Below are 55217 nucleotides of genomic sequence, written 5' to 3' on the forward strand. Positions count from 1 at the left end.
AACCTTGTCGAGGGTATCAACAACAAGATCAAAGTCATCAAGCGCATGGCCTACGGCTTCCGCGATGACGACTACTTCTTCCTCAAGATCCGGGCAGCATTCCCCGGAGATCGGCGATGAACCAAAAAAAAACCGCGCCGGTGAGGGCGCGGTTTCGTCGCGGGGCGGCCGAGGCCGCCGCGAAGTCGTCGACGGATTAGAAGTCGGCGCTCAGGTTCATCGACACGAAGCGTGGGGCGCCCAGGTAGTAGAAGACCGTGCTGGCGTTCTGCGTGTACTTCACGCCGCCGACCGTGGCGCTGTAAGGCTGGGCGTTGGTGACCGTGCCCGAGCTCGGGTTGCGGTAGGACGCGTTGCCGATGTTGCTCACGTTCAGGCGCAGCTGCACGTTCTTGACCCAGTCGCTGACATTGCCGAAGTTGTAGCCGGCGTCGACGTCGCCGACCCAATATGCCGGCACTTCCTCGTCGTTCATCAGCGTGGCTTGTTGCGTGCCGGTGCGCTTGACCTTCAGGCGGGCGTAGAACGGGCCGTAGGTGTACTGCACCGAGCCGGCCAGGATCATGTCCGGCGTCAGCGTCATCTTGTTGCCCTTGGTGGGCAGGTAGAGCTGCTGATAGACCGGGGTCTGACCCGTGGGCGCGACGTTCACGCGGGCGATGGACAGGTCGTTCTGGACTTCGCTCTTCTGCAGGGTCAGCGAGCCGTAGGCCGAGAAGCCCTTGAAGGTGCCCGAGCCGACTTCCAGCTCCAGACCGTGGGTCTTGACCTTGCCCACGTTCATGTAGGTGGACTTCTGCTGTTCCCAGTCGAAGGCGTTGGCCTGGCGGTCCTTGAAGTTGACGTTGAACAGCGTCGCCGACAGCGAGATGTCACGCGTCTGGAAGCGGTAACCCAGGTCGGTGTTGATCGAGGTCTCGGCCTTGGCCTCGCGAGCCAGGGCAGCCTGTTGGCCGACCACGTTCACGTTGGAGCCGGTGAACGCGAAGTTGGGCGGCGCGCGGAAGTTCTTGGCCACGTTCAGGAAGACCTGCTGGCTGCTGGTCAGCTGATAACGCACGCCGACTTGCGGCAGGAAGTCGCTGTAGGACTTCTCGAAGCGGTAGTCGACCGGCACGCCTTCGTTGGCGGCGTTCTTGACGTCACGCTTGACGGTCGGGGCGCGGAAGCCCAGGGTCAGCAGGCCCTTGTCGTCGGCGAACGACCAGGCGTCGTTGGCGTAGAGCTGGTAGGACGTGCTGATCGACTGCCAGTCGCGGCCTTGGTAGCGGCTGCCGTCCGGACGGGTGATGTAGCCGTTGTTCAGCCACACGCTCGCCGGATTGCCGGAGTTGTCGACCGTGACGGCCGGTTGGGTTTGACGGTGGTTGGCGCGCTCGTACCAGAGGCCCAGCTTCAGGAAGTGGTTGCCTTGCTGCGAGTTCACTTCTGTGGTGACGCCCGGACGCGAGGTGCGGGTGACGCTGCCGCGGGCCACGATGATGGTGTCGGCCGTATCGCCGTCGCCGTTCAGGTCCTTGGAGGCCGAGACGGTGTTGGTGGCGGGGTTCAGGAAGCCGCCGTTTTCCTTCAGCGTCGTCTGCTGCACGCCGCCGTTGCCGAAGCCGTACCACAGGTAGGGCTGAACCTTCAGATAGGTGTCCTGGGCCAGCTTGAACGAGCCGGACATCGACACGACCGCGTTCTCGAACGGGTTGTTGGCCAGCTTGTAATAGGCGGGCGACGGAGCGATCTTGCTCTCGTCCTGCGCGCCGGCGCCCGGGGTCAGGTGGCCGGGGAAGCTGGTCGAGAAGTCGTAGTAATAGCCGTTGGCCTTGATCTGGGCCAGGCTGATGCTGTTGATGTTGTTGTTGATCGCGCGGTTGTAGAGCACCGAGCCCAGGATGGTGTTGTCCTGGTTCAGGTCCCAACGGAAGGCGGCGTCCAGGTGGTCCTTCTTGGCCTGGCCGGCGCCCTTCCACTTGTCGGCTTCCGTGTGCGAGAGGCTCACGAAGACCTTGGCGGAGTCGTTGAAGAAGCGGCCGGTGTCATAGCGCACGAAGCTGCGGGTGTAGCGCAGTTGACCGAAGCCCTGGCTCACGCGGAAGCGCTGCTTGTCTTCCGGATCGCAGCTGGTGACGGTGATGTTGCCGCCGGTGGCGCCGCCGTTGGGCGAGTCCACGTCCGGCGTGCCTTGCGCCAGGGACTGCGTGCACAGGTTTTCCTGGTCGGCGTATTCCTGCGGATAGACGGCGAAGTTGCCCGAGTCGTTGACCGGCACGCCGTTGATGATCATGCCCATCTGGTCGGCGCCGAAGCCGCGGACCGTCAGGCCGCCGCCGAACAGGCCGGTAGCGTCGTAGTTGAAAGTGTTCACGCCCGGCAGCAGGGCCAGCGCTTGATACGGGTTGCCGGACGCGCGGTCCTTGTCGATCGCCTCGCGGGTCACGGTGGAGCGGGACTTGGCGCCGTCTTCGTTCAGCATCTGACCAGCGGCCAGCTTGCCGCCGCTGCCCACGATGGTGATCGTGCCCAGACGGACCTTGTCTTCCTTGGCGCGAGGAGCGCCGTCATCGGCGGTGGTGTCCGCGTCCTTGACGACGGTCTGGGCCATCGCGGGCATCACGGCCACGAGGGCCGCGGCGGCGGCCAGGGCCGTCTTGTTGAAACCCAACCAATTCTTCTGACTCATTCCTGCGCTCCTGTGCGACGAGATCAACTTTGAAAAAACCGAAACGACCGATCTCGGCTGGCGAAGGCTTCCCGCCCTTCTGGAAAGCTTCAGGGACATCGCGCAAACGTTTTGCGCCACCCGTTGCGGCCCGAAAAATTCGTTGAGCCGCCGCCTTCTCGAACCAACCTGATTGCTTGCGGGGACCGTCGAGCGCGGTCCTCCATCACATCCGAAGCAAAAAGCCTACCAGCCGGTCCATTCGCCAGCAATGCGGCAGAAACCGTGTTGCCGAGCCGGGGACCGCACCGTCAGCCCTGGAGTTCCGGGCGTTCCGGGACCCGCTTCAGCGATGCACGGCCGTGAGTCTCATAGCCTGATGTTGTGGGTTTGTGACAAGGAATGACAGGGTTCCCCACCCAAATCAGCGTGTCAGCGGCACGCGACGGACCGGGCGCTCCGCGCGCGTCCGAGGCACTTGCGTGCGAACCCCATGACTCGTTCCGACTAAGGGTTTACACGGAGGTCGGGCGCGCCCGGCCTTGCGCCGGGACGTTGCGCGGAGTCGACAAATCGCCGGCGCGTCAGACCAGGAAGGTCGCGCGCGGGCCTTCCTGATGGATCGCATTGAGCGCGCTGGCGACCAAGCACCAGCCTGGTTCCAGTGCACCGAGTTCGCCATCCGGGCGCACGACTTCGAACACCCAGGCCGAGCCCGCTTGCCGCGTGTCGCGTTTCCATAGCGCGAAGGCTCGCGCCGGCGCACCCTGCGTGGTGGCGAGCTTGAGCTTGCCTTCGGCGCGCGTCAGCGTCACCGGTCCGCAGGCCGGGGCGCTGAGCCAGGGCGTCTCCGGCGGGATGGCCGCTTGCAAGTAAGCGCCGGTTCTCAAGGTGTCCGCGAGGCCGCGTCGGTTCCTGAGCAAAGCGACCATGCTGAAGTGGAGATGCCCGCCCGTCGCGGGCGCGGCGCGCATGAGCTCGATCTGGGCGGGGATCTCGTCCAACGGCCAGCCGTCGGACTCGATCGCCGCCTTGCTGGTGAACAGCCCCGGCCACACGTGACGGCCCAGCGGATTGACCGCCTGCCAGCCGCGCAACAGGGGCTCGAAGGCCTGCGCTTTCTGCGCGCGCGGCCAGTAGAGCTGCGGTGCCAGATAGTCCAGCCAGCCCATCGCCATCCAGTGCTCGACGTGGGCGTAGAGCTTGTCGTACTGCGAGAAGCCCGTGATCCCCGCCGGCCGCAGATCCGGCCGCTGCAGCCCGAAGGGACTGATGCCGACCCGCGCCGTCGGACGCAGCTCCCGCACCAGCTCATACATGCGGCGCACCAGCTGATCGACGTTGTCGCGCCGCCAGTCCGCGCGGGCCAGCGTGCCGCCGCCGCGCAGATAGCGTTGCCAGCTGGGCTCGTCCGGGAAGTCGACGTCCTGCTTGGCGGCGTCCTGGACCGGGTAGGGATAGAAGTAGTCGTCGATGTGCAGGCCGTCGAGCTCATACCGCGTCAGCAGATCGCGGCAGACCGCCAGCGTGTGCGTCGCCGCGTCGGGCTCGCCCGGATCGATCCAGAGCTGATCCCCGTAGCGCTTGACCCATTCCGGATGCGTCTTGCTCAGGTGCGTGGCCGAGGCCGGCGCCTTCGCGTTGCTCTGGCGCGCGCGGTAGGGGTTGAGCCAGGCGTGCAGCTCGATGCCGCGCGCATGGGCCTCGGCGATCCAGAAAGCCAGCGGGTCGTAGCCCGGGCCTTGGCCTTGCACGCCCGAGAGGTACTCGCTCCACGGCTCCAGCGTCGACGGGTACAGCGCGTCGGCGCTGGTGCGCACCTGCAGCACGATCGCGTTCAGGCGCAGCGCGCTGGCGCTGTCCAGGATGGCGAGCGTCTCGGCACGCAGCGCGTCGTCGCTCAGGCCGCGGCGGCTGGGCCAGTCGATGTTGGCGACGGTCGCGACCCAGGCGGCGCGGAACTCGCGCGGCGCGGCGGGCGGTTGATCGGTCGCCGCGGTCGGGGCCAGCGCAGGCACGGCTTCCTGGCGACGCCAGAACGCGCAACCGGAGAGTCCCGTCAGCGGAGCCACCAGGGGAGCGGCCAGCGCCGCGGTCATCAGACGTCGTCGTTGCATCAGGGATCCACCGGCGGGCGTCGAAGGGACCCGCTCACACTTTCACGAACCAGCCGCGCGCCCACATCGCCCGCGCGATGCCGTAGAACACCAGCACGAAGCCCAGCGCGAACAGCAGCGAGGCGACACGCGCATCCACCGGCAGCGCCTTGATCGGCGCATAGAGCCAGGCCTTGAGCGAGACGCCCTCGGCCACGTGGATCAGCCCCAGCAGCCGGGCCACGAGGCCCGACAGCGCGAACAGGAACAGCGCATTCATGCCCAGCACCACCAGCGGCTGGAAGCGCCGCGCCATCGCGTCGCACAGACGGGGCAGCGGCGCCGCGTCGAGCAGCCAGTAGAACACGCCGAAAACCAGGCACCCCCAGCCGGTGCACAGGAAAACGTAAGCCGGGGTCCAGAGATTCTTGTTGATGGGCAGGGTCCAGGCGTCGAGCACCTGAGCGGCCCAGAGGCAAAGCAGGCCGGCGACCATGAACCAGGTCGCCTTCTCCGCCGGATCGCGGCCACGCAGCGCCAGCCAGCGGCCCGCGAGCAGCCCCGCGATCTGGCTCGCGACGGCGGGCACCGTGCTCAGCAAGCCTTCCGGGTCCCAGGTCTTGCTCCGTACCCACAGGTGGCCGCCGAGCAGCGTCCGGTCCAGCCAAGCGCCGACGTCCTCGCCGGGCAGCAGCGAGCCGCGATGCCACACGCCCTGCGCGTCGGGGACGGCGACCACGGTCTGGACCAGCCCATAGGCCGCGAGCAGTCCGAGGAACCACGCCAACTGCGCGCGCCAGCCACACCACAGCGCGATCGGCGCGGCCAGGAGGGTGATCAGCCCCAGACGCTGGAGCACGCCGGGGATGCGGAAGCTCTCGAAGTGGAAGTAGGGGAAGAGGTTGAGCAGCAGACCGAGGGCGATGATGGTCGCGCCGCGGCGCCAGGTGTGCAGCAGCACGGCGCGCCGGTCGGCGATCTGGCCGCGGCGGGCCAGGCTGAAGCTCATCGAGATCCCACTGATGAAGACGAAGAACGGGAAGATCCAGTCGGTGAAGGTCCAGCCGTGCCACTCCGCGTGGTCCAGCGGATGGAAGAGCGCGGACCAGTCACCCGGGTTGTTGACCAGCAGCATGGCCGCGATCGCGAAGCCGCGGAAGGCGTCCAGGGACAGCAGCCGGTCGCTGCTCGGGCGAATCGAAGAGCTCAAGCGTCGGGCTCCTTGCGGCCGAAGCCGTCGGGGATCTTGATGAGGGCCGTCATCAGCAGCGAGGGCACGGCCGCGATCAGCACCCAGCCGAAGAAGTGGAAGTAGCCGAGCTGCGTCTGCAGCCAGCCGCTCCACATGCCGGGGATCATCATGCCCAGCGCCATGAAGCCCGTGCAGATCGCGTAATGCGCCGTCTTGTGAGGGCCCTCGGCGATGAGGATCATGACCATGAGGTAGGCCGTGAAGCCCAGGCCGTAGCCGAACTGCTCGACCGCCAACGCGCCGCTGACGATCCACAGGCTGCCCGGATGGACCCAGGCCATCGCCAGGAAGACCACGTTGGGCAGATGCATCGCCAGCACCAGCGGCCACAGCGATTTCTTGAGCCCGAAGCGCGAGATCACCCAGCCGCCCAGCAGCCCGCCCAGCGTCAACGCGGTCAGGCCGACGGTCCCGTAGGCCAGCCCGACCTCCTTGTTCGTCAGCGCCAGCCCGCCCGCGTCCAGCTTGTCCAGCAGGAAGGGCGTGGCGAGCTTGAGCAGCTGCGCCTCCGGGAAGCGGTACAGCAGCAGGAAGCCGATGCCGACGACGATCCCGCGCTTGCGGAAGAAGGCGATGAAGATGTCGAAGAAGGCGCGAACCTGGCGACCGTCACCGGAGGCGGGCGCATCCGACGCCGGCTTGGGCAGCCGCAGCCAGTGCCAGAACGCCAGCGCGAGGAAGGCCCCGGCCAGCACCGCCATCACCACCTGCCAGGCCATCACCCAGCTGTCGCCGCGCTCGAAGAGCTCGCCCGCCAGCCAGACCAGTCCGCCCTGACCGCCGATGTTGGCCAGCCGATAGAAGGTCGATCGCACGCCCACGTAGGCGGCCTGCTCATGCTTCTCCAGCGCGAGCAGATAGAAGCCGTCGGCGGCGATGTCGTGCGAGGCCGAGGCGAAGGCCATCAGCCAGAACACCGCCAGCGAGAGCTGGAAGAACCTGGACATGGGCAGCGTCAGCGCCACCATCGCCAGCGCCGCGCCGATCGCGAACTGCAGCGCGACCACCCACAGCCGCTTCGTGCCCATGAGCTCGACCAGCGGCGACCACAGCGGCTTGATGACCCAAGGCAGATAGAGCCAGCTGGTGTAGAGCGCGATGTCGGTGTTCGAGATCTCCAGGTTCTTGTACATGATGACCGAGAGCGTCATCACGACCACGTACGGGATGCCTTGCGCGAAGTAGAGCGAGGGCACCCAGGCCCAGGGGCTGCGCGGGCCGCCAGCGGCGGCGGGAGAGCGTTGGAGGGAGGCGGACATGGGCCTCAGTGTCGGTGCAAACGGGGCAGCGGCAGGCTCGGGGAATGCAGCGCTTGCGTGCGGGCGGTGGAAGGGGGTGATGAAGGCGCGCTTGCGGTCGGGACCGAGGCGCCTGCAGCGCCCGCCGCGCTCGCGATGATGCTGCGCAGCTGCTGACGGCGACGCTGACGCGCCTGCTCCGCGTCGGCGCGCGTTTGCTCCATGCGGGCCGGGGTCACGCTGGCGCCCGAGCGCAGCGCCTCCTCCAGACGGCCCTCGCGGCCGGCGCGTATCCAGTTGCGCAGCGTCTGCTCCGGCAAACCGAGCTCGCGCGCGGTCGCGCACAGGCCGAACTCGGCGGCGCGGCGCACCGCGTCGTGCTTGAAATCGAGCGTGTACTCGCGACGAGGCAGACCGCGCATCAGTTCAGGCCCCGCGTCCTCGTGTCCATGGCCGATTCGATCGGACAACGCCGCCGATCAACGCTCGGCCAGCGCGCGCCGCACGCTGCCGTCGTGACGCGCCAGCAACGCGAGCGCAGCCGCGGCATCGACGTGCTTGAGCAGCATCACCGTGGCCGTCTTCACGCTGAAGTCGCAGCGGTCCAGGGTCGCGCGGGCGGTGGCCTCGTCGACATCGGCGGCCCGCATGGTCAGCGCGACGGCGCGGCGCACGAGCTTGGCGTTGGTGGCCTTCATGTCCACCATCAGATTGCCGTAGACCTTGTTGAGCCGCACCATCAGCGCGCTCGAGAAACTGTTGAGCGCGATCTTCTGGGCCGTGCCGGCTTTCAAGCGCGTGCTGCCCGAGATGATCTCGGCGCCGGTGTCCAGCAGGATGGGGTGCTCGCTCTGCGCGAGCACCTCGGCGCCCGGATTGTTGGCGACGCCGATCGTGAGGCTGCCGGCCGCGCGGCCCGCGGCCAGCGCGCCCAGCACATAGGGCGTGTGGCCCGAGGCGGCGATGCCGATGACCACGTCGTTCGGACCGGGGCGGAGCGCCTCGATGTCGCGGCGGCCTTGCGGCTCGTCGTCCTCGGCGCCCTCGACGGCGACGAACATCGCGCCCTCGCCGCCGGCCAGCACCGCGATCGCGCGCTCGCGCGACCAGGAGAAGGTCGGTACCAGCTCCACGCTGTCCAGCACGCCAAGCCGGCCTGAGGTGCCCGCGCCCGCATACAGCAGCCGGCCGCCGGCGGCGATGCGCGGCAGCGCCGCGTCGACCGCCGCCGCCAGCGCGGGGGCCGCGGCGCTCACCGCCTCCACCGCCGTGCGCTGGTCGTCGACGAAGGCCTGCATCAGCCGGGTGCTGTCATACAGGTCCAGGTCGGGATGCTGCAGGCTGGGAGTCTCGGTGTTCAGGGTCTTGTGCATGGGTCGCGGGGCGGGCCGAGGCGAAAGAGGGCAGAAGAGGACGGCCTCAGGCTGCGGGCAACTCTAGTGGTCTGATAGTGGGCTCCGCCAATGAAAGCCATCGCGAGCGCCATAACCGGCGGTAATCGCCCGACGCCCTTGAGCGACGTGCGCCGGCGCTCCCCGGCGTTCCCTCTGAGCCCCTATGACCCCTTCAGCGCGTGGAGACCGCGACGCCCGCGGACTGCTCCGCCCGCAGCACCGCGCCGATGACCTCGGCCAGCGCGACCGGCGTCGGACCGGCGTCGAGCTCCACCAGCACCATGTAGCCGCGATCCCGGCCCTGATTCGTGAAGGCCTGCAGCAGCGCGATCTGGTCGCTGTGGGCCATGACGCCGTCGGGCGTCCAGTACTCCATCGCCACCAGGCAGCCGTCCGACGGCGTGCCCGGGAAGTAGCGGCTGCCGAAGTAGTAGCGCGGATCGATGGTGCTGCCGTGCATCAGCATCTCGTCCCGGCCCGCGCGACCCGCCAGCCATGCTTCCTGAAGCGGCGCGTAGTCGCGCCAGCTCGCCGGCAGCAGCGCGCGATAGCGGTCCAGCGTCCAGGGCTCGGCACTGGCAGGAACGGATGCGGGAGCGCGTTGCTCGTACTCGGCGATGCTGGCCTCGAAGGGGACCTTGGTGTGCAGGTAGGGTGTCGGGCCGATCCAGATGTTGCTCGCGGCACGGCCCGCGCCCTGGATGGTGAACAGGCCCTGCGGCGTGTTGCCCAGCGTGATCGTGCCGGGCAGGCCGCTGCTGGACAGCGCCAGCTGCGCGATGTTGAACAGCCCGCCGTCGGGTCGGCGCACGAAGCGGCCGTCGGCCTGCCGCACGAGTGCCAGGCCCATCTGCTGACGGCCCGGACGCTGGAAGCTGAACACCACCGGATAGCCCGGACGGACGGTCAGCAGATCCGCCAGCGGCGGACGCGCCTGCTGTGGCATGCCTTGCGCGCTACCGACTGCCAGGGCCAGCGCCTGCAGCCGCGGCTCGTCACGGTCGCGCTGGGCAAGCCGGGACTGGATCAGCGCCAGGTCGGAGGCTTGCCGCGTCTGCATCAGCGTGTAGGCGGCGATGGCGAACTCGCGCGGCGTGCTCAGACGCGGCAGCAGATCGCGCAGCAGCGGCGCGGCGTCGGCCGGGTAGAGCGTGTACGCGGCGGTCAGCAGCGGGCGCTGGATGTCGGCTGGCTGACGGTCCAGCGCGGGCAGTGCGGCGAGCAAGGGCGGCCCGGCCACGTCGAGGTCCACGCGGTAATGCGCGACCAGGCGCAGCGCCTGCGCCAGCTCGCGCAGCGCGGCGGCGTCCTGCGGCGCGCTCAGCGCCTTGGCCGAAGCGGCGCGGATGCTGGCGCGGTCGTTGTCGAGCCGCTCGCGCGCCTGCGCCGCGCTGCCGACCGTGGAGCGGAACTGTTCCGGCCGAAGCGACTGCAGCGCGCCGGGGCTGAAGGGACCGCCCTGGGCGGCGGGTTTCGGCGGCGTCCCGGGTGCCGGCGACGATGCGGGCGACTTCGACAGCTGCGCGCAGGCGGCGAGCAGCAGCGGCGCGGCGAGCGCGGCCCAACGTTGCCAGGCGGGGAACGCAAGGGCGGTCATCGTGCGGGCTCCTCGGCCGGTCGGATCATCAGCGCGTTGGCCAGCGGCCGCAGCGCGGTTTCGTTGAAGGGGCGGTCCATCACCGAGCGGCCTTCGATCAGCAGGCTGCTGCTGCCGCCGCCGTCGAGGTTGAAGGCCTGCGTCACGCCGCGCGCGGCCATCCGCTCGGCCAGGCGGTGCAGGCTCAGGCCGGCGATCGGACCGCGGCGGCCCTCGGCCAGCACCAGCGTCAGGAAGCGGCCCGAACGGTCCAGTCCGAGCGCGGTGCGCGGATGCGGCATGGCGCAGAAGCGCTCGCAGCTGGCGTCGTCGGCGACGCCCCGCACCTGGCCGTCGCGGATCAGCCAGGGCGTGCCGGCGACGGCCAGCCAGGTCGAGCCGCTCAGCGCATAGGGCGGCTTGAGCTGCAGCGTGCAATGCGTCGGCCGGTCGCAAGCGATGAGCGGGCTGTCGTCCGGCGTCATCACCGGGGACCAGACCTGACCCTGCGACACCGTCCAGCCGCGCGGCTCGTAGGTCTTGCTGAAGAAGGAGGCGTTGAGCGCCGCCAACGCCGCGCCCGCGCCGTCGAAACGATCCAGCGTCCGGCCGCGCTCGTCCGGGGTGCTCAGGCTCAGGCGCAGCGTGGGGTCGTTCAGGTCCAGGCGCAGCCAGTGCAGCACCTCGCCCGGCTGGCGATCGTCGCGCTCGTAGCGCAGGCTCGCGTGGCCGCCAACGGGCAGGCCCCAATCCATCGGGCCGGAGGGGCTTGCCGATGCGCGTGGCGTCGGGGCTGTGGGCGATGCAGGCGATGTCGACGATGCCGACGATGCCGACGGCGCCGTGCCCGGCGTAGAAAACCCGGCGCAGCCTGCGAGCAGCGTGGTGGCGATGAGGGCGGCGCCGGCTCGCAACAGACGCCCGGCGCTCGGCGCTCGGCCGGCCGGGGCCGACAGGGCAGGCAGGCGGGCCCGACGAGCCCGACCGGAGAGATCAGAGCGCCCGGAGAGCGCGGAGCGAGCACCGCCAAGCATCTGGGGCAGGGGCAGGTCGTGCGCGGCGGGTGTGGGCATGCGGGTGATTCTAGGGAGCGCGCTCTTGTTTGATTGCTCAGGCCGGAAATGACTCAAGCCGGGAACGTCGTTTGCACCTGTCGCCCGCCGCGCGGAGCCGTCCGGTCGCGCCCACAGGGAGTTCTTACATGCAGACCATTCGTGCCGCCGTCCGGGCGGTGTTCAGGCCCGCGGGGTTGGCGGTGCCGGTGCCGCTGCTGGCACTCGCGCTCGGCGCGCCGGCCGTGGCGCGCGCGCAGGCGGCGGTCATGCCGGCCGCCGGGCTGCCGTCGGCTGCGGCATCGGCCGCGGCTTCCGCGACCTCGCCCGCCGATTGCACCGCCATTGCCGACGCGCAAGAGCGCCTGGTCTGCTACGACCGCCTGCATGGCCGGGCGCCGGACGCGCCACCTCCGTCGGCCGTCGCCCGGGCCGCGCCGCAAACGGTGCCGGCCGCCTTGCCGGTGGCGGCCAACGCCGCCTCGCCGCGCGCCGACGACCCCTGCACACGCCTGCCCGAGGCGGCCGGCAGCGCGCACAGCTACCTCGGCTCGACGCTGTCCGAGCGATGGGAGCTGTCCTGCCGCGACCAGATGCCGCGCTTCCTGCCGCGGCCGTACAAGCCGGTCTATCTGCTGCCGGTGTCCTGGAGCTCCCGCACCAACCGCGGCCCCATGGCCTCGGAGACGCCGGACAACGGCGTCGTCACCGCGCTGGACCTGGACAAGAACGAGGCGAAGTTCCAGGTCAGCCTCAAGTCCAAGATCTGGGGCCTGGACCAGGACGGGACCTTGTCGGTCTGGGGCGCGTACACGCAGAGCTCGCGCTGGCAGGTCTACAACGGACGCGAGTCGCGGCCCTTCCGCGAGACCAACTACGAGCCCGAGCTGATCCTGGTCCACGGCACCGACGTGGCGCTGCCCTTCGGCTGGAAGGCCAGCATGCTGGGCCTGAGTCTGAACCACCAGTCCAACGGCCGGGCGGTGCCGCTGTCGCGCAGCTGGAACCGGGTGATCGGCGAGCTCGCGCTGGAGCGGGGCGAGACCACGGTCAGTCTGCGCCCGTGGTGGCGCATCCTCAACACGGGCGTCGACGACAACCCGCGCATCCAGGACTACATGGGCCGCGGCGAGGTGCTGGTGACGCAGAAGATCGGTCGTCACGTGCTGGCGCTGACGGCGCGGCACAGCCTGCGCTTCGGCGACCGCTCGCGCGGCTCGGCCCAGCTGGAATGGGCCTTCCCGATCGGCGGCGGGCTGCACGGCTACCTGCAGCTCTTCAGCGGCTACGGCGAGAGCCTCATCGACTACAACTTCCGCGAGTCCCGCATCGGCCTGGGCGTCTCCGTCGTCGAGTGGCGCTGAACGGGCCCCACTTGCTCCCGCCCCTCTCCCGACAGCGTCTGGGTCGTTGCCCTTTTCTCCCTCTCCGGACAGCGTCTGGGTCGTTGCCCTTTTCTCCCTCTCCGGACAGCGTCTGGGTCTTCGCTTCTGGCTCCCTCTCCCGCTTGCGGGAGAGGGCGGGGGAGAGGGTCTTCGCGCTGCCAGAGCCCCGATGCCCCCGCCCGATTCGATGAATAAGCCGCACCCGCGCGCCCCTCGCCCATGGCGATCGGGCGGCGGCTGATCTACCCTGCGCGGATGTCCGCGTTCATCGATACCTGCGTCATCTGGGTGGTGGGCTACCGCCTGGACGGGCGCGACCGCCAATGGGTCCGCGCATTGCCGCCCTCGGCGGAGGCGCCGGTGCGCACGATGCTGCTGGAGGAGCTCGAGGAGCTCTACGCCGACCGTGCCGAGCTGAGCTGGCTGCGCCAGGCGACCGCCGCGGAGCGCGAGGTTTTCCTGGCTGGCGGACAGCCCTTCTGCCCGGTGACCCCGCCTGCGGCACCCTCCGCCTGAGCCGCTCGATCCCCGCGCTTGGTGGTGCGGGCGCGACACATCGCGACGCCATTGCCCCGTGATCTCGTTGTCATCGCGGTTTCATCGCGGTTACGCCGCCGCGCGTGAAGTCTCCACCGCAGAATCCGCCGCCATGTCGTCCGCCGCCTCTGCCCCCACGCCCGCCCACACGCCCGCACCCCGCCTGTTCTCGCTGGCCTGGCCCCTGTTCCTGGAGCTGTGCCTGGGCATCGCCGTCGGCGTGATCGGGACCATGCTGGCCGCCCGCATCTCCGACCCGGCCGGCGCCGCCTTCGCGCTGGCGAATCAGCTCGCGGCCACGCTCTTCATCCTCTTCCGCATCATCGGCGCCGGCATCAGCGTGGTGATCACGCAGGCGCTGGGCGGCGGCCGCCGCGCCGTGGCCGACGCGACCGCGCGCGCGGCGCTGGGCGCCAGCAGCTGGCTGGGCGGCGTCACCGCGCTGATGGCTTTGATCTTCGCGGGCCCGCTGCTGCGGCTCATGAACGCGCCGCCCGAGGTGCTGCCGCTGTCGCAGCCCTTCTTGATGGCGCTGGCGCCGGCCATGATGCTGGACGCCTGGAACGCCTCGATGGCCAGCGTCATGCGCGCCCACCTGCGCAGTCGCGACACGCTCATGGTCCTCGTGGCGATGCAGATCGCGCAGCTGCTGCTGTCGACGGCGCTGATGCCGCACCTGGGCCTGCCGGGCTTCGCGGTGGCGCTGGCGATCAGCCGCGGTTTCGGTCTGGGCTTGCATGTCTGGCTGTGGCGCGAGCGCCTGGGCCTGCGGCCCCGCGCCCGCGACTGGTGGCGGCTGCCGCGCGTGGAGCTCGCGGCCGTCCTGAACATCGGCCTGCCCGGCGCGGCCGAGAACATCGCCTATCGCCTGGCCTACATGGTCAGCGTCGCCATCGCCGGACACTTGGGCGCGTCGGCGCTGGCGGCGCACAGCTACGCCTCGCAGCTGATGTACTTCGTGCTGCTGCCCGGCCTGGCGACCGGCTTCGCGGCGGAGATCGTCGTCGGCCACCTGATCGGCGCCGGCCGGCTGCACGAAGCGCATCGGCTGGTGCGGCGCGCGCTGGCGCGCGGTCTGGCGATCAGCGTCGCGGTCGCGGCCTGCGCGGCGGCGGCCTCGCCCTGGCTGCTGACGCTCTTCACCCACGACGCCCGCATCCTGGCCAGCGCCGTGGTGCTGATGTGGATCACTGTGATCCTGGAGCCCGGCCGAACCTTCAACCTGGTCGTCATCAACGCGCTGCGCGCGGCGGGCGACGCGAAGTATCCGGTGATGGTGGGCGCGGGTTCGATGCTGCTGGTGCTGGCCGGCGGCAGCTGGCTGCTGGGCGAGGTCTTCGGCCTCGGGCTGGTCGGCTTGTGGATCGCCTACGCCGCCGACGAATGGATCCGCGGCCTGCTGATGTGGCGCCGCTGGGCGCGGCTGGGATGGGTGCCGAAGGCGCGAGCCGTGCATCGCCGGCTGAGGCTGTCGGCACAGGCGCATTGAACCTGGGGGGCCGCGCGCCGGGATGGCGCTGTCGGCGGATTTGACACTTCGTCCCGTAGGCGCCCGTGCCCGCCGGAAAACTCCAATCGGCGCCGTGACTTGCCGACCTGGCCCGCGGTTTGCAAGCTCTGTGTGCCGGCGCACATAGTAGGTGCCGGCAAGGAACAGGGAGGGTTCTCGACGATCCACGAGCGAGGCGCGGATGACGCGCACCTCGGGGAGGAGCCAGCCATGCCCGTTCTAGCCACGCTCCTGCTGGCCGCCGCCAGCGCCACGCCCGTTCCCACCGCGCCGGCCCAGGCGGCCGCGTCGCTCTGCGCGCCGTCCCGACCATCGCAGCTGCGATCCGACCTCGCACCGGTCAACGCCCTGGAGCGCTACACCGACCTCAGTCCCGAGCTGCGCACGGCACTGTCCGAGCGCATCGCGCGCCTGCGCGTCGATGACGTCGTCACGCTGGGATCGTCCGGTGTGATCGGCCAGTACCGGTATGAGGATCAGATCCGACATGCGCTGACGGGCGGGCAGCTCTGCGACCGGCTGGACCTGTCGGCCTGGAAGCCGGACATGCGCGTGCGCGCGCTGGTCTATTGCGAGGGCGACGCCTGCGTCGCGATCACCGCGGACGGTCACGTGATGGCGCGGCTGATGCGGCACAAGCCGGACGCGCTGGACGCGCTCGCCCAGGCGCTGCGCGTGCGCCCCGGCGGTCCGCAGCAGGAGCTGCTGCTGCCGCCGCCCGCCGCCGGCACGCCGGCCAACGGCTGGGCGCGGCAACGCCTGCTCGTGCAGACGCGGGCCGGGCTGTCGGACAAGGACCTGGCCAAGATCGTGTCCACCCATGGCGCGAAGGCGCGGCGCATCGGGCGCACGCAGCTGGCCGTGGTGGACCTGCCCGCCAACGCCTCCGAAACCGCGATCGCGATGCTGCTGGCGCGACATCCGCAGCTGAAGTCGGCCGAGCTCGACATGCGCATCGCGCCGGCGGTGGTGCCCAACGACCCTTATCTGGGCAGCGAGTGGCACCTGAACCGGCTCGGCGCACAGCAGGCCTGGGACGGCGCTCAAGGGGCGGGCATCCGCATCGCCATCCTCGACACCGGCGTGGACGGGACGCATCCGGATTTGGCGGGGCGCCTGGTCGCCGGCTGGAATTTCTATGACGGCAACGCCGACACGAGCGACGTCAACGGCCACGGCACGGCGGTCGCGGGCGCGGCGGCGGCGTCGACCAACAACGGGACCGGCGTGGCCGGCATGGCCGGGCAGGCGCAGCTGATGCCGGTGCGCATCGCCGATCCCAATGCCTATGCCTACTGGAGCACGGTCGCGCAGGGCCTGACCTGGGCGGCGGACCAGGGCGCGAAGGTGGCCAACATCAGCTACAGCGGCGTGGCCGGCAGCGCCACGGTGCAGAGCGCCGCCAGCTACATGCGCAGCAAGGGCGGGCTGGTGGTGGTGGCCGCCGGCAACAACGGCATCGACGAGGGCATCGCGCCGACGACGACGATGATTCCCGTCTCCGCGACCGACGACACCGACACGCTGACCAGCTGGTCCAGCTACGGCAGCTTCGTCGCCGTCTCCGCGCCGGGCCTGAACATCTGGACGACGACGCGCGGCGGCGGCTACGGCGCCTGGTGGGGCACCTCGCTCGCGAGCCCGGTCGTGGCCGGGACGGTGGCGCTGTTGATGTCGGCACGGCCGGCGCTGCCCAACACGACCATCGAAAGTCTGCTCTACGGGACCGCGGTCGATCTGGGCACGGCCGGCCGCGATCCGCGCTACGGCTATGGCCGGGTCAACGCCGCGGCGGCGATGCAGGCGGTGCTGAGCGCGGCGGCGCCGGATGCGCAGGCCCCGACGGTGACGCTGAATGCGCCGCTGGCCGGGGCCTTGGTCAGCGGTCTGGTGGCCATCGACGTGAGCGCGGCGGACAACATCGGCGTCGTGCGCGTGGACCTGTCGGTCAACGGGACGAAGGTGGCCTCGGACACCGCGGCGCCATATGGGTTCAGCTGGGACTCGACGACCGTGGGCAACGGCGGCGTGACGCTGACCGCCACCGCGGTGGATGCGGCGGGCAATGCCGCCACGAGTCGGTCGGTGACGCTGTCGGTGTCCAACCCGGTCGCGGCGATCGTCGACACCCAGGCGCCGCAGGTGAGCATCACCAGCCCGGCGAACGGCGCGCGGGTGAACGGGAACACCATCACCGTGTCGTCCGCGGCGAGCGACAACGCCGGCGCATCGGGCATCCGTCAGACGATGACCATCGACGGCCAGCAGGTGGCCAGCGGCAGCGGCGCGAGCCTGAGCTACACCTGGAACATCAAGAAGGCCAGCAGCGGGGTGCACACCATCCAGGTGGTGGCGCGCGACGCGGCGGGCAACACGACGACGGCGACCTCGCAGGTCACCAAGTGAATCGGAGGCGCGGCCGATGGCCGCGCATTCTCGCCAACGCCGAAAGCCCGCCGAAGCGGGCTTGGCCGTGAACGAGAGGGCCGCTCAGCGGCGGCGGATCTTGAGCGCGCGCCGCGAGAGTCCGGCCGCCAGTGCGCCGATGGCGATCAGCGCGAGCACGTCGGGCTCCGGCACATTGCCGCCACCGCCGGCTCCACCGCCGCCTCCACCGCCGCCTCCACCGCCGCCGCAGTTGGGCCCTTCGATGCAACCGGCGAACTCCCAGGACTGTCCGCCGTTGCCCACGTCCTGGAACTTGATGCCGTAGGGATCGGCGAAGGTGATCCCGCTGGTCATGAAGTTGCCGGAGGTCGTCAGCATCAGGTTGAAGCTGGCCGAGCCGCCTTCACCGAGACCGTTGTTGATGTTCCCGCCGGTGCAGCCGTTGCTGCTCCAGATGCACAGGCTGACGGTCTGGAAGGTCGGCAAGGTCTGATTGACGTCGGCGTCCCATGAGGCGCTGTTGGTGGACGCGCCGGTCAGCGTCGGCGACACGGTGCCGATGCCAAACGACATCAGCCGGTTGGTGCCGGGTCCGGAGGACGCGTTGGTGACGATGGTGGAGAAGGTGGCGGTCGTGGCCGTCCAGCTCAGCAGCGTGAACTGCACCGACGCGTTGAGCGCCGCGCCGTCTCGCGTGGTGATGAACTTCAGGGTCGTGCTCTGGTTCAACGTCGTGAACGTGACCGGAGCGGCGTACGCCTGTGGGGCGAGCGCCATGGCCGCGGCAAGGGCGACCCAACGGATGATTGGCTTCATGATCGTTCCCTCGTCGGGCGATGCACGTGGCTTATGTTCTCCCTGTGCCCGTGGGCATGCATATTGCGCGCCAGCGCGGCAAGTCCTTGATTTCGCAAGAGGGCTGATAAAAGTGATTCTGAAACTGTAAAAAGCGCCGACACGTTCTTGGGTGCCGTTGGAAGCGGTGCCGACAGCAGAAGAGGGCCGTCGCGATCAAGTGCGGGTCAATCGCGCCAGAGCGGGAGGGATTGCCAGTCGCTTGAGGGGACGAGGGACGCGGGCGGAAGAGCGGGGGAAAAAGAAGTCCCCCACATGCCGATCCGCGCTTTCGCCGGGGACAGAGGTGGGGGAGCTATTGCCGTGAATCATATCGAGCCTCCGGGACTTCGAAACTGCACATTCGAGTAGAGATGAAGAGATGAGGCCCGGAGCACATTCGCTGCGCTGCGCCCTCATCGGCAAGGCCGGGAGCATCGACCCCCGATGGGCGCACAACAATCGCAAACTCCAGTGAAGTTGAAGCCGGTGTGGCGTCCACGCCTATGATCCCGCCCGCCATGACCTATCTCCTCAAGCGCCTGGCGGTCCTGGGGCTGACCCTGCTGGCCGCCTCGGCGCTGATCTTCGGCGCGCTGGAGTGGCTGCCCGGCAATGCCGCCCAGCTCATCATGGGTCCCGAAGCCCCGCCCGAGGCCGTCGCCGCCCTGGCCGCGCAGCTCGGGCTCGACCAGCCCGCCTGGCATCGCTACATCGACTGGCTCGCCGGCCTCGCGCGCGGCGACCTCGGCCTGTCCTACGCCTACGGCGCGCCCGTCGCCGACCTCATCCACGAACGCCTCGCGCTCACGCTGCCGCTGGCGCTGCTGTCGATGGCGATGACCGTGGTGCTCGCGCTCGCCGCGGGCTGGTGGGCGGCGAGCCAGCAAGGCCGGCTCGGCGATCACCTCGTCATGGGCCTGACCCAGCTCGGTCTGGCCGTGCCAAGCTTCTGGCTGGGCATGCTGCTGGTGCTGCTCTTCGCGGTGAAGCTGCAATGGGTCGACGCCGGCGGCTTCCCCGGCTGGGACGCGGAACTCGGCGGCGGCCTCTGGCCCGGGCTGCGCGCGCTGCTGCTGCCCGCGATCGCGCTGGCGCTGGTGCAGGCGGCGATCCTCGCGCGGATCGCGCGCTCCGCGCTGCTGGACATCGCCCGCGAGGACTTCATGCGCAGCGCCCGCGCCAAAGGCCTGTCGCGCCGCGCGGCGCTGTGGCGCCACGGCCTGCGTCATGCGGCGATCCCGCTGCTGACGCTGGGCGGATTGCAATTCGCCAACCTGCTGGCCGGCACCATCGTCATCGAGAACGTCTTCACGCTGCCCGGCCTGGGCCGCCTGATGGCACAGGCCATCGCGAACCGCGATCTCATCGTCGTGCGCAACGGCGTGATGCTGCTGGCCGCGCTGGTGCTGCTGATCAACTTCGCCGTGGACCTGTTGCACGGCTGGATCGACCCGCGCCTGCGCACGCGGACCCAGGCATGAAGCGCGCGGGATTCTTCCTCGGCGCGGTGCTGACCGCGCTGCTGATGGCGACGGCGCTGCTGTCGCTGATCTGGACGCCGTGGCCGCCCGAGCAGATCGACATGGCGCGGCGCTTCGCCGCCGCCGACGCCTCGCACTGGCTGGGTTGCGACCAGCTGGGTCGCGACGTGCTCAGCCGGGTGATGGCCGGCGCGCGCAGCGCCTGGCTGGTCGGCATCGTCGCGGTCGGGATCGGGCTGGTCATCGGCACCGCGCTCGGTCTGCTGGCCGCCGCGCGGCGCGGCTGGGTCGAGGCCATGGTGCTGCGCGGCGCCGATCTCGGCTATGCCTTCCCCGCGCTGCTGCTGGCGATCCTGCTCGCCGCGGCGCTCGGTCCCGGCATGACGATCGCGATGGTGGCCATCGGCCTGCATGCGGTGCCGTCCTTCGCGCGCTTGGTCAACGGCAGCGCCAAGAGCTGGTGGACGCGGGATTTCGTGCTCGCCGCGCGCGTGGCGGGGCAGGGGCGATGGTCCATCACGATTCGCCATGTGCTGCCGCAGCTGCTGCCGCTGCTGATCGTCCAGGGCACGACCAGCTTCGCGCTCGCGATCCTGGCGGAGGCCGGTTTGTCCTATCTCGGTCTGGGCACGCAGCCGCCACAGGCGAGCTGGGGCCGGCTGCTGGCCGAGGCGCAGACGCTGATGTTCGAGGCTCCGCAGCTGGCGATCGCGCCGGGCGTCGCGATCACGCTCGCGGTACTGGGCCTGAACCTGCTCGGCGACGGCCTGCGCGATCGGCTGGATCCGAAGGAGCAACCGCGATGAGCGCGGGAAGCACGACCCGCGAAGCACCGCTGCTTGCCGTGCGCGATCTGCAGGTACGCTTGCCCGGGCGCGGCGGCGCGCGGCTGCATGCGCTGCGCGGCCTGGACTTCGACGTCGACCGCGGCGAGAGCCTCGCCCTCGTCGGCGAATCCGGCAGCGGGAAGACGCTGACGGCGCTCGCCGTGATGGGCCTGCTGCCCGACGGCGCGGAGGTCGAAGGCCAGGTCTTGCTCGACGGTCGCGATCTGCTGACGCTGGGCGAACACGACTGGTGCGGCCTGCGCGGTCGCCGCGTCGCGATGGTTTTCCAGGAGCCGCTGACCGCGCTGAATCCCTTGCAACGTGTGATCGCGCAAGTGATCGAGCCGATCCGCCTGCACCGCCTGGCACCGGATCGCGACTCGGCTCGCGAGCGCGCGATGGCGCTGCTCACGCGGGTCGGCCTGGACGACAGACAGGCGCGGGCCTATCCGCACCAGCTCTCCGGCGGCCAGCGCCAGCGCGCGCTGATCGCGATGGCGCTCGCAGCCGAGCCGGATTTGCTCATCGCCGACGAGCCCACCACGGCCCTCGACGCCCGCCTGCGCATGCAGGTGCTGGAGCTGCTCAACGAGCTGGTCGCCGAGCGCCGCATGGGCCTGCTGTTGATCTCGCACGACCTCGCGCTGACGGCGCGGCGTGTCGACCGCATGGCCATCCTCTACGGCGGACGCGTGATGGAGCAGGGCGCCGCGCGTGAGCTGCTCGACCGCCCGCGCCATCCGTACACGCAGGCGCTGTGGGCGGCGCGGCCGCGGCTCGGCGCCGGGCGTGATCAGCCGCTGCATCCGCTGGCGGGCAACGTGCCGGCGCTGACGCAACTTGGCGCCGGTTGCCCCTTCGCGCCTCGCTGCCCGCTCGCGACCGCGCGATGCGCCGCGGAACCGCCGGTCTTCGACGGCCGTCTCGCCTGCTGGGAGGTCGGCCCATGAGCGCGCTTGTCGCCACGCCGTTGCTCCAGGTTGACGGACTCGAGCAGCGCTATGCCGGACGCACGGTGCTGCGCGACGTCTCTTTCACGCTCGCGGCGGGCGAGTCGCTCGGCGTGATCGGCGAGTCGGGCGCCGGCAAGAGCACGCTCGCGCGATTGGTGATGGCGCTGGAGCGCCCGCATGCCGGCTCGGTCCGCTGGTCCGGCCAGGACGTGAATGCGATGTCCTCGGCGCATCGGCGCGCGCTGCGGCCCGCCGTGCAGATGGTCTTCCAGGATCCCTATGGATCGCTCGATCCACGCTGGCGCGTCGGGCGCAGCGTGTTGGAGCCGATGGCGGCGCTCGCCATGAGCGAGGTCCAGCGGCGAGAGCGCTTGGGCGAGGTGCTCGCCGCCGTCGGTCTGGAACCCGACGCGGCGCTGCGCTATCCGCATCAGTTCTCGGGCGGTCAGCGACAGCGGCTCGCGATCGCGCGGGCGCTGGCGACGCGGCCCCGCCTGATCGTGGCCGACGAGCCGCTGTCGGCGCTGGATGTGTCGGTGCAGGCGCAAATTCTCGCGCTGCTGCGCGAGCTGCAGCGGCGCGAGGGCATCAGCCTGGTGCTGGTCAGCCATGACCTGGCCGCAGTCGAGGTGCTGTGCGATCACGCGCTGGTGCTGCGTGGCGGGGAAGTCGCGGAGCAGGGCCTGGCGGCGCAGGTGCTGGGCGAACCGCGTCATCCGTACACCCGGGAGCTGCTGTCCGCTTTGGCATGATCCGCGCCATGGACAGACGCCACTTCAATCGCCTCACCGGCGGCGCGCTCGCGGGCGCCGCCACCCTGGGCGCGCTTCCCGTGCTCGCGCAGACCGGTGCGAAGCCGCTCGTGATGGGCATGACGCTGGAGCCGCCCGGCCTGGACCCGACCGCCGGCGCGGCCTCGGCCATCGGCGAGATCGTGCTCTACAACGTGCTGGAGCCGCTGACCAAGGTCGGCGAGGACGGCGCCGCGCAGCCGCTGCTGGCGCTGCGCTGGAGCGCCTCGCCTGATCTGCGGAGCTGGACCTTCACGCTGCGGCCCGGCGTGCGCTTCCACAACGGCGAGGCCTTCGATGCGAGTGCGGTGAAGTTCAGCTTCGAGCGCGCCGCCGCGGCCAAGAGCACGAACAAGGATCGCCGCGTCTTCGAGAACATCGCCGCCATCGCCACGCCCGATCCGCTGAGCGTGGTGCTGACGCTCAAGAATCCGGAGCCGCTGCTGCCGGAGCTGCTGGGCCAGTCCACCGCCGTGATCGTCGAGCCCAAGAGCGCCGCCGGCAATGCGCAGAACCCCGTCGGCACCGGGCCCTACCGCGTGGCGCAGTGGCAGCGCGGCGCGAGCCTCAGCGTCGTCGCCTGGCCCGGCTTCCGCGACGCCGCCAAGATCCGCATCCCGCGCGTGCAGTTCCGCTTCATCGGCGAGCCGGCGGCGCAGGTCGCGGCGCTGCTGGCCGGCGACGTCGACGTCTTCCCGCGCGTCGCGGCGGCGCGCGCGCTGAGCCAGTTCAAGGCGCAGCCCAAGCGTTTCCGGGTGCTGACCGCGTCCTCGCGCGCCAAGACCATCCTGGCGATCAACAACGCGCGTCCGGCGCTGGCCGATGCGCGGGTGCGCCGCGCCATCGCGATGGCGATCGATCGCCAGGCCGTCATCCAGGCCAGCGCCGACGGCTTCGGCGTGCCCATCGGCAGCTACGTCACGCCCGACACGCCGGGCTATGTCGATTGCACCGCGATCAACGCCTACGACCCGGCCGCGGCCAAGGCGCTGCTGACGCAGGCCAAGGCCACCGGACTGAGCTTGTCCCTGAAGCTGCCGCCGGTGCCCTATGCGCGCCAGGGCGGCGAGCTGATCGCCGCGCAGCTGGGCGCCGTCGGCATCCAGGTCAGGATCGAGAACGTCGAGTGGGCGCAGTGGCTGTCGGGCGTCTACGGCAGCAAGGCCTACGACCTCACGCTGATCTCGCATGTGGAGCCGCATGACTTCGGCAACTTCGCGCGGGCCGACTATTACTGGGGCTATCGCAGCGAGGCCTTCAACGCGCTGTACGCGCGCATGCAGGCCAGCGCCGATCCGGCGCAGCGCTTGAAGCTCTTCGCCGAGGCGCAGCGCCTGGTGGCCCAGGACGCGGTCGCGGCCTTCCTCTACCAGCCGCAATGGATCACGGTCGCCCGCGCCGGGCTCAAGGGCCTGTGGGCCCGCACACCGCTCTTCGCCAACGATTTGTCATCGCTGCACTGGGGCTGAGCCCGGGCTTTTCCTCTACAGTGGCGCCCCCGGCCGGTGTAGCGTGCCCGGTTCGGAGGAGTCGGAGGAGCGCATGCCGTTTGATTTGCCAGAGACCCTGCAGCCATTTCTGTTGCCGCTGCTGATCGCCATTCCGCTGGCCATCGTGATCATCATCATCACGGTGCGCCGCGGCGACCACCGCGATGTCGGCGTGCCTCCGCCGCCGCCTCGTCCGCAGCCCGCGCCCGCCCGACCCGCGCCCGCCGCCCCGGCGGCCCCGGTCGCGCAAGCCCCGACCACCGCCGCGCCCGCGCCGCGCCTGCCGCTGCTGGTGGTGGACGACTCGGCCGTGGTGCGCGCCAAGCTGCTCAAGCTGTTCAGCGAGGCCGGCCATGAGGTCGTCGCCGCGCGCGACGGCGTGGAGGCGCTGGAGCTGCTCGGCCAGACGCGCTTCGGCGTGCTGATCACCGACCTCGAGATGCCCAACATGGACGGCTTCGAGCTGATCCGCGCGGTGCAGGGCGCCCTCGCCACCGAGGACCTGCCCATCATCGCCATCAGCGGCCATGAAGAGCTCCACGCCCGTCTGCACCAGATCCAGGGCCTGTACGGCATGTTCCAGAAGCCCTGGAACGATCGCGACCTGATCAAGCGCGTCGAGGCGCTGGCCCAGCTGCGTCAACCGGCCAAGTCATGAGCACCGCGGGTCGTTGGCTCAAGCGGGGCGTGATCTCGCTGGCGGTGCTGGTCGCCATCGGCGCGGCCGGCGTCACCTGGCATGTGCGCGCCAAGCTGCCGCAGCGCGACGGGGAACTGCAGCTCACCGGCCTGAGCGCGCCGGTGCAGGTGCGCTACGACGAATGGGGCGTGCCCCACATCGACGCCCGCAACGAGGCCGACCTCTATCGCGCGCTCGGCTACCTGCATGCGCAGGACCGGCTGTTCCAGATGGAGATGCTGCGCCGGCTCGCGCGCGGCGAGCTGGCCGAGGTGCTCGGTCCCAAGCTGGTCGAGACCGATCGCCTGTTCCGCACGCTGGGCATCCGCGCGCGCGCCGACGAGATCGCCGCGCAGGTCGCCAAGCAGCAACCGGATTCGCCGTCGCTGCGCGCGCTGCGGGCCTATCTGGACGGCGTCAATCAATACCAGGCGACGCGTCCGGCGCCGCTGGAGTTCGAGGTGCTGGGCATCCCCAAGCGGGCGTTCACCGAGGCCGACACGCTGAGCATCGCCGGCTACCTGGCCTACAGCTTCGCCGCGGCCTTCCGCACCGAGCCCGCGTTGACCGCGGTGCGCGATCAGCTCGGGCCCGAGTACCTTCGCATCTTCGATCTGGACTGGCATCCGCAGGGCATGTTGCAGGCGCAGCCCGCCGGCACGCTGGGCAGCGCCGGGCCGATGCTGATGCGCATCGCCGCGGCCAGCGACCGGGCGGCGGAGCTCGCCGGCCTGCCGCAGTTCGAGGGCAGCAATGCCTGGGTCGTGTCAGGCAGCCGCACGGCCAGCGGCAAGCCGCTGCTGGCGGGGGATCCGCACATCGCGTACTCGACGCCCGCGGTCTGGTGGGAGGCGCATCTGCGCACGCCGGATTTCGAGCTCTACGGCCATCACCTGGCGTTGAACCCCATGGCGCTGCTGGGACACAACCAGCGCTTTGGGTGGAGCCTGACGATGTTCCAGAACGACGACGTCGATCTGATCGCCGAGAAGATCAACCCCGCCAATCCCAACGAGGTCTGGGTGCACGGGCAGTGGGTGCCGATGAGCTCGCGTCAGGAGGTGCTCAAGGTCAAGGGCCAGCCGGACCAGATCCTGACGCTGCGCCGCTCGCCGCACGGGCCCATCATCAACGACGCCGTCCCCGGCGATAAGGGCGAGCGCCCGATCGCGATGTGGTGGGCCTTCCTCGAGACCGAGAACCCGGTGCTCGATGCCTTCTATCAACTGGGCCGCGCGGACACGCTGGAGAAGGCACGCCAGGCGGCAAGCCTGGTGCATGCGCCGGGGCTGAACATCGTCTGGGCCAATGCCGCGGGCGACATCGGCTGGTGGGCCTCGGCCAAGCTGCCGCAGCGGCCCGAGGGCGTGAACCCGAGCTTCATCCTGGACGGCACGCAGCCGGAGTCGGACAAGCTGGGCTTCCTGCCCTTCTCCTCGAATCCGCAGGAGGAGAACCCGGCGCGCGGCTACATCGTGTCGGCCAACTTCCAGCCGGTGGCCGAGACGCCGGTGCCCGGTTACTACAACCTGGCCGAGCGCGGCCGGCGACTGGACGGCCTGATCAGCCAGGGCAAGCGCTGGGACACGCAGAACAGCCAGGCCCTGCAGCTGGACGTGCAGACCGATTACGGCCCGCAGGTGCTGCGGCCGCTGATCCCCGAGCTGCGCGGCGCCGCCTCCATCGAGGAGCAGCCGCTGGTCGAGGCGCTGGTGCGCTGGAACGGCGCGTACAAGGCCGACGGCCTGGCGCCGGTGCTGTTCCAGCAGTTCATGGCCGAGCTGGTGCGGGCGACGATGAAGGACGAGCTGGGCGAGGCGCAGTTCGAGAACCTGCGCCGCACCCGCGCGCTGGACCATGCGCTGCCGCGCCTCACCGCCGACGACGCCTCGCCCTGGTGGGACGACCGCACGACGCCGCAGCGCGAGACGCGCGCGGACATCGTGCGCCGCGCGTGGAAGGCGGCGCTCGCGCATCTGCAATCGACGCTGGGTCCCGACAGCGGCCAGTGGCGCTGGGAGCGCGCGCACACGCTGACCCACGAGCATCCGCTGGGCAAGCAGAAGCCGCTGGACAAGATCTTCAACGTCGGGCCGTTCCCGGTGCCGGGCGGGCATGAGGTGCCCAACAACTTCGCGCAGCGCAACGGCGACGGTCCCTGGGCGGTGACCTACGGCCCGTCGACGCGCCGGCTGATCGACTTCGCGAAACCGCAGGAGGCGCTGGGCGTCAATCCGGTGGGCCAGAGCGGCGTGTGGCCGGATCCGCATTACGGCGATCAGGCGCCGCTGCTCGCCAAGGGCCAGTACCGCCGCGAGTGGCTCACCGAGGCCGACATCCAGGCGCATGCCCGCAGTGTGCTGCTGCTGAAGCCGCGATGAAAGCCGTCACGCTGTCCCTCGCGCTGCTGATGGGCGTCGCGGTGGCGCCCGCCGCGTGGAGTCTGGAACTGCCGGCGCCCGCCGTCGCCCGGGAGCAGTTGAGCGCCGCCGGCATCTCCGCCGAGCCGGTCACCGTCTTGGAGCCGCATCTCGCGCGCAAGGGCCGGATGCCGGAGGTCCGCTACGTCGGCTTTCCGGCGAACGCGGCGCTGGCGCAGTGGCTGGGTGCTGACTGGAATGCGGCGGGACGCGAGCTGGAGCTGCGCGCGCTCGACGGTTTCGTGTCGCGCATTCCGGTGGAGCGTTTCGCGCAGCACCGCGCCTGGCTGATGATCGCGCGCGAGGACGGCAAGCCCTTCCAGGTCGACAACCATCTGCAAGGCGAGAAGCAGGTGCCGCTGGGCCCGTTCTATCTGGTCTGGGACAACCGGCGCTCCAAGGCCTTGCAGGCCGAGGGCGGCGCACTGTGGCCCTATCAGGTCGCGGCGGTGAGCAGCGGTCCCTCGTCGACCAAGGCGCTGCTGCCGGGCGACATGGCCAAGCGCTACGGCGCTGCCGCCGATCTCGCCCGCACGCATTGCCTGAGCTGCCACCGCATTCGCGGCTACGGCGGCGACAAGATGCCCTTGGACCTCGATGTCGCGGTCAAGGGCTTCGACGCGGCGGCGTGGCGGCGCTGGCTGCTGACGCCGTCGGCGGTGCGGCCCGGAACGACGATGCCGGCGCTGGCCGAGGGCCGGCCAGACGCCGAGCGCGCAGCGATCGCGCGCCAGCTCTACGACTACCTGCACGCGCTGCCGCCGCGCTGAGGCTCAGCGCGGAGCGGGTTCCGCTCGTTCAGAACCAGGGCTTGGGCAGCTTCTCGGTCTCGATGGTCTTGAGCAGCGCGGGGCGCTGCGCCATTCGTTCCAGGAAGGCGCCCAGCGCCGGGCGGTTGCGCGCCGGATCGCTGAAGTTGCGCGTCCAGCGGCACAGCATGAAAGCGAAGGGGTCCAGGACCGAGAACTGCTCGCCCAGCAGGAAGGGTCCGCCGTGGCGCTCGAACTCCGCGGCCAGCAGGTCCAGTTGCGCGGCTGCGCGGACCTGCGCCTGCGCCTTCACCTCGGCGCTGCCGCCGGTGTTGCCCGGCGCGACGAAACGGTCGGGGTAGTAATACGTGATGACGGTGGGCTGCAGCGTGTTGGTCAGCCACATCAGCCACTTGTAGGCGGTGGCGCGGGCGGGCGTGCCCAGCGCCGGCATCAGCCCGGCGTCGGGATGCGTGTCGGCCAGATGCAGCAGGATCGCGGCGGTCTCGAACAGCACCAGACCGTCTTGACCGGGACGCGTGTCGCGCAGCGCGGGCAGCAGGCCGTTGGGATTGATCGCCAGGAAGGCCGGGCTCTTGTGCTCGTCCTTGTCGCGGTCGACGAGCGTCAGCTGGAAGGGCAGCCCCAGCTCGTTCAGGACGACGTGGGGCGCGAAGCTGGCGTTGCTGGGGAAGTAGTAGAGCTCGATCATGTCGGCGGCAGGGTGTCTGCTGAGTCGGAAAGGGCGGTGAGTCGCGGCTCGGTGGGATCGCGACGGCGCGCATCATCGCCGATGGCTGCGGGCGCGTCGTTCGGTCGCGAACGAGCGTGGCTTCGCGCGCGGCGTGCGAGGGCGGGCCCCGGGTGCCGCGCGGAGCAATGGATCTTTACCCCGGCGAAACCGCGCTCCGTAGACGGCCCCGGAGCAGCCGGCGTTGAATGGTCACCTGACTTTTCCTGCGCCGTAGGCGGAGATTCATCATGAGCAAGCTTCGTTGGCTGATTCCTCTCGCGCTGGCCCTGGGCACCGGGCTGGCGTCCGCGCAACACCACGGCGGACCGGGGCCGCGGGTCGACATCGGCCTGCGCTTCGACACCCGCTATCACCACGACCACTACTACCCCGCGACCGGCTACGTCGCGCGCGGCCTGCCGACGGGCGCGGTCTTCGTGGGCGGGCGCTACTGGTACCACGGCGGGGTCTGGTATCAGCCCTACGGACCGAGCTTTCGCGTGATCGTGCCGCCGGTGGGGGTCATCGTCCCGGTGCTGCCGTCGGCCTACGTGAGCCTGCGCATCGGCGGCTACCCGTACTACTACGCCAACGGCGTGTATTACCAGACCGCGGTCTCGGGGCCGGGCTACGTGGTGGTCGCGCCGCCCCCGGGCGCGGACACCGCGACGCCGGCGCCCGTCGCGCCGCCGCGGCCCGATCCGATCATCTATCCGCGCAACGGCCAGTCGGCCGAGCAGACGGAAGCCGACCGCCAGGCCTGCAACCGCTGGGCCACCTCACAGCCCTCGGCGATGAACGACGCCGGCGTGTTCAACCGCGCGGTCGAGGCTTGCATGGATGGGCGGGGGTACAGCATGAGGTGAGGGCAGGGCGGGCTCACACCACGCAGCCCGCCTCGTTCCCGCCGCCTGGCGCGGCGCTGCTGGTGAGTGTCACGCCATAGCGTTCGGCGGTCATGTGCGCCAGGATCGCCAGCGCGATTTCCGGTGGCGTGCGTGCGCCGATGTGCAGGCCCACCGGGCCGTGCAGCCGATCCAGCTGCGCATCCGTCAGGTCGAAGTGCTCCTTCAGGCGCGCGCGCCGCTTGGCCTGATTCACCCGTGAGCCGATCGCGCCGACGTAGAACGCCGGACTCGCCAGCGCCTCCATCAACGCCAGGTCGTCCAGCTTGGGGTCGTGCGTCAGCGCCACGATCGCCGTGTGGCCGTCGGGCCGCAGCCGCTGGACGACGTCGTCCGGCATGTCGCGCGTCAGCGGCGCGGCCAGCAGCGTCCAGGGATAGTCGTCACGCGGATCGCAGACCTGCACCTGGTAATCGAGCGCCAGCGCCATCTGCGCCAGGTACTGGCTCATCTGCCCCGCGCCGATGATCAGCAGCCGCCACTGCGGCCCGTGATGCGTCTCCAGTCGCGTCTCGCTCAACACCAAACGGTCCGCGCCGCCGAGCGAATGAGAGGGCGGCTCCGACAGCGTCACCGCGCCGGTGGCGAGATCCAGCGTTCGCAGCACCCGCTCGCCGCGCGACAGGCGCGCCAGCAATTCAGCGACCGAAGAGTCCGGCCCGACCGGCTCCAGCATCAGCTCCAGCGTCCCGCCGCAGGGCAGTCCGAAACGCTGAGCCGCCTCCGCGCCGACGCCGTAGCGGATCAGCTCCGGCGCCCGCAGCGTGAGCGCGCCTTCCCGCACCTTCGCCACCAGGTCGTCCTCGATGCAGCCGCCCGAGACCGAGCCCGTGATCAGCCCATCTCCGCGCACCGCGACGATCGACCCCACCGGCCGAGGCGCTGATCCCCAGGTGCGAGTGATCGTCCCCAGCACGACGCGCTGATCGGCGTCCAGCCATTGCTGCACCTGGCGCAGCACCTGCAGATCCATGTTGTCCATCCGCGCACCATAGCGAAATTCGCTCCCGCGCGCAGTCGACCACCTCGCCCGGCCACAATCCCCCGCATGCCGACCCTCGCCCTGAATGACGACCTCGTCCTGCCGGTCCCCCAGGCCACCGCCTGGAAGGCGCTGCACGACCTGGCCCTGCTCGCCGACGCGCTGCCCGCCGGCTCATCGCTGGCTGCCGCCGATGCGGCCCGTGCCTTCGCGCTGGCCATGCCTGGCTTCACTGGCAAGCTGCTGATGTTGGACATCGAGGCCCCCAGCCGGCTGCGGCTGAGCTTCGACGGCCAGGGCCCCGGTACCGGTGGAGCGACTGGCCAGGCCCAGATCCGGCTCGAGACGCTCGGCCCCGACCGCACGCTGGTGCACATCGCCCTGGTGATCCAGGCGGAGCGCGCCGTCCCCTCCAAGGTCGCCGGCTTGGCGCTGCTGCGGCAGCGGCTCGGCGCGCTGGAGCAGGCCGTCGAGCAGCGTCATCCCTCCGATCGCCCCAAGCCGGTGCCCGCGCCGCCCAAGCCCTGGTTCCAGCGCTTGATCGGCTGGTACCTGGGCTGGTTCGCGGCCATCTTCAACGGGACCCTGTTCCCGCCGCCCAAGCCGCGCGCCCGCCGCTCCGGTCCGCCTCGCTCCCCGCGCTGATCGACCGCCGGGCCGCCGCACAGCGCCTATCCGGCACCCTTCCGGGCGTCATGCGATCCTCACACCACCTGCACGCGAACGTAACTTGTTGATTCGCATATAGAATTCGGCATCGATTCACGGCCGCCGCGAGGCGGCCGTCGCTTTTCCTTCCCCCATGGCTTCACGTCTGCTTCCGCTGGACGCGCTGCGCGCCGTCGCGGCGCAGCTGATCGTCCTCCATCACCTGTCGGTCTACGGGCCCATCGCCGAGGCGATGCACGGCCTCTTTCCGCTCCTCACGGGATGGCTCTACGACTACGGCCGCATGGCGGTGCAGGTCTTCCTGGTCCTGGGCGGCTACCTCAGCGCCCGCGCGCTGGCGGCGCAAGACGCGCAACTGCGCCAGTCCGCGCCCGCGCTGTTGGCGCAGCGCTACTGGCGCCTGGTCCCGCCCTTCATGGCCGCGGTCGGCCTGACGCTGTTGAGCTCCTGGCTGGTCGCGCCGCTGCTGCCCGAGCTGGTGCCCTCGCAAGTCCACGCGGCCCAGATCCTGGCCCACGCGCTGCTGCTGCACGATCTGATGGAGGTCGAGGCGCTGACCGTCGGCGCTTGGTACGTGGCGATCGACTTCCAGCTCTTCGCGCTGCTGTTGCTGCTGATGTGGGCCCTGCGCTGCCTGCCTCTCCAGCGCGCCACCCGCGCCATCGTGGCGCCTGCGGTGGTGGGCGTGCTCTGCGCCGCCTCACTGCTCAAGTTCAACCGCATGGCCGACCTGGACGCCTACGCCATCTACTTCTTCGGCGCCTACGGCCTGGGCGCGTTGCTGTTCTGGTGCCAGAGCTGGTCCACCGGGGCGCGTCGCGCGGGCCTGATCGCCCTGGGCGCGCTGATGACCGCGGCGCTGATCCTGCAGTTCCGCGAGCGTTTGGTGGTGGCCGCGCTCACCGCGGTCGTGATCGCGCTGTGGCGCCGCGGCGCGGGTCCGCGCTGGCTGCAGGACGGGGTGCAGGGGATGGCGCGACACGCCTATGCGCTGTTCCTGATCCACTTCCCGGTCTGCCTGCTGGTCAACGCGCTCTATGAGCACCGCGCCGAAAGCCCCGCGCCCATGCTGGACGCGCTCGCTCCGCTGGCGCTGCTGGCCGCCTGGGCCCTGAGCAACATGGCCGCCGTCCCATTCCACCGCTGGATCGAGGCGCCGCTGCTGCGCTGGCGTCCGGCGGCCACCGCGCTGCCGCGCGTGGCGATCCGCTGATGGCCGCGCCCTCGGCTGCGCTTGCGATCCGTCGATTGATCAGTTGATCGGTCGATCAGTCGATGGGTCCGATGGTCGGAACGCGATCGTGGTCCGCCAGCTTGTAGGCGTACCACTGCGTGCCGTGGCGGCTGAAGCGCAACACGGCGCGCCCCGCGACGCGATCAGCGTTGGCGATCGCGTCGCGATAGGACTGCCGCTGATGGCGCATCCCATAGGAGGCGATGACTTGACCCGTCCGGTCTCGCCCCGCCCGGCAATGGACGAAGACGGCCAGGGCCACGCCCTCCCGGACCGGCTCGCGCAGCAGCGCGCGTAGCAGCTCCAGCAGTTCATCCATCCGGTCCAGTCCACCGCTCCCTTCCAAAGCGCGTCTGATCGGCTGTGGGAGACCGGTCGGATCCGTCAACGCGCCAAAGATCGGGTGATGCACGAAGCGGCCCAAGTGGGGATGCTCTTGCCAGAAGCGGCGTTCGATCTGGAGATCCCGGCTGTCGGCGATCTCGTTCAACAGGCTGACGTCCACGATCTGGACGCGCTCCGGCCAGACCGCACCGGCCTTGAGCGTGGCGTCTCGCAGCGTCGCCAGCAGGAACTCGTACTCGAAGCCGGTATCGCCCACCGGCAAGTTGCCGCGCAGCAGCAAATGGGGCGAGCCGTCCCCGCGGTCGACCAGCCGGACCACGCCAGGATCCAGTCGCGTGGAGGCCTGACGCTCCTCCTCGTAAGCGCGCCCGAGGCGCTCCCGATCGGCCGCGTCCGGGGCGTCATCCGCATCGGATCCGGCGCCGCAGGCGCTCAGCCACGGGCCGGCGAACAACGCGGCGACGCCCAGCGCCTTGCGGCGAGTGAGCCGGCCGGTGGCATCGGGCAAAAGAACAGGGGGCAGGTCGGAGCGGCGCATGAGCGTCCTCGAAGTCGAAGGACGCGCAGGCTCGACGCTCACGGCGCGGCGGCCAATCCTCTATTGATGCACGAGCGCTCGTGGACCCGCCAGTTCAGTCGCTCGCGTTGACGAGGATCAAAAGAGCGCGAGGCGCCTCAGGCCCAGTTCTCGCGTGCATTCTCGCGGCGCTGCAGATCGGCCAGCGTCTTGCCGGGCTCGTCCCGGAAGCGCTCGGGCATCAGCTCCAGGTCTTGCACGCGGTCGACGCGGAAGCTGCGGAAGTCCTCGCGTAGCTCGCACCAGGCGGAGAAGGTCCACACCGGCCCCCAGAAGAAGCAGGCCAGCGGCCGCACCACGCGGGTGCTCGTCTGATCGCTCAGGTCCAGGTAATGCAGGCGCAGCTTGTTGCGGGACTCGGTCGCCTGGCGGAGTTGCGACAGCCGCTCGCGCGTGGCGTCGTCCAGGCCGCGCTGCGGCGCATAGACGGTGAGGCTCTCGGCCGCGGCGCGCGCCGTGCCCGGCAGCACCGCGAAGATCTTGCCCAGCGCCTCCTCGGCGCGTTGACCCAGCACCGCATCCAGCTGCGGCTGCGCCAGCCGGACCGCGGCCACCAGCGATTGCGCCTCCTCCGCGCTGAACATCAGCGGCGGCAGTTCGAAGCCGACGCGCATGCGGTAGCCCACGCCCGCCTCGCCGTCGATCGGCACGCCCTGCTGCTGCAGCGCCGCCACGTCGCGATAGACGGTGCGGATCGAGACCTCCAGGCGCTGGGCCAGGAATTCGGCGGTGGTGAGGCGGCGTCCACGGATGAGCTGGACGATCTGGAACAGGCGGTCGGCGCGTCGCATCGGGCGATTGTCAGCCATCGGATTGACCCATCCGGGTCGTCATCCCCGCTAGGATGTGCTGCATGGATGCCGACCCTGCCGCCCCCTCCGCCCCGTCCTCCTCTCTCCCCCATGTCGTGATCGTCGGCTGCGGCTTCGGCGGCCTCGAAGCGACCAAGGTGCTCGACGGCGCGCCGGTGCGCATCACGCTGATCGACCGCAGCAACCATCACCTGTTCCAGCCGCTGCTGTACCAGGTCGCGACGGCCGGCCTGTCGGCCCCGGCGATCGCCTCCCCGATCCGCCACATGCGGCGCCACCAGCGCAACCTGACGGTACTGATGGCGGAGGTCCAGGCGGTCGACAAGGGCCGCCGCGAGGTTCATCTCACCGACGGCCAGCGCATCCCTTATGACCACCTCATCGTCGCGGCCGGCGCGACGCACAGCTACTTCGGCAACGACCAGTGGCAGGAGCACGCGCCCGGTCTGAAGACGCTGGCCGATGCCTTCAAGCTGCGGGCTCGGCTGCTCAGCGCCTTCGAGCGCGCGGAGACCCTGCCCGACGCCGCCAACCGCGGTCCGTGGCTGACCTTCGTCGTCATCGGCGGCGGGCCGACCGGCGTCGAGATGGCCGGGACGCTGGCCGAGATCGCCCGCCACACGTTGCGCGACGAGTTCCGACGCATTGATCCGAGCCGTGCCCATGTGCTGCTGGTCGAGGGCTCGGACCGCGTGCTGGCCGCCTTCCAGCCCAAGCAGTCGGCGCAGGCCCGGGAGCAGTTGGAGCGCCTGGGTGTGCAGGTGCGCACGGGTTGCCGCGTCGTCGGCATCGACGAGGACGGCGTGGATCTGCAGACCGCTGACGGCAAGACCGAGCGCATCGCGTCCAAGACCAAGGTCTGGGCCGCGGGCGTGGCCGCGTCGCCTCTGGCGCGCACGCTGGATGTGCCGCTGGATCGCGCGGGGCGCGTGGTCGTGGACGAGCACATGAACATCCCCGGTCATCCGGAGGTCTACGTCGTGGGCGACATGGCCGCCGCGACCAGCCTGCAGAAGGACGGCAGCCGCAAGCCGGTGCCCGGCGTCAGCCCCGGCGCCAAGCAGGCCGGGCGGCATGCGGCGAAGCAGATCCTGGCGCGGATGCAGGGGCGGTCCATCGCGCCCTTCCATTACAACGACTACGGCAACCTCGCGACCATCGGCCGTCGGGCGGCGGTGGCAGATCTGGGGACTATCCAGTTCAGCGGCTTCGCGGCGTGGCTGTTCTGGCTTTTCGTCCACGTGTACTTCCTGATCGGCTTCCGGAATCGGGTTCGAGTGTTTGCGGATTGGGCCTGGGCGTACTTCACCTTCCAGCGTCATGCGCGCATCGTCGTGGAGCCGCAGGCGAAAGGGCATCAGCACCACGACGAGGCTTGAGCGATGGCGGCCCCCGGCGGATGGGGCGGTCTCCTGCTCTGCGCTCTGGTGTGCCACGGCCCTCACCCCAACCCCTCTCCCGCAAGCGGGCGAGGGGCAAAGAGCGCCCCTCTCCCATGAAGTGGGAGAGGGGTTGGGGTGAGGGCCGTCGCACCCCAGAGCCTCCCTCAAATCGGCGTGCAGATCTCCACCAGCGTCCCATCAGGGCATCGCACATAGGCGACCACCTGTCCCCAAGGCTTGGTCGTCGGCGGGGTCAGGCCTTGCGCCCCCGCGCCCAGCGCCTGGGCATACGCCGCCGGCACGTCCTGCGTCGACAACCCGATCTCCATTCCCAACGGCGCCCCATCCTCCGCGCGCCGATACTCCTGTCCGAGATTTCCCCTCGCGATGTCATGCCGCGCAAAGGACAGCGTGGTCCCCCCCGTCTCCAGCTCCCCATACGCGCCCGACTCATGCAGGAAGCGGCGCTTCAAGCCGAAGGCCCGCTCGAAGAAGTCCAGCGAGGCCGGCACGTCGGCGACGTAGACGATGGTGTAGGCGAAGCTCATGCTCATGGGGGACTCCCGGCCGGCGGACCCGGCGTGTGTGAAAGTGACTTGAAGGATCGAGGCCTGTCCCCATCGCCTGGGGCAGGGCTTCCTCGATGCCGCCATCGGCCGTAGGACGATGTCGCGCCGATGATGCGGACCCGCTGCTGACAGCGGATTGGCAGCTACGATCACGCCCCATGAGCGCTAGCCCCGAGCCCCAAAGACTCCCGAACGGCCTGCTCTGGCTGGCGCGGCCCGTGCCGGGCGCGCTGGCCACGGTGCGCGTCGTCTACCGATGCGGCGGCCGCGATGATCCCACCGGCCGCAGCGGCCTCTCTCATCTGACGCTTCGGCTGATCGCCGGCGCGAGCCGCTATCTGGAGCCGGGCCAGTTCCATCGCCTGATCGCCTCGGCCGGGGGCCGCGGCGTGATCGAGATCGATGAGGATTTCTCCGCCCTGCAGACCCGTGTCCCTGCGCATCAGCTGGAGCGACTGCTCTGGGCCGAAGCCGAGCGCATGAGCAATCCGCGCATCGACGCCGACACGCTGGCCTCTGCGCGTCAGCAACTGCGCCAAGCGGTGCAGGCGCCGCAGCTCGATCCCTATGCGCGGCTGGACCTCGCCGTCGAGCGTCACGGCTATCTCACGCACCCCTATCAGCGCGGCGCGCTCGGTGATCCGGAGCAGCTGCGCGACCTCGACGCCGATGCGGTGCGCGCGTTCCACGCCGCGAATTTCCGTTGCGACCGCGCGCTCGTCATCGTGACGGGCGCCTTCGACGAGGGCGCCGTGGCGCGCTGGATGCTGCATTACTTCGGCTCGATCCGGCCGCCGATGCTCGGCAGCGCGGCGCGCGAGGGGCAGGGCGCTTCGGCATCCGCCTCCACATCGTCGACCGCCGGGCCCGTCGCCGCTTCGGGCGCAAGCGGGGCGGCGAGCCCGTCTTCAAGCGCGGCTTCCCCGTCGACGCCTTCCCCGAGCACGACTCCCCCGAGCGCGCCATTCCCGCTCTTGCTGCCCACCGCCCAGCCCGCGGACCTGCGCGAAGCGCGTCGCCCGCAGAGCCAGACGCTGAAGCTGTCGCTCTCGCAGGCGCCGCTGCCGGCCGCCGCGCTGGTCTGGCAGGTGCCGCGCGCCGACGACGCGACGACCCCCGTCTGGCAACTGGCGCAGGCGCTGCTAGGGCTGGGCCGCTCCGGCCGGCTGATCGACACGCTGGTCGACGAGAAGGCGCTCGCGCATCAGCTCAGCCTGCGGCTGCTGCAGCGCCGCGAGGCGGGGCTGCTCGTGGCACAGGCGCTGGCCGCGCACGGTCAGACCGCGAGCCCGGTCGCGCAGGCGCTGCAGCAGGAAGTGCTGCGCCTGGCCGACGAGGCGATCACCGATGAAGAGCTCGAGAAAGCCAAGGCCATGCTGCGCCGCGAGACACAAGCACAGGACTGGACCTCGGAGCGCCTGGCGCGGGCGCTCGGCGAGGCCTGGGCAGTGCGCGGCGACGTGAACGCCGCGGCCAAGGACGCCGCCGTGCGCGCCAAGCTCACGGCCGCCGAAGTTCAGCAGCTCTGGCGCAAGCAGATCGTGCAAGCGCCGATGCTGACGCTGCTCGCGGACATCGGCCCTGCGGCGGGGGTGGCGGCATGAGGCGCGATCACGGATCTCCGACGTCGACCCGCGTGAATCGCCGCGAGCTGATGCTGGGCGGCGCGCTGATGACCGGTGCGACGGCGCTGCCGGTGTTGGCGCAGAACGGGTTCGATCGTCCGCCCGAAGCGCCGCAGGCGCCCGCGGTGCCGGCGCTCACGCTGGAACAAGCCAAGCTGCCCAACGGCCTGCGCGTGCTGGTGCTGCCGCGACCGGGCGCGGCACGGACCCAGGTCCGCCTGATCGGCGAGGGCGGTTGGCTGCGGGATCCCACCGGCAAGGAAGGCTTGGCCGAGGTGGCGCTGTCCATGCTCGCGCAAGGGGCCAAGCGCGACGGCGAGGCGATGGAGTCCGCCGACATCGCCTATGCGGGCGATCTGCTGGGCAAGCCGCTGGCGCTGGAGATCGGCGCGGCCAGCGCGGAGATCGCGCTCGAGGCCCTGCCCGATCAATGCGACGACGCGGTCAATCTGCTCGCGGACCTCACCCAGCGTCCGGCGCTGGCCTTCGAGGCGCTGGAGCACATGCGCAGCCGCGCGCAGGATGCGCTGGTGCTGCGCCGGGCTGACGCGCAACTGCTCGCGCCCTGGGCGGCACGACGCGCGTTCTGGGGGCGGGCTCAGCCGGTGCAGACGGCGGGCAGCCTCAAACGGCTCAAGCGCGAGGACGTGCTCGCATTCCATCGCCAGTTCTGGCGGCCAGAGCGCAGCACCTTGCTCTTCGTCGGTGATCTGACGCTGGAAGCGGCCAAGGGCCTGGCCACCGACTTCATGGCCGAGTGGCGCGTGCCCAAGGCCGCGCCCGCCGCCCCGGGCGCCGCCGCCGCGCTGGCGACGGCCGTGCCGGCACCGGGTTCGGCGCAGTTCCTGCAGCTGCCGCAAGGGCAGGGCTGCCAACTCGTCGTGCAGTCGCCGGTGCCGCGTGGCACGCCGCCGGTGCTGCGGGCGCTGGCGCGCGAGCTCATGCATCAGCGCGTGGCCGCGAAGCTGCCCGGACCCTGGGAGAGCGAGATCGAATCGCTGGGCGGCGCCTCGCGCTGGAGCTTCAGCGTGACGCTGCCGGTGGCCGCCGTTCCGGAGCACTTGGCCCTGCTGCGCGAGCAGCTGCCGCTGCTGGCCGCCGAGCCGGTCACCGCCGAGGATCTCGCGATGGCGCAGGCCTTGGCGCTGGGCGACTGGCAGGCCGGGTTGGCCGAGGCGCCGGATGCGCTGATCGCGTCGGCCGTCGCGCGCAATGAGCTGGACGACTGCGTGCAATGGCCGCAGCGGATCAAGGCGGTGAGCGCGCCGGTGCTGCAGCTGCTGATGGGCTCGAGTTGGCGCGACAACCGCACGCAACTGCTGCTGCTGGGCGATGCCGGACCGCCGGAACCCGCACAGCGGGCATGGCCGGGACTGACTCTGGCTACAATCCGCGCTGTCATTGGGGAGTAGCCGCTGCACCCCGCTCGTCGCCCGACGGGCCCATTCAGCAGACCCGCGTCAACAAACTTGAGCTCCGGCTCATGGCGCGCGGTAGCCAGGAACCTTCGCGTTCCCAGCCTGGCGAGACCTTTGACCACGCTCCCGGGTTGCGGCCGGCGGAGGCGTGGTCATTGGTACGTCTCGGCCGCTGAGCGTTTTCATGGAAGCCTTCCTCATCTCCACCGGGCTCGTGGCCCTGGCCGAAATCGGCGACAAGACCCAATTGCTGGCCTTCATCCTGGCCGCGCGATTCCGCAAGCCCGGGCCGATCGTGCTGGGCATCCTCATCGCGACGCTGGTGAATCACGCCTGCGCGGGCGCGGTGGGCAGCTGGATCACGACGCAGGTCTCGCCGCACACGCTGCGCTGGGTGCTGGGCGTGGGCTTCATCGCGATGGCGGTGTGGACGCTGATCCCCGACAAGATCGACGACGCCGAGACGGGCGGCAAGTTCAAGCTGGGCGTGCTGGGCACGACCATCGTGGCCTTCTTCCTGGCGGAGATGGGCGACAAGACGCAGATCGCGACCGTGGCCTTGGCCGCGCGCTTCAATGATCTGTGGCCGGTGGTGGCCGGCACGACGCTGGGGATGATGATCGCCAACGTGCCGGCGGTGCTGGTGGGCGACAAGCTCGCGCACAAGCTGCCGGTGCGGCTGGTTCACGGGATCGCCGCGGCCATCTTCGCCGTGCTGGGCGTGCTGACGCTGTTGGGGGCGGGCGAGGCGATGGGGATCTGATCCACGAGGGTCATGCCGGCCGAACGAGCCGCGGCCCGGTCGAACGTCATGGTTCTGGCGCAGCCAGCGCCGAAGCATCGACGTTCGACCAGGTAGTCCTGCAGATTCGCGTTTCCGGTCAGGAAGTTCCCCACGGCCTCGGAAACCTCTTCCTTGTGTTCAATGAGGAGGTGGGGAGCGTCCAGCAGCCTGCGGACCGCCCGTACCAGTGCCATCTTCTCCATCTGGTAGGTCCTGTGAAGCACCCACCAGAGCTCCAACAAAGCGACAGTGGAGATGTATCCGGGTTCCTCGGGCGTGAGCGCTTCCATGAAGCGCTGGGCGATCGCCGTCTGACGGACATCGTCGCTCACGAAGATGCGCACCAGGATGTTGGTGTCGATGCCAGTCATCGGGTGTGTCCTCCGCGCGCGCGGATGGCGCGGGTCATGTCCTTGATCGAGACCTTGCGTTTGGGCTTGCCGAGCATGCCCTGCATGCTGAGCGGGTGCTCGGCCGAGTAGATCAGGTACTCGTGGGGGGCGAGCCACAGGAACTCGACGCGATCGCCCGGATTCAGGCGGAGCTCGTCACGGACTTCGTCGGGGATGTTCAGCACCTGGCCTTCGGCGTAGGTGCCCAGCTTGATCAGGTCGGCGATCTTGGTCATGAAGGGCCTCTCCCTTGTGGAAGCCCGTCACTCTATGGATGCCGACTGTCCTGCGCACTTCCTCAAATCAGTCATTGAGGGGGGAGAGACCTGACCCCCTGACGGGGGAGAGGCGCGAGCGACTCGCGCCATGGGCAATGAATCAACGCGCCGAGGCCTGCCTCACCGCGCGCTCCCAATGCGCCATCAACTCCTGCGCGCGATCGCGCGGCATGGTCGGACGGAACACGCGTTCCGTCTGCCAGTTGCGGCCGATGTCCTCGAGGTTGCCGTACACGCCGGCCGTCAGGCCCGCGAGATACGCGGCGCCCAGCGCCGTCGTCTCGATCACCTTCGGACGCACGACCGGAATGCCCAGCAGGTCCGCCTGGAATTGCATCAGCAGATCGTTCACGCAGGCGCCGCCGTCCACGCGCAGCTCGCTCACCGGCGCGCCGCCCGCGGCGACCGCGTCGCGGCTCATCGCCTGCAACAGCGCCGCGCTTTGGAACGCGATGCTCTCCAGCGCCGCGCGCGCGATGTGCGCCACCGTCGATCCCCGCGTCAGACCCACGATCGCGCCGCGCGCCTCCGCGTCCCAATAGGGCGCGCCCAGCCCGGTGAAGGCCGGCACGAACATCACCCCGCCCGCGTCCGGCACGCTCTCGGCCAGGCCTTGCACCTCGCCGCTCGCCTTGATCGCGTTCAGCCCGTCGCGCAGCCATTGCACGACCGCGCCGCCGATGAAGACGCTGCCCTCCAGCGCGTACCGAGGCGACGCGTCGGTCTGCGCCGCGCTCGTGGTGATCAGCCCGTTCCCGCTGGTCTGGAAGACCGGCCCCGTGTGCATCAGCATGAAGCAGCCGGTGCCGTAGGTGTTCTTGGCCATGCCGGCCTCGAAGCAGGCCTGCCCGAACAGCGCGCTCTGCTGATCCCCGGCGATTCCGCCGATCGTCAGCGCGCCGCCCAGATGCTCCGGCGCCGCGCGACCGAAGTCGGAGGCTGAGGGCTTCACGTCGGGCAGCACCGATGCGGGAATGTCCAGCAGCGCCAGCAGCTCCTCGTCCCAGCGGTTCTCGCGCACGTCGAAGAGCATGGTGCGCGAGGCGTTGCTCACGTCGGTCACATGGACCTCGCCGTTGGTGAGCTTCCAGATCAGCCAGCTGTCGATGGTGCCGAAGGCCAGCTCGCCGCGCTCGGCCTGCTCGCGCGCGCCGGGCACGTTGTCCAGGATCCACTGCAGCTTGGTCCCCGAGAAATACGCGTCCACTACCAGCCCCGTCTTGCGCTGGATCAGCGGCCCGTGTCCGCGCTCGCGCAACTCGGCGCAGCGCGGCTCGGCGCGGCGGTCCTGCCAGACGATCGCGTGATGGACGGGTCGGCCGGTCTTGCGATTCCACACCAGCGTGGTCTCGCGCTGATTCGTGATGCCCAGCGCCTTCACGTCGGCAGCCTTCAGCGAGGCCTTGGCGAGCACCTCGCGCGCCACCGCCAGCTGCGAGTCCCAGATTTCATCGGCATCGTGCTCGACCCAGCCCGGCTGCGGATAGATCTGGCGGAACTCCCGCTGCGCCATCGCGACGATGCGGCCCTGCGCATCGAAGACGATGGCGCGGGAGCTGGAGGTGCCCTGGTCCAGGGCCAGCAGATAGGTCATGGCTTGTCTCGCTCGTTTTAATCGGCCACCACCAGCTCCACGCCCGCGTCGCTCATCAGCGCGGGGAAGGGCTCCGGCGGCGCCTCGTCGGTGAACAGCGCGTCGATCTGGGGCAGGCGCGCCACCTCGGCCATCGCGGGCCGGTTGAATTTCGTCGCATCGGCCGCGACCCAGACCTCGCGCGAATGCTCGACGATGGTCCGTGCCACCATCACCTCGCGGTAGTCGAAATCGCGCAGACTGCCGTCGGACTCAATGCCCGAGATGCCGATCAAGCCGATGTCCACCTTGAACTGCCGGATGAAGTCGACCGCCGCCTCGCCGACGATGCCTCGATCGCGGTGCCGCACCGAGCCGCCCACCATCACCAGCTCACAGTCCGGGTTGTCGCTCAGGATCATCGCGACATTCAGGTTGTTCGTGATGACCCGCAGGCCCTTGTGGTGGAGCAGCGCATGCGCCACCGCCTCGGTGGTCGTGCCCAGGTTCAGGATCAGCGAGCAGCCCGCCGGAATGCGCGCGGCGATGGCGCGCGCGATGCGCGATTTGCCGTCGGCCTGCATGGCCTGGCGCTGGCGATAGGCGATGTTCTCGGTGGTCGACGCGGGCACGCGCACGCCGCCGTGGAAGCGCTGCACCAGGCCGGCCTCGGCCAGCCGCTGCACGTCGCGGCGCACGGTCTGCAAGGTCACGCCGAATTGCTCGGCCAGCGATTCCACGCTCACCGAGCCGCGTGCGCGCACCTCCTGCAGCAGGTCGTTCTGGCGGGGATTGGGATTCATGGCGCGCAGGCTAAAGGAACCGAAACGAACAATTGACCGGGTTAACCCTGGCGTGAAACGCGCGCAATCGCGCTAAAAAGAAAAAAGAAGAACACAGCCGCGAACATCCGAGTCGCGGCGACGCCCCCGAAGGAGACCTCGCCCTTGACCTCCGCTTCGAACTCCGCGACGACCTCAGCGCCGGCGGCCGCCCCTGCGACCTCCTCCGCCATCGACGGCTGCGATGTGCTGGTCGTGGGTGGCGGCATCAACGGTGCGGGCATCGCGCGCGACCTCGCGGGGCGCGGCTGGAAGGTCGTGCTGGCCGAGGCGTCCGACTTCGCGGCGCACACCTCGTCCTCCTCGACCAAGTTGATCCACGGCGGCCTGCGCTACCTGGAGTACTACGAGTTTTCGCTGGTGCGCAAGGCGCTGCAGGAGCGCGAGGTGCTGCTGCGCAGCGCGCCGCACATCATGTGGCCGCTGCGTTTCGTGATGCCGCATGACGCGGCCATGCGTCCGGCCTGGATGATCCGCATCGGTCTGTTCCTCTATGACCATCTGGCGCGCCGCGAGGTGCTGCCCGGCTCCGAGGGCGTGGACCTGCGCGGCTCGTCCTACGGGGAGCCGCTCAAGCGCGAGTACACCAAGGGCTTCGTCTACTCCGACGGCTGGGTGGACGACGCGCGGCTGGTGCTGCTCAACGCGCTGGATGCGCGCGAGCACGGCGCCGTGCTGCATACCCGCACGATGGTCACCGCCGCTCAGCGTCATGCGGATCACTGGACCGCGACGCTGCGCTGCGCCGATGGCGAGCGCCAGTTGCGCGCCCGCGCGCTGGTCAACGCGGCCGGGCCCTGGGCCGAGGGCTTCCTGCGCCAGGTCGCGACGCCCGCGCATGGCGAGGTCATCGCGACCAAGAGCCTGCGTCTGGTGAAGGGCAGCCACATCATCGTGCGCAAGCGCTTCCAGCACGACCACGCCTACATCTTCCAGAACCCCGACAAGCGCATCATCTTCGCCATCCCCTACGAGGACGACTTCACGCTGATCGGGACGACCGACGTGGAGTTGCCCGCCGACGCGCTGGCCGGCTTCGCCAAGGCCCGCATCGACGAGGGCGAGATCGCCTATCTCTGCGAGCAGGCCAGCCGCTACTTCGCCGCGCCGGTGACGCCGGCCGACGTCGTCTGGACCTATGCGGGCGTGCGGCCGCTGCTGGACGACGCGTCCGGCGATCCGTCGGCGGTGACACGCGATTACCTGCTGGAGACGCATGCCGAATCGGGGGCGCCGCTGCTCAGCGTGTGGGGCGGGAAGATCACGACCTTCCGCAAGCTGGCGGAGGACGCGGCCGATTTGCTGGGCGACATGCTGGGCGATCGGCGGCGGGCCTGGACCGAGCATGCGCATCTGCCGGGCGGCGATCTGCGCGACTGGATCGGCGCGCCGCAGCGGCCCGACACCGACTTCCAGCGCTTGCTCGTGGCCATCGGCCAGCGCCATCCCTGGCTGCCGCCCTCGTTGGCGCGGCGTCTGGCGCGGGCTTATGGGGCGCGGGTGGAGCGAGTGCTGCATGGCGCGGAGTCGCTGGGCGACCTTGGTCCGGAGATTGCCCCGGGGCTGCATCAGGCGGAGCTGGAATACCTGGTGCGCGAGGAATGGGCGCGCGCCGCGGACGACGTGCTGTGGCGGCGCTCCAAGCTGGGACTGCATTACACGGAGGCGCAGCGGATGGCGGTGCTGCGCTGGTTTGAGGAACGCGAGCATTTGTGGGTGAGGCCGCCGGGGGTGTCGGCATGAGCTGACCCCGGAAGACCCTCTCCCCCGCCCTCTCCCGCAGGCGGGAGAGGGAGTAAGGCCACGCCGCCTCGCGCAAGCGGGAGAGGGAGTAAGAGCGACAGTCTTCGGACGCTCCCGCTGACGGCTCCCTCTCCCGCTTGCGGGAGAGGGCAGGGGAGAGGGTCTTCGGGCTCTCCCGCCGGCGACTCCCTCTCCCGCTTGCGGGAGAGGGCGGGGGAGAGGGTCTTCGTGCTCCAAGACAACGGCAACAACAACAACCGGAGAGACAAGCGATGGAGTTGAGCGAATGGAGCTGAGCCTGCGCGGCGTGAGCCACAAGGTCGGCGCGCAGCAGCACCTGTACCCGATGGACCTTCGGCTGGCGCCGAACGCGGTCACCGTGCTGCTGGGCGCGACGCAGGCCGGCAAGACGACGCTCATGCGTCTGATGGCGGGCCTGGACAAGCCCAGCGAGGGCACGATCACCGTCGACGCCGTGGACGTCACCGGCTGGCCGGTGCGCAAGCGCGACGTCGCGATGGTCTACCAGCAGTTCATCAACTACCCGTCGATGAGCGTGCGCGACAACATCGCCTCGCCGCTGAAGCTGCGCGGCCAACTGGACCGCGACGCCATCCGCCGTCGCGTGGACGAGCTCGCCGCCAAGCTCCACATCGAGATGCATCTGGACAAGCTGCCGGCGCAGCTCTCCGGCGGCCAGCAGCAGCGCGTCGCGCTGGCACGCGCGCTGGCCAAGCAGGCACCGCTGATGCTGCTCGACGAGCCGCTGGTGAACCTCGACTACAAGCTGCGCGAGGAGCTGCGCGAGGAGCTCGGCCAGCTCTTCGCCGCCGGCGAGTCCACCGTGGTCTACGCCACCACCGAGCCGGCCGAGGCGCTGCAGCTGGGCGGCTTCACCGCCGTGATGGACGCGGGCGAGCTGCTCCAGTACGGCCCCACCGCCGAGGTCTTCCACCGTCCCGCGTCGCTGCGCGTGGCGCGCGCCTTCAGCGATCCGCCGATGAACCTGCTGATCGCGCAAGGGCAGGGCGACCGGCTCCAGCTGCGGCCGGGCCTGGAGCTCGCGCTGCCGGGTCAGGGCGGCGTGACCGTCGGGGTGCGCGCCGGCGCGCTGCGCGTCAGCGCGCAACCGGGCGACATCGCGATCCAGGGCGAGGTCGAGCTGGCCGAGATCTCCGGCTCCGACACCTTCGTCCACGCGCGCACCGAGCTGGGCAGCCTCGTCGCCCAGCTCACCGGCGTGCACAACTTCGAGCTCGGCGTTCCGCTGACGCTGTATCTGAACGCGGCCCATGTCCACGTCTTCGACGCGGCCGGCCTGCTGACGCGCGCCCCCGAGCGCCGGGGAGGCCGCTGATGGCTCGCATCGACCTGGACCTGGCCCACGCGTACCGGCCCGATCCGAAAGAGGACAGCGACTATGCGCTGCTGCCGCTGAAGATGAGCTTCGAGGACGGCGGCGCCTATGCGCTGCTGGGCCCCTCGGGCTGCGGCAAGACGACGCTGCTGAACATCGTGTCGGGACTGCTGCGGCCCTCGCAGGGCTCGGTTCGCTTCGACGGCCGCGAGGTCACCGCGCTGTCGCCGCAGCAGCGCAACATCGCGCAGGTGTTCCAGTTTCCCGTCATCTACGACACGATGACCGTGGCCGAGAACCTCGCCTTCCCGCTGCGCAACCGCGGCGTCGCGCCCGACCGCATCAAGGCGCGCGTGGGCCGCATCGCCGAGATGCTGGAGCTCAACGCCCAGCTCGACCGGCGCGCCTCGGGCCTGTCGGCGGACGCCAAGCAGAAGATCTCGCTGGGCCGCGGCCTGGTGCGGGAGGACGTGTCGGCGGTGCTCTTCGACGAGCCGCTGACCGTCATCGATCCGCATCTGAAATGGCAGCTGCGGCGCAAGCTCAAGCAGATCCATCACGAGCTCAAGCTCACGCTGATCTACGTCACCCATGACCAGGTCGAGGCGCTGACCTTCGCCGACCGCATCGTCGTCATGACGCGCGGCCGCGCGGTGCAGGTGGGCACGGCGGGCGAGCTCTTCGAGCGGCCCAGCCACCGCTTCGTCGGCCACTTCATCGGCTCGCCGGGCATGAACTTCCTGCCGGCGGCGCTGGAGGGCGACGGCGGCCTGAGCGTGGCGGGGCAGCCGGTGGCGGGATCGGTCGATCCCGGCGCGGGCGCGGCCTTGTCGCGCGCCGAGCCCTTCATGCTGGGCGTGCGGCCCGAATACATCCAGGTCGACGACATCGACGACGGCGACGAGCGCCTGCCGGGCGCGATCACCGGCGTGGTCAGCCAGGTGCAGGATATCGGCACCTACTGGCTGCTGACCGCCCAGGTCGGCGCGCACACGCTGAAGGCACGCCTGTCCTCGCATGCGCGTCCGCCGGCGCCCGGCGCGACGGTGGCGCTGCGCGTGCTCAATCCCCACACCTGCTTCTACGGCGCCGACGAACGCCTGATCGCCACCCCGGCGACGGTGGCCCGCGCCCAGGAGGGCCTCGCATGAAACCGATCAATCAGAAGGCCTGGTTCCTGGTCCTGCCCGTGTTCCTGTGCGTGGCTTTCTCGGCCATCCTGCCGCTGATGACGGTGGTGAACTACTCAGTGCAGGACATCATCTCGCCCGAGCGGCGCGTCTTCGTCGGCACCGAGTGGTTCGCGGCGGTCATGCGCGACGAGGAGCTGCACGGCGCGCTGCTGCGACAGTTGGGCTTCTCGCTGGCGGTGCTGCTGGTCGAGATCCCGCTGGGCATCGCGCTGGCGCTGTCCATGCCGGCGCAGGGCTGGAAGGCCTCGGCGGTGCTGGTGCTGGTCGCGCTGTCGCTGCTGATCCCGTGGAACGTCGTCGGCACCATCTGGCAGATCTACGGCCGCGCCGACATCGGGCTGCTGGGCGCCGCGCTGCAGGCGCTGGGCGTGGACTACAACTACACCGGCAACGCGACCGACGCCTGGCTGACCGTGCTGGTGATGGACGTGTGGCACTGGACGCCGCTGGTGGCGCTGCTGTGCTTCGCCGGGCTGCGCTCCATCCCCGATGCCTACTACCAGGCGGCGCGCATCGACGGGGCCAGCAAGTTCGCGGTGTTCCGCTTCATCCAGCTGCCCAAGATGCGGGGCGTGCTGATGATCGCGGTGCTGCTGCGCTTCATGGACAGCTTCATGATCTACACCGAGCCCTTCGTCCTGACGGGCGGCGGGCCGGGCAACGCGACCACCTTCCTCAGCCAGTACCTGACGCAGAAGGCGGTCGGCCAGTTCGACCTGGGCCCGGCGGCGGCGTTCTCGCTGATCTACTTCCTGATCATCCTGTTGCTGTGCTTCATCCTCTACAACTGGATGCAGGCGCTCGGGACCCAAGAGAAAGCGGAGGCCGCCCATGGATGAGCGCCGTTTCAAGAAGCGATCGATCTTCCTGATCGCCTACCTGATCTTCGCCCTGCTGCCCATCTACTGGATGGTCAACATGAGCTTCCGCAGCAACGAGGAGATCCTGTCCAGCTTCAGCCTGTGGCCGCAGCACTTCACGCTGGCCAGCTACAAGACCATCTTCACCGACCCCAGCTGGTACGACGGCTACATCAACAGCCTGATCTACGTCGCGATCAACACGATGATCTCGGTCAGCGTGGCGCTGCCGGCGGCCTACGCCTTCAGCCGCTATTCGTTCCTGGGCGACAAGCACGTCTTCTTCTGGCTGCTGACCAACCGCATGACGCCGCCGGCGGTGTTCCTGCTGCCGTTCTTCCAGCTCTACACGACGCTGGGGCTGATGGACACGCACATCGCCGTCGCGCTGGCGCATCTGCTGTTCAACGTGCCGCTGGCGGTGTGGATCCTCGAAGGCTTCATGAGCGGCATCCCGCGCGAGATCGACGAGACCGCCTACATCGACGGCTACGGCTTCCCGCGCTTCTTCCTGACCATCTTCCTGCCGCTGATCAAGGCGGGCGTGGGCGTGGCGGCCTTCTTCTGCTTCATGTTCAGCTGGGTGGAGCTGCTGCTGGCGCGCACGCTGACCAGTGTCAACGCCAAGCCCATCGTCGCGACGATGACGCGCACGGTGAGCGCGTCGGGGATGGACTGGGCGACGCTGGCGGCGGCGGGCACGCTGACCATCGTGCCGGGCGCGATCGTGATCTGGTTTGTCCGCCATTACATCGCGAAGGGTTTCGCGATGGGCCGCGTCTGAGGAGACCGCGATGTTCGATTGGATGGTGTGGACGACGCCGGTGGCGGTGTTCTTCACGTGCATCGTGCTGATGCTGATCGGGATGACGGTGTGGGAGATCAAGTCCCCCACGACCCTGCGCAAGGGCTGGCTGCCGATGCGCACGACGCGCGGCGATCGCCTGTTCATCGGGCTTCTGACGGCCGCGTACATCAACCTGGCCTTCGTCGGCCTGGGCGGCCGGATGGCCGAGTGGTTCCAGCTCGAGGCCGAGCCCAGCGTCTGGATCAGCTTCGTCGCCTCGATGCTGGTGCTGGCGCTGATCCTGCGCAAGGGCTGAGCCCGCGGCACCGATCGCTGATCGCTGAAGATTGAAGCTTCAAGGAATTCGGCTTCCCGTTCCCCCGGAGCCGCGATTCATCCTCAAGCAGGGGGAGATCGACGACAAGAGGAGACAAGCGTGAACAAGAGCAAGTATTCCGCGCTGGCCGTGGCGGCGCTGCTGGCGCTGGGCGCCCACGGCGCGTGGGCCGGCGAGGCCGAGGCCAAGAAGTGGGTCGACAGCGAGTTCCAGCCCTCGACGCTGAGCAAGGACAAGCAGCTGGCGGAGATGAAGTGGTTCATCGACGCGGCCAAGAAGCTGCAGGCCAAGGGCGTGAAGGAGATCTCCGTGGTGTCGGAGACGCTGACCACGCACGAGTACGAGAGCAAGGTGCTGGCCAAGGCTTTCGAGGAGATCACCGGCATCAAGGTCAAGCACGACATCATCCAGGAGGGGGACGTCGTCGAGAAGCTGCAGACCTCGATGCAATCGGGCAAGAGCATCTATGACGGCTGGATCTCGGACTCGGACCTGATCGGCACGCATTACCGCTACGGCAAGATCATGAACCTCACCGACTACATGGCCGGTGCGGGCAAGGAGTGGACCAATCCGGGGCTGGATCTGAAGGACTTCATCGGCACCAGCTTCACGACGGCGCCGGACGGCAAGCTCTATCAGCTGCCGGACCAGCAGTTCGCCAACCTGTACTGGTTCCGCGCCGACCTCTTCGCGCGCAAGGACCTGCAGGACAAGTTCAAGGCCAAGTACGGCTACGAGCTGGGCGTCCCCTTGAACTGGAGCGCCTACGAGGACATCGCCGAGTTCTTCTCGACCGACGTGAAGACCATCGACGGCAAGCCGATCTACGGCCACATGGACTACGGCAAGAAGGACCCGTCGCTGGGTTGGCGCTTCACCGACGCGTGGCTGTCGATGGCCGGCGCGGCGGACAAGGGCATCCCCAACGGCATGCCGGTGGACGAATGGGGCATCCGCGTGGCCGACGACAAGTGCACGCCGGTGGGCGCCTCGGTGGCGCGCGGCGGCGCGACCAACTCGCCGGCGGCGGTCTATGCGCTGACCAAGTACGTCGACTGGATGAAGAAGTACGCGCCCAAGGAAGCGACGGGCATGACCTTCGGCGAGTCCGGTCCCGTGCCGGCGCAGGGTCAGATCGCGCAGCAGATCTTCTGGTACACGGCCTTCACGGCGGACATGGTCAAGCCGGGCCTGCCGGTGGTGAACGCGGACGGCACGCCCAAGTGGCGCATGGCGCCGGGTCCCAACGGTCCGTACTGGAAGCAGGGCATGCAGAACGGCTACCAGGACGTGGGCAGCTGGACCTTCTTCGCCAACGGCGACCCCAACCGCACCGCGGCGGCTTGGCTGTATGCGCAGTTCGTGACGGCCAAGACGGTCAGCCTGAAGAAGAGCATCCACGGGCTGACCTTCATCCGGGACAGCGACATCCGCAGCGAGTACTTCACCAAGAACGCGGGCAAGTACGGCGGCCTGATCGAGTTCTACCGCTCGCCCGCGCGGGTGGCGTGGACGCCCACGGGCAACAACGTGCCGGACTATCCGAAGCTGGCGCAGCTGTGGTGGAAGAACGTGGCGCAGGCGGTGACGGGCGAGAAGACGCCGCAGGCCGCGATGGACAACCTGGCCGACGAGATGGACGCGGTGATGGCGCGTCTGGAGCGGGCGGGGATGGCGCGCTGCGCGCCCAAGCTCAACAAGAAGGAAGACCCGAAGAAGTGGCTGTCGGACAAGGGCGCGCCGTGGGCCAAGCTGGCCAACGAGAAACCCAAGGGCGAGACCATCGCCTATGACAAGCTGCTGACGGCGTGGAAGGAAGGGCGGGTGCGCTGAGCGCGTCAGCCGGCGCTCTCGCATGGGCAGGGCCGCGTCCTCGGGCGCGGCCTTTTCCGCTTTTCATGGGCACTTAAGACCCGCGTAAGACCCGAAATCACGCGCGTGCCACCATGAGCCCCATGTTCAAGTCGCTCATGGACTTCATCGACGGGCTGGCGCCGCTGGACGGCGCCGCGGCCGTGCGCAATCCGTCGCCGCAGCTCGCCGCGGCGGTGCTGCTCGTCGAGGTGATGCGCGCCGACGCGGATTACTCGCTGCTGGAGCGCGCCGCGGTGCGCCGCGCCCTGATCGAGCTCTTCCCCCAGTCCGAGAGCGAGGCCGAGGTCCTCATGACCCAGGCCGAATCAGCCGCCCGCATGGCCAGCGATCTGTTCGCGTTCACCTCGCCCATCGACGAGCGCTGGGACATGCCCGCCAAGCTCCGATTGGTGGAGCTGATGTGGAGCGTGGCTTACGCCGACGGCAAGCTCAGCGACATCGAGCGCCACACCATGTGGCGCATCGCCGATCTGCTGCACATCCCGCAGGGCGCCTACGTGCACGCGCGGATGCGGGCGAAGGCGGCGGCGGGACTGGATCCCGACGAGTGACCTGTCCGGCGTGCCTCAGCGGCGGCCCTGACAGGCCGAGATGCGGAAAGGCCCTCGAGCGATCGAGGGCCTTCTTGTTGGCGCCGCCAATCGGCGCGCGGCATGCCGCTCAGCGCGGGTTCTGCAGCGCTACGCGCTCCGCCAGCTCGCGCGGCGCGACCGGCGTGCGCTGGATCTGATCCAGCACCTGAACGGCGCGCTCGCAGCTCACCGGCGCGGGGCCGGCGGCGCCATCGGTCCACAGGCGCGAGAACGCGCCCGCGGCCGTCGCGCCCACCGTGCGGGTCACGACTTCCATCTCCAACGGTGTCGGCGTGAGCGAGCGGGTGCGGCTCTGCGGCGGATCGCCGGCCGACTCGATCAGCCAGCGGGTCTCCCAGGCCATCGCTTCCGCGGGCAGCAGGCGCCGCGCCGCGGGCGAGCCCGACAGCCAAGCCTGGCAGGTGCCGGCGCCCAGCGTCTGCGCCGCGGCCAGCTGCACCCGCACGACCTGCATGTAGCGCCGGCGCAGGTCGGCCGAGCCGTTGAGCAGCAGCTCGCGGATATGCGGCGCGAGCACGCTTTGCGCGGCCATCTGCGCGGCGTCGATCTCCTGCGGCGATCCCGCCAGCGACTCGCGTGCGCTGCGCATGGCGGCGGCGGCGTTGTCGATCAGGCCGGGGAAGCGCTGGTCCAGACGGAACCAGGCCTCGCTGGCGCGCAGCGCGTTGACGTAGTCCGTCAGCGGCGCGGGCACGCCGGGCTTGTCGGCCTCGGGCAGCGCGACGTCCAGCGTGCTGGGCGGCGCCACGATCAGCGAGTGTCGCACCAGCTCGTCGCTGGTCGGATACCACATGCGATGCGGCGGGGTGCTGAGGGTCTGCTTGATGAAGTCCTCGGGCAGCTCCATGCGCCGGTAGGTGCGGGCGAGCTGCTGGTTGGCGAGCTCGTCGAAGGCCGGATTGAAGGTGCCGGTGGAGGCGCGATGGAAGCCCAGCTGCGCGCCCGGCATCAGCTGGCGCTTGGCGCCGGCCAGGAAGACCAGGGTGCAGGCGCTCTGGCAGTTGCCGATGGCGCGGGTGCCGGCGCCGCGCTCGCGCACCAGCTCGACCATGCGCTCGGCCTCGACCAGACGGCCGCCGGGGGAGGCGAGCTCGAACACGCGCACGGCGGGGGCGGTTTCCAGCAGCGCGCCCAGGCGGCGGGCGTCGCCCATGCCGATGGGGCCGTTGAGCTGCAGACTGCGCCCGTCGGCGCTGAGCTCGAAGCGGGCCTGGCCGATGGGGTCGATGCCGCGGGCCATCTTCCAGTAGTTGCCGGATTGCGGGATCAGGCCGAGGAAGAGCGAGACCAGGATCTGCACGGCCGACAGCAGCAGGAAGGTCCGGGCCAGGAAGCCGATGAAGGCGGAGCCGTCGTCGTCGCGGTAGCCGCGGATCGCACGCCAGGCGCCGACGACGCCCCAAGTCTCGAGCACCAGCATCACCGGCCAGCCGATGAGCACGGCGATGGCGCCGGCCTGCAGGCCTTCGCCCTTGGTCGCGATCCAGGTCATCAGGCCGTAGACGCCGGCGGCCAGCGGCGTCATCAGCAGGATGTGATTGAGCCAGTAGCTGCGGGCCAGGCTTTGCTCGCCGCGCCAGTGCGAGCCGATGTAATCGATCAGCAGGCCCTGCCCGTCGGCGGGCGCCGGACGGCTACGCAGCACGCGGGTGCGGGCGATGCGGTCATGCCAGGCGCGGCCCTCGGCGTCCACGCGCGCCCACAGGAAGCCGGCGAACAGCGGGACCGTGGACACGAGATACCCGACCCAGCGCAGCAGCGCCTGCACGGGCGACGGCTTGCGGCCGGTGCTCGCGTCGACGACCTTGAGGCCGACGATGAGCTTGCCGGGCGTGGCGCCTTGCCAGCTCCAGAACAGCACGCAGGCGATCAACGGCAGCAGCCAGTTGATGACGATGCTGCCGGGTCGCAGGTCGTTCCACTTGGCGATGGGTTGGCCGTAGACGGCCCACATGAGCAGGGCGCTCAGACTGGCCATCAGGACCACATCGATGGCCATGGCCAGCGCTCTTGGCGCCAGGCCGGCGGATTGATTCGACATCCTCTTCTCTCCCTCGTGCGCGGGGGAGTGTAGAGAGCCCTCACGCCATCTCGACGTCGGTCGCCCCGCTGGGCGAGAGGCTGTATTGATTACGTCACAGCGGAGGGAGAGGACTCCCCCTTTGGGAGGAGAGGGCTAGATCAATCCCACAAGAATCGGCGATCCGGATACACCACGCTCTGCGAGGTGCGGACCACGACGTGGTCCTTGAAGTGCACATTGAAGCGCAGCAGATAGCCGTTCATCTCCGGTGCGACGCTCCAGTCCCAGACGTCCTCGCCGCTGAGTTTGTAGAACACCCGCGAGCGCTCTCGGCCCAGCATCCGCGTCACCTGCTCCTCGCTCATGCCGGGCTCGACGCGGAAGCGGTTCTTCTCCGTCAGTGCGTCGATGGCGCTCACCAGCCGGTCCTGCGCGTCCAGCCGCACCATGTAGCAGGTCTGGCCGAAGGGCTGCGTCGCGTACTCCAGTGTGCGGCCGCCGTCGGCCTCGGGCCACACGCGCGAGGGCTGGCCGTAGTACTGCTGCACCTCCGCGCCGGTGCTCACGCCCGGACGCATCCGCTCATCCTTCACCGGCGTCGCGCAGCCGCTCAAGGTCATCATCACGGCCGTCGCCAGCGCGGCGCCGGCCATCGTCATCCACTCGCGCATCGGAACCTCCTGGGATGCTGAACGGCCATTCTCCCGCGCCGTCGCCGCGACGCCACGTCGGCGCGCCATGCCCCTGCCGACAGCGCACAATCCGCCCCCATCATGTCGCGCCGTACCCTGTCCGCCAACGCCTCGAAGCCATCGCCATTGCGCTCCCGTGCGGGCACGAGGTCGGCGTTCGCGGCCGTCGCGACGCGGCTGGTGATCGGGCTGGCCATCGCGCTGACAGCTTCGGGATCCGCATCGGCAGCCGAGACGGCCACGGCGTCCGCCGGCATCCCCTGCACGCTGGTCTTTGGCCAAGGCCGCAACTTCGATCCCGAGCGCCCCGACCGCAACCGCTACTGGGACGAGGCCAACGCCACCTTCAACCTCGCCGTGCGCGAGCCGCTGACCGCCGCGGGCCTGCCGGTGATGAACATCGTGCTGCCGGTCTCCGCGACCGACGTGCCCGGCAATCTGCGCGGGCTCGTCGAGGAGCTGCGCAAGCGCGGCTGCTCCCGCGTGCTGGAGACGACGCTGTTCTCCGACCCGGCCGCCGGCTTGCTGATCGCGCGGCTGCGGCTCTATCCGGTGATGAGCGCGCTCGGCCCGCAGGCGGCGGACAACCCGCCCCGCATCGGCGCGCCGTCGTACACGCAGCAGCGCGAGTTCGCGCTGGACAGCCGCACCGTCGAGCGCATCAACCCGCGCCACATCGGCCAGCAGATGGGCGAGGAAGCGCTCGCCGCGCTGCGTCCGCGATAGCGCGTCCCGGCTCGCCGCCTCAATGGTTCTTGGCGAGTCCCAGCACCGGCGAGAACAGGTACTCGACGATGCGGCGCTGCTCCAGCACCAGGTCGGCCTGCAGCGTCATGCCGGCGCGCAGCGCGGGCGCGTCGCCGCCCAGCCCCGGCACGCCCTGGTCGAGCGAGACCAGCACCCGATACACCGGCCCCTGCGCGAGCAGGCCCATCGGCAGCTCGCGCGCGTCCACGGCGGCGCGCGACACGCTGAGCACGCGTCCGCGGCCGACGCCGAACTTCTGATACGGGAAGGCGTCGTAGCGCAGCCGCACCTCGTCGCCCGGCTTGACGAAGCCGATCGCGCGGCTCGGTGCGAACAGCTCGGCCCGCAGCGCGCCGTCCGCGGGCAGCAGGTCGGCCACCAGCGTGCCGGCCTTCACCGCCGCGCCGGGTTCGACACGCACGTTGGCCACGCGCGCCGCGATCGGCGCCACCAGCACGACCTGACCCCGCCGCGTCGCCTCCGCGCTGCGCTGATCCAGCGCCGCGATCTTCTCGCCGACCTCCGCCAACGCCACGTCGCGATCGTGGCCCACGCCGGCCAGCTCATGCCGCGTGCTGCCCA

Annotated in this window: 50 protein-coding genes and 1 riboswitch (1 of these 51 running past the window's edge); of the genes, 29 read left to right on the forward strand and 21 right to left on the reverse strand. The window is 69.9% G+C overall.

Annotated elements, in window-relative coordinates; translation table 11 throughout:
* The coding region (locus ABDW59_RS02050) for a transposase (RefSeq protein WP_343627991.1) at window positions 1–120 on the forward strand (120 nt) is incomplete at its 5' end.
* A 76-nt stretch (window positions 121–196) separates the two neighbouring features.
* On the opposite strand, the gene ABDW59_RS02055 is transcribed toward ABDW59_RS02050, so the two are convergent.
* The 8 genes from ABDW59_RS02055 to ABDW59_RS02090 form a co-directional block, all read right to left on the reverse strand.
* Window positions 197–2671 carry a TonB-dependent receptor gene (locus tag ABDW59_RS02055; protein ID WP_343627736.1) on the reverse strand — a complete coding sequence of 825 codons (2475 nt, stop codon included), beginning with the start codon at window positions 2669–2671 and terminating at the stop codon, window positions 197–199.
* Between the two features lie 563 nt (window positions 2672–3234).
* On the reverse strand, window positions 3235–4767 hold the full coding sequence (locus ABDW59_RS02060; protein ID WP_343627738.1) for a family 10 glycosylhydrolase: 1533 nt from the start codon (window positions 4765–4767) through the stop codon (window positions 3235–3237).
* A gap of 34 nt (window positions 4768–4801) precedes the next feature.
* Window positions 4802–5956, reverse strand: a complete 1155-nt coding sequence (locus tag ABDW59_RS02065; RefSeq protein ID WP_343627739.1) for a heparan-alpha-glucosaminide N-acetyltransferase domain-containing protein — start codon at window positions 5954–5956, stop codon at window positions 4802–4804.
* Window positions 5953–7257, reverse strand: coding sequence for an MFS transporter (locus ABDW59_RS02070; RefSeq protein ID WP_343627740.1), 1305 nt, complete (start codon window positions 7255–7257; stop codon window positions 5953–5955). Before ABDW59_RS02070 ends, ABDW59_RS02065 begins: the two co-directional genes overlap by 4 nt.
* Before the next feature lie 5 nt (window positions 7258–7262).
* The gene (locus tag ABDW59_RS02075) at window positions 7263–7706 is read right to left on the reverse strand and encodes a transposase (RefSeq protein WP_343627742.1); all 444 of its coding nucleotides are present in this window, start codon (window positions 7704–7706) and stop codon (window positions 7263–7265) included.
* Window positions 7707–7715: 9 nt separating this feature from the next.
* The gene (locus ABDW59_RS02080) at window positions 7716–8609 is read right to left on the reverse strand and encodes an N-acetylmuramic acid 6-phosphate etherase (RefSeq protein ID WP_343627743.1); all 894 of its coding nucleotides are present in this window, start codon (window positions 8607–8609) and stop codon (window positions 7716–7718) included.
* A gap of 193 nt (window positions 8610–8802) precedes the next feature.
* Window positions 8803–10227 (reverse strand): hypothetical protein, encoded by a 1425-nt coding sequence (locus ABDW59_RS02085; protein ID WP_343627744.1) that lies wholly within the window; start codon window positions 10225–10227, stop codon window positions 8803–8805.
* Window positions 10224–10961: a phosphodiester glycosidase family protein gene (locus ABDW59_RS02090; RefSeq protein ID WP_343627745.1), complete on the reverse strand. Its 738-nt coding sequence runs from the start codon at window positions 10959–10961 to the stop codon at window positions 10224–10226. Before ABDW59_RS02090 ends, ABDW59_RS02085 begins: the two co-directional genes overlap by 4 nt.
* Window positions 10962–11407: 446 nt before the next feature.
* On the opposite strand from ABDW59_RS02090, the gene ABDW59_RS02095 reads away from it, so the two are divergent.
* From ABDW59_RS02095 to ABDW59_RS02110, 4 genes are all read left to right on the forward strand, one after another.
* Window positions 11408–12622: a phospholipase A gene (locus tag ABDW59_RS02095; RefSeq protein ID WP_343627746.1), complete on the forward strand. Its 1215-nt coding sequence runs from the start codon at window positions 11408–11410 to the stop codon at window positions 12620–12622.
* A 276-nt stretch (window positions 12623–12898) separates the two neighbouring features.
* Window positions 12899–13159, forward strand: a complete 261-nt coding sequence (locus ABDW59_RS02100; protein WP_343627747.1) for a hypothetical protein — start codon at window positions 12899–12901, stop codon at window positions 13157–13159.
* A gap of 133 nt (window positions 13160–13292) precedes the next feature.
* A complete protein-coding gene (locus ABDW59_RS02105) occupies window positions 13293–14669 on the forward strand; it encodes an MATE family efflux transporter (protein ID WP_343627749.1) in 1377 nt (458 codons plus the stop codon).
* 231 nt (window positions 14670–14900) lie between these two features.
* Window positions 14901–17096: a S8 family serine peptidase gene (locus tag ABDW59_RS02110; RefSeq protein WP_343627751.1), complete on the forward strand. Its 2196-nt coding sequence runs from the start codon at window positions 14901–14903 to the stop codon at window positions 17094–17096.
* Window positions 17097–17180: 84 nt separating this feature from the next.
* On the opposite strand, the gene ABDW59_RS02115 is transcribed toward ABDW59_RS02110, so the two are convergent.
* On the reverse strand, window positions 17181–17894 hold the full coding sequence (locus ABDW59_RS02115; RefSeq protein WP_343627753.1) for a cistern family PEP-CTERM protein: 714 nt from the start codon (window positions 17892–17894) through the stop codon (window positions 17181–17183).
* Between the two features lie 539 nt (window positions 17895–18433).
* Here ABDW59_RS02115 and ABDW59_RS02120 point away from each other — a divergent pair.
* From ABDW59_RS02120 to ABDW59_RS02155, 8 genes are all read left to right on the forward strand, one after another.
* Window positions 18434–19396, forward strand: coding sequence for an ABC transporter permease (locus ABDW59_RS02120; protein ID WP_343627755.1), 963 nt, complete (start codon window positions 18434–18436; stop codon window positions 19394–19396).
* Window positions 19393–20202: an ABC transporter permease gene (locus tag ABDW59_RS02125; protein WP_343627756.1), complete on the forward strand. Its 810-nt coding sequence runs from the start codon at window positions 19393–19395 to the stop codon at window positions 20200–20202. The genes ABDW59_RS02120 and ABDW59_RS02125 overlap by 4 nt, the downstream gene beginning before the upstream one ends.
* Window positions 20199–21173: an ABC transporter ATP-binding protein gene (locus ABDW59_RS02130; RefSeq protein WP_343627758.1), complete on the forward strand. Its 975-nt coding sequence runs from the start codon at window positions 20199–20201 to the stop codon at window positions 21171–21173. Before ABDW59_RS02125 ends, ABDW59_RS02130 begins: the two co-directional genes overlap by 4 nt.
* Window positions 21170–21928: an ATP-binding cassette domain-containing protein gene (locus ABDW59_RS02135; protein WP_343627759.1), complete on the forward strand. Its 759-nt coding sequence runs from the start codon at window positions 21170–21172 to the stop codon at window positions 21926–21928. The genes ABDW59_RS02130 and ABDW59_RS02135 overlap by 4 nt, the downstream gene beginning before the upstream one ends.
* An 8-nt stretch (window positions 21929–21936) precedes the next feature.
* Entirely contained in the window at window positions 21937–23436 is a 1500-nt protein-coding gene (locus ABDW59_RS02140; RefSeq protein ID WP_343627760.1) for an ABC transporter substrate-binding protein, read from the forward strand.
* Between the two features lie 73 nt (window positions 23437–23509).
* On the forward strand, window positions 23510–24115 hold the full coding sequence (locus ABDW59_RS02145; protein ID WP_343627761.1) for a response regulator: 606 nt from the start codon (window positions 23510–23512) through the stop codon (window positions 24113–24115).
* Complete coding sequence (locus ABDW59_RS02150) at window positions 24112–26517, forward strand: penicillin acylase family protein (protein WP_343627762.1); 2406 nt, start codon at window positions 24112–24114, stop codon at window positions 26515–26517. The genes ABDW59_RS02145 and ABDW59_RS02150 overlap by 4 nt, the downstream gene beginning before the upstream one ends.
* Window positions 26514–27326 carry a hypothetical protein gene (locus tag ABDW59_RS02155; RefSeq protein WP_343627763.1) on the forward strand — a complete coding sequence of 271 codons (813 nt, stop codon included), beginning with the start codon at window positions 26514–26516 and terminating at the stop codon, window positions 27324–27326. The genes ABDW59_RS02150 and ABDW59_RS02155 overlap by 4 nt, the downstream gene beginning before the upstream one ends.
* A 28-nt stretch (window positions 27327–27354) precedes the next feature.
* Here ABDW59_RS02155 and ABDW59_RS02160 read toward each other — a convergent pair whose 3' ends face one another.
* Window positions 27355–28017 carry a glutathione S-transferase family protein gene (locus ABDW59_RS02160; RefSeq protein ID WP_343627764.1) on the reverse strand — a complete coding sequence of 221 codons (663 nt, stop codon included), beginning with the start codon at window positions 28015–28017 and terminating at the stop codon, window positions 27355–27357.
* 269 nt (window positions 28018–28286) lie between these two features.
* Here ABDW59_RS02160 and ABDW59_RS02165 point away from each other — a divergent pair, with 269 nt between their 5' ends.
* A complete protein-coding gene (locus ABDW59_RS02165; protein WP_343627765.1) occupies window positions 28287–28904 on the forward strand; it encodes a DUF6515 family protein in 618 nt (205 codons plus the stop codon).
* A gap of 13 nt (window positions 28905–28917) precedes the next feature.
* On the opposite strand, the gene ABDW59_RS02170 is transcribed toward ABDW59_RS02165, so the two are convergent.
* On the reverse strand, window positions 28918–29925 hold the full coding sequence (locus ABDW59_RS02170; RefSeq protein WP_343627766.1) for an XdhC family protein: 1008 nt from the start codon (window positions 29923–29925) through the stop codon (window positions 28918–28920).
* Window positions 29926–29991: 66 nt separating this feature from the next.
* Between ABDW59_RS02170 and ABDW59_RS02175 the strand changes: the two genes are divergently transcribed.
* Both ABDW59_RS02175 and ABDW59_RS02180 read left to right on the forward strand, forming a co-directional pair.
* A complete protein-coding gene (locus tag ABDW59_RS02175) occupies window positions 29992–30570 on the forward strand; it encodes a hypothetical protein (RefSeq protein ID WP_343627767.1) in 579 nt (192 codons plus the stop codon).
* A gap of 157 nt (window positions 30571–30727) precedes the next feature.
* Window positions 30728–31807, forward strand: a complete 1080-nt coding sequence (locus tag ABDW59_RS02180; protein ID WP_343627768.1) for an acyltransferase family protein — start codon at window positions 30728–30730, stop codon at window positions 31805–31807.
* A 55-nt stretch (window positions 31808–31862) separates the two neighbouring features.
* Here ABDW59_RS02180 and ABDW59_RS02185 read toward each other — a convergent pair whose 3' ends face one another.
* Together ABDW59_RS02185 and ABDW59_RS02190 are read right to left on the reverse strand one after the other, a co-directional pair.
* Window positions 31863–32711, reverse strand: coding sequence for a hypothetical protein (locus ABDW59_RS02185; RefSeq protein ID WP_343627769.1), 849 nt, complete (start codon window positions 32709–32711; stop codon window positions 31863–31865).
* A 137-nt stretch (window positions 32712–32848) separates the two neighbouring features.
* Complete coding sequence (locus ABDW59_RS02190; protein WP_343627770.1) at window positions 32849–33541, reverse strand: YafY family protein; 693 nt, start codon at window positions 33539–33541, stop codon at window positions 32849–32851.
* Between the two features lie 62 nt (window positions 33542–33603).
* Between ABDW59_RS02190 and ABDW59_RS02195 the strand changes: the two genes are divergently transcribed.
* A complete protein-coding gene (locus ABDW59_RS02195; protein ID WP_343627771.1) occupies window positions 33604–34941 on the forward strand; it encodes an NAD(P)/FAD-dependent oxidoreductase in 1338 nt (445 codons plus the stop codon).
* Window positions 34942–35108: 167 nt separating this feature from the next.
* Here ABDW59_RS02195 and ABDW59_RS02200 read toward each other — a convergent pair whose 3' ends face one another.
* Window positions 35109–35492 carry a VOC family protein gene (locus ABDW59_RS02200; protein ID WP_343627994.1) on the reverse strand — a complete coding sequence of 128 codons (384 nt, stop codon included), beginning with the start codon at window positions 35490–35492 and terminating at the stop codon, window positions 35109–35111.
* Window positions 35493–35671: 179 nt separating this feature from the next.
* On the opposite strand from ABDW59_RS02200, the gene ABDW59_RS02205 reads away from it, so the two are divergent.
* The 3 genes from ABDW59_RS02205 to ABDW59_RS02215 all read left to right on the forward strand — a co-directional run bounded on the left by ABDW59_RS02205 (window position 35672) and on the right by ABDW59_RS02215 (window position 39319).
* On the forward strand, window positions 35672–37117 hold the full coding sequence (locus tag ABDW59_RS02205) for an insulinase family protein (protein WP_343627772.1): 1446 nt from the start codon (window positions 35672–35674) through the stop codon (window positions 37115–37117).
* 32 nt (window positions 37118–37149) lie between these two features.
* Window positions 37150–38550 carry an insulinase family protein gene (locus ABDW59_RS02210; protein WP_343627773.1) on the forward strand — a complete coding sequence of 467 codons (1401 nt, stop codon included), beginning with the start codon at window positions 37150–37152 and terminating at the stop codon, window positions 38548–38550.
* A riboswitch (yybP-ykoY riboswitch) is annotated at window positions 38530–38663 on the forward strand. Its footprint overlaps the gene before it by 21 nt.
* Before the next feature lie 77 nt (window positions 38664–38740).
* The gene (locus ABDW59_RS02215) at window positions 38741–39319 is read left to right on the forward strand and encodes a TMEM165/GDT1 family protein (RefSeq protein WP_067066271.1); all 579 of its coding nucleotides are present in this window, start codon (window positions 38741–38743) and stop codon (window positions 39317–39319) included.
* On the opposite strand, the gene ABDW59_RS02220 is transcribed toward ABDW59_RS02215, so the two are convergent.
* The 4 genes from ABDW59_RS02220 to ABDW59_RS02235 all read right to left on the reverse strand — a co-directional run bounded on the left by ABDW59_RS02220 (window position 39241) and on the right by ABDW59_RS02235 (window position 42386).
* On the reverse strand, window positions 39241–39711 hold the full coding sequence (locus tag ABDW59_RS02220; protein WP_343627774.1) for a type II toxin-antitoxin system VapC family toxin: 471 nt from the start codon (window positions 39709–39711) through the stop codon (window positions 39241–39243). The two genes, ABDW59_RS02215 and ABDW59_RS02220, sit on opposite strands and share 79 nt — an antisense overlap.
* Complete coding sequence (locus ABDW59_RS02225) at window positions 39708–39968, reverse strand: AbrB family transcriptional regulator (protein WP_343627775.1); 261 nt, start codon at window positions 39966–39968, stop codon at window positions 39708–39710. The genes ABDW59_RS02220 and ABDW59_RS02225 overlap by 4 nt, the downstream gene beginning before the upstream one ends.
* A gap of 142 nt (window positions 39969–40110) precedes the next feature.
* Entirely contained in the window at window positions 40111–41604 is a 1494-nt protein-coding gene (gene glpK, locus ABDW59_RS02230) for a glycerol kinase GlpK (protein WP_343627776.1), read from the reverse strand.
* Between the two features lie 17 nt (window positions 41605–41621).
* The gene (locus tag ABDW59_RS02235; protein ID WP_343627777.1) at window positions 41622–42386 is read right to left on the reverse strand and encodes a DeoR/GlpR family DNA-binding transcription regulator; all 765 of its coding nucleotides are present in this window, start codon (window positions 42384–42386) and stop codon (window positions 41622–41624) included.
* Window positions 42387–42596: 210 nt separating this feature from the next.
* On the opposite strand from ABDW59_RS02235, the gene glpD reads away from it, so the two are divergent.
* The 8 genes from glpD (at window position 42597) to ABDW59_RS02275 (ending at window position 51131) form a co-directional block, all read left to right on the forward strand.
* A complete protein-coding gene (gene glpD, locus ABDW59_RS02240; RefSeq protein WP_343627996.1) occupies window positions 42597–44168 on the forward strand; it encodes a glycerol-3-phosphate dehydrogenase in 1572 nt (523 codons plus the stop codon).
* A gap of 286 nt (window positions 44169–44454) precedes the next feature.
* The gene (locus ABDW59_RS02245) at window positions 44455–45525 is read left to right on the forward strand and encodes an ABC transporter ATP-binding protein (RefSeq protein ID WP_273490007.1); all 1071 of its coding nucleotides are present in this window, start codon (window positions 44455–44457) and stop codon (window positions 45523–45525) included.
* Window positions 45525–46676 carry an ABC transporter ATP-binding protein gene (locus ABDW59_RS02250; RefSeq protein WP_343627778.1) on the forward strand — a complete coding sequence of 384 codons (1152 nt, stop codon included), beginning with the start codon at window positions 45525–45527 and terminating at the stop codon, window positions 46674–46676. Before ABDW59_RS02245 ends, ABDW59_RS02250 begins: the two co-directional genes overlap by 1 nt.
* On the forward strand, window positions 46673–47557 hold the full coding sequence (locus ABDW59_RS02255) for a sugar ABC transporter permease (protein ID WP_343627780.1): 885 nt from the start codon (window positions 46673–46675) through the stop codon (window positions 47555–47557). Before ABDW59_RS02250 ends, ABDW59_RS02255 begins: the two co-directional genes overlap by 4 nt.
* Entirely contained in the window at window positions 47550–48362 is an 813-nt protein-coding gene (locus ABDW59_RS02260; protein WP_343627781.1) for a carbohydrate ABC transporter permease, read from the forward strand. The genes ABDW59_RS02255 and ABDW59_RS02260 overlap by 8 nt, the downstream gene beginning before the upstream one ends.
* 10 nt (window positions 48363–48372) lie before the next feature.
* Entirely contained in the window at window positions 48373–48681 is a 309-nt protein-coding gene (locus ABDW59_RS02265; protein ID WP_067066281.1) for a DUF2160 domain-containing protein, read from the forward strand.
* A 144-nt stretch (window positions 48682–48825) separates the two neighbouring features.
* Window positions 48826–50538 (forward strand): ABC transporter substrate-binding protein, encoded by a 1713-nt coding sequence (locus ABDW59_RS02270; protein ID WP_343627998.1) that lies wholly within the window; start codon window positions 48826–48828, stop codon window positions 50536–50538.
* 122 nt (window positions 50539–50660) lie between these two features.
* Window positions 50661–51131 carry a TerB family tellurite resistance protein gene (locus tag ABDW59_RS02275; RefSeq protein WP_343627782.1) on the forward strand — a complete coding sequence of 157 codons (471 nt, stop codon included), beginning with the start codon at window positions 50661–50663 and terminating at the stop codon, window positions 51129–51131.
* Between the two features lie 109 nt (window positions 51132–51240).
* On the opposite strand, the gene ABDW59_RS02280 is transcribed toward ABDW59_RS02275, so the two are convergent.
* Together ABDW59_RS02280 and ABDW59_RS02285 are read right to left on the reverse strand one after the other, a co-directional pair.
* On the reverse strand, window positions 51241–53214 hold the full coding sequence (locus ABDW59_RS02280; protein ID WP_343627783.1) for an RDD family protein: 1974 nt from the start codon (window positions 53212–53214) through the stop codon (window positions 51241–51243).
* 140 nt (window positions 53215–53354) lie between these two features.
* Window positions 53355–53867, reverse strand: a complete 513-nt coding sequence (locus ABDW59_RS02285; RefSeq protein WP_343627784.1) for an outer membrane protein assembly factor BamE — start codon at window positions 53865–53867, stop codon at window positions 53355–53357.
* A 102-nt stretch (window positions 53868–53969) separates the two neighbouring features.
* Between ABDW59_RS02285 and ABDW59_RS02290 the strand changes: the two genes are divergently transcribed.
* On the forward strand, window positions 53970–54614 hold the full coding sequence (locus tag ABDW59_RS02290) for a hypothetical protein (protein ID WP_343627785.1): 645 nt from the start codon (window positions 53970–53972) through the stop codon (window positions 54612–54614).
* A gap of 19 nt (window positions 54615–54633) precedes the next feature.
* Here the strand turns inward: ABDW59_RS02290 and ABDW59_RS02295 are convergent, their stop codons facing one another.
* Window positions 54634–55217, reverse strand: the 3' portion of a protein-coding gene (locus tag ABDW59_RS02295; protein WP_343627786.1) for an HlyD family efflux transporter periplasmic adaptor subunit. 664 nt of this gene lie beyond the right edge of the window; the window shows 584 of its 1248 coding nt (coding positions 665–1248); its start codon lies beyond the right edge, outside the window; it ends in the stop codon at window positions 54634–54636.

The sequence above is a fragment of the Roseateles sp. genome (assembly GCF_039595295.1).
GTDB lineage: Bacteria > Pseudomonadota > Gammaproteobacteria > Burkholderiales > Burkholderiaceae_C > Roseateles.

What these genes read in the sequence shown, in the direction of transcription:
- ABDW59_RS02190 (WP_343627770.1), bottom strand. Translation starts at nt 33,541, where the DNA reads ATGCGACGCGCCGACCGCCTGTTCCAGATCGTCCAGCTCATCCGTGGA.
- ABDW59_RS02110 (WP_343627751.1), top strand. Translation starts at nt 14,901, where the DNA reads ATGCCCGTTCTAGCCACGCTCCTGCTGGCCGCCGCCAGCGCCACGCCC.
- ABDW59_RS02070 (WP_343627740.1), bottom strand. Translation starts at nt 7,257, where the DNA reads ATGTCCGCCTCCCTCCAACGCTCTCCCGCCGCCGCTGGCGGCCCGCGC.
- ABDW59_RS02170 (WP_343627766.1), bottom strand. Translation starts at nt 29,925, where the DNA reads ATGGACAACATGGATCTGCAGGTGCTGCGCCAGGTGCAGCAATGGCTG.
- ABDW59_RS02060 (WP_343627738.1), bottom strand. Translation starts at nt 4,767, where the DNA reads ATGCAACGACGACGTCTGATGACCGCGGCGCTGGCCGCTCCCCTGGTG.
- ABDW59_RS02200 (WP_343627994.1), bottom strand. Translation starts at nt 35,492, where the DNA reads ATGAGCTTCGCCTACACCATCGTCTACGTCGCCGACGTGCCGGCCTCG.
- ABDW59_RS02165 (WP_343627765.1), top strand. Translation starts at nt 28,287, where the DNA reads ATGAGCAAGCTTCGTTGGCTGATTCCTCTCGCGCTGGCCCTGGGCACC.
- ABDW59_RS02175 (WP_343627767.1), top strand. Translation starts at nt 29,992, where the DNA reads ATGCCGACCCTCGCCCTGAATGACGACCTCGTCCTGCCGGTCCCCCAG.
- ABDW59_RS02260 (WP_343627781.1), top strand. Translation starts at nt 47,550, where the DNA reads ATGGATGAGCGCCGTTTCAAGAAGCGATCGATCTTCCTGATCGCCTAC.
- ABDW59_RS02140 (WP_343627760.1), top strand. Translation starts at nt 21,937, where the DNA reads ATGGACAGACGCCACTTCAATCGCCTCACCGGCGGCGCGCTCGCGGGC.
- ABDW59_RS02145 (WP_343627761.1), top strand. Translation starts at nt 23,510, where the DNA reads ATGCCGTTTGATTTGCCAGAGACCCTGCAGCCATTTCTGTTGCCGCTG.
- ABDW59_RS02115 (WP_343627753.1), bottom strand. Translation starts at nt 17,894, where the DNA reads ATGAAGCCAATCATCCGTTGGGTCGCCCTTGCCGCGGCCATGGCGCTC.
- ABDW59_RS02215 (WP_067066271.1), top strand. Translation starts at nt 38,741, where the DNA reads ATGGAAGCCTTCCTCATCTCCACCGGGCTCGTGGCCCTGGCCGAAATC.
- ABDW59_RS02155 (WP_343627763.1), top strand. Translation starts at nt 26,514, where the DNA reads ATGAAAGCCGTCACGCTGTCCCTCGCGCTGCTGATGGGCGTCGCGGTG.
- ABDW59_RS02095 (WP_343627746.1), top strand. Translation starts at nt 11,408, where the DNA reads ATGCAGACCATTCGTGCCGCCGTCCGGGCGGTGTTCAGGCCCGCGGGG.
- ABDW59_RS02265 (WP_067066281.1), top strand. Translation starts at nt 48,373, where the DNA reads ATGTTCGATTGGATGGTGTGGACGACGCCGGTGGCGGTGTTCTTCACG.
- ABDW59_RS02255 (WP_343627780.1), top strand. Translation starts at nt 46,673, where the DNA reads ATGAAACCGATCAATCAGAAGGCCTGGTTCCTGGTCCTGCCCGTGTTC.
- ABDW59_RS02150 (WP_343627762.1), top strand. Translation starts at nt 24,112, where the DNA reads ATGAGCACCGCGGGTCGTTGGCTCAAGCGGGGCGTGATCTCGCTGGCG.
- ABDW59_RS02180 (WP_343627768.1), top strand. Translation starts at nt 30,728, where the DNA reads ATGGCTTCACGTCTGCTTCCGCTGGACGCGCTGCGCGCCGTCGCGGCG.
- ABDW59_RS02135 (WP_343627759.1), top strand. Translation starts at nt 21,170, where the DNA reads ATGAGCGCGCTTGTCGCCACGCCGTTGCTCCAGGTTGACGGACTCGAG.
- ABDW59_RS02090 (WP_343627745.1), bottom strand. Translation starts at nt 10,961, where the DNA reads ATGGATTGGGGCCTGCCCGTTGGCGGCCACGCGAGCCTGCGCTACGAG.
- ABDW59_RS02290 (WP_343627785.1), top strand. Translation starts at nt 53,970, where the DNA reads ATGTCGCGCCGTACCCTGTCCGCCAACGCCTCGAAGCCATCGCCATTG.
- ABDW59_RS02275 (WP_343627782.1), top strand. Translation starts at nt 50,661, where the DNA reads ATGTTCAAGTCGCTCATGGACTTCATCGACGGGCTGGCGCCGCTGGAC.
- ABDW59_RS02160 (WP_343627764.1), bottom strand. Translation starts at nt 28,017, where the DNA reads ATGATCGAGCTCTACTACTTCCCCAGCAACGCCAGCTTCGCGCCCCAC.
- ABDW59_RS02185 (WP_343627769.1), bottom strand. Translation starts at nt 32,711, where the DNA reads ATGCGCCGCTCCGACCTGCCCCCTGTTCTTTTGCCCGATGCCACCGGC.
- ABDW59_RS02080 (WP_343627743.1), bottom strand. Translation starts at nt 8,609, where the DNA reads ATGCACAAGACCCTGAACACCGAGACTCCCAGCCTGCAGCATCCCGAC.
- ABDW59_RS02125 (WP_343627756.1), top strand. Translation starts at nt 19,393, where the DNA reads ATGAAGCGCGCGGGATTCTTCCTCGGCGCGGTGCTGACCGCGCTGCTG.
- ABDW59_RS02220 (WP_343627774.1), bottom strand. Translation starts at nt 39,711, where the DNA reads ATGACTGGCATCGACACCAACATCCTGGTGCGCATCTTCGTGAGCGAC.
- ABDW59_RS02245 (WP_273490007.1), top strand. Translation starts at nt 44,455, where the DNA reads ATGGAGCTGAGCCTGCGCGGCGTGAGCCACAAGGTCGGCGCGCAGCAG.
- ABDW59_RS02100 (WP_343627747.1), top strand. Translation starts at nt 12,899, where the DNA reads ATGTCCGCGTTCATCGATACCTGCGTCATCTGGGTGGTGGGCTACCGC.
- ABDW59_RS02130 (WP_343627758.1), top strand. Translation starts at nt 20,199, where the DNA reads ATGAGCGCGGGAAGCACGACCCGCGAAGCACCGCTGCTTGCCGTGCGC.
- ABDW59_RS02250 (WP_343627778.1), top strand. Translation starts at nt 45,525, where the DNA reads ATGGCTCGCATCGACCTGGACCTGGCCCACGCGTACCGGCCCGATCCG.
- ABDW59_RS02105 (WP_343627749.1), top strand. Translation starts at nt 13,293, where the DNA reads ATGTCGTCCGCCGCCTCTGCCCCCACGCCCGCCCACACGCCCGCACCC.
- glpK (WP_343627776.1), bottom strand. Translation starts at nt 41,604, where the DNA reads ATGACCTATCTGCTGGCCCTGGACCAGGGCACCTCCAGCTCCCGCGCC.
- ABDW59_RS02195 (WP_343627771.1), top strand. Translation starts at nt 33,604, where the DNA reads ATGGATGCCGACCCTGCCGCCCCCTCCGCCCCGTCCTCCTCTCTCCCC.
- ABDW59_RS02120 (WP_343627755.1), top strand. Translation starts at nt 18,434, where the DNA reads ATGACCTATCTCCTCAAGCGCCTGGCGGTCCTGGGGCTGACCCTGCTG.
- ABDW59_RS02055 (WP_343627736.1), bottom strand. Translation starts at nt 2,671, where the DNA reads ATGAGTCAGAAGAATTGGTTGGGTTTCAACAAGACGGCCCTGGCCGCC.
- ABDW59_RS02205 (WP_343627772.1), top strand. Translation starts at nt 35,672, where the DNA reads ATGAGCGCTAGCCCCGAGCCCCAAAGACTCCCGAACGGCCTGCTCTGG.
- ABDW59_RS02085 (WP_343627744.1), bottom strand. Translation starts at nt 10,227, where the DNA reads ATGACCGCCCTTGCGTTCCCCGCCTGGCAACGTTGGGCCGCGCTCGCC.
- ABDW59_RS02225 (WP_343627775.1), bottom strand. Translation starts at nt 39,968, where the DNA reads ATGACCAAGATCGCCGACCTGATCAAGCTGGGCACCTACGCCGAAGGC.
- ABDW59_RS02235 (WP_343627777.1), bottom strand. Translation starts at nt 42,386, where the DNA reads ATGAATCCCAATCCCCGCCAGAACGACCTGCTGCAGGAGGTGCGCGCA.
- ABDW59_RS02280 (WP_343627783.1), bottom strand. Translation starts at nt 53,214, where the DNA reads ATGTCGAATCAATCCGCCGGCCTGGCGCCAAGAGCGCTGGCCATGGCC.
- ABDW59_RS02285 (WP_343627784.1), bottom strand. Translation starts at nt 53,867, where the DNA reads ATGCGCGAGTGGATGACGATGGCCGGCGCCGCGCTGGCGACGGCCGTG.